A 57671-nucleotide genomic window follows, 5' to 3' on the forward strand; every position below is an offset into this window, starting at 1 on the left:
GATTGTACCAAGCGGTATTACCGATCCCACCATGCGTATAAACGAAGACGCGTTCCTGCCAGGACGGAACCTTCTTTTATTGCTTTGCGGCGCTGCCTACGCTTACAGTGTACAAGCGGATGGCGTGGTAATAGGTTTGCTCAATCCTGAAGATTGTCTATTCCCGGATCAGACACTCGATTTTCTTCGTAAAACCGAAGACATGATCGAGACAGCCATGAAAAAGCGAATTGCAGTGCTCGCGCCTTTAATAGAGTTCACGAAGGCAGATATTCTGTCACTGGCAACAGCGCGTGGGTTACAAGATACGTATTCCTGCCACGCCGGGGGGAATGAGCCCTGCGGGAAATGCGTGGCATGTATTGAGATTGCAAATGCAAAGGAAAGGAGCTGAAAGATGGGTGGAGGTGGCGGAGGCGGCCGCGGACTGACTCCCAGCGAGCTTCAACAGTTGGAGCAAAAGGCCAAAGAATCTCTGAAGACGAGTGGCGACACGAGTAAATGCAACGTGTTCATTAGCTTTGCGGCCGAAGATTTGACAGACGTCAATATGCTTCGAGCGCAGGCAAAAAATGAAAATTCGGATATTGAATTCAACGACTGGTCATTGAAAAAGCCCTTCGACAGCAAGGATGCTGAATATGTAAAGCGAGGCATACGTGAGCGCATTCGGCAATGCTCGGTCACTGTCGTATACATATCCGAGAAGACTGCAGACAGCAAATGGGTTAATTGGGAAATCCGTGAGACAATTGCTTTGGGCAAAGGCGTGGTGGCTATGTATAAAGGCGATAGACCTCCTTCTCGTTTGCCTAAGGCTATTTCCGAGAACAAGGTGCCTGTAGTACCTTGGAACCAAAAGGCATTGGCTGTAGCGATAAAGACTCAGGCGCAGAAAAAGTAGTTAGCAGCGCTTTGAAGTAAGAAGGCGAACGTCAAAAGATATGATCCAGGATTTGGAACAGATTGAGTATCGCCGGGGTATGCTCGAAAAAGGCATGAAACCTGACGATCTTCCAGCAAAAATATGGTGTGGAGCCAGAATTCCTGCGGTTGTACGCACCGCGATCAATACTGAGGGCTTGCTTAATCTCGGTGGCGTTTACGGGGACAAGAAGGCCGTCGATCCAGTGGAATACGACAACCTCAAGCTGGTCCTGACCGACGACACTGTCGAGATCACGGTTTTCAACCGCGGGATCGCTCTCTTTATGTCTGACGACGAACGAATCCGTCGAATACACCGGGTGCTGTGCAAACTCGATGGAACGGGGAAAGATTGATGGCGGGCTCAAGGGCAAGCGCGGAGAAGGTAACATGGTCAGGCCGTGTCATGGCTATTCAGCCTCGCATACGGCTCATACGTTCCTTTGATGAGCGGTCCCACAACTACTTGGGGTATGTGCTTTGCATCGACGGAACTTGCGGCGGGGAGGCCGGCGAGTTCCTGATTGCGGTCGGTGAAGCTGCACACGAAAAACACCGTTTTCAGACAGGCATGGAACTGAGCGGTTACTCCGTGTCGGTCGAAGACCCGCGCAAGGAGACGGCGGCGATCTACAAGACGAGCGGGCTCAAGGTCGTCAGGAATGCCGAGGGTGAAACTCCTGCCGGGCCGCCCTTTTGGAGTGCCTCCGAACCTGGCAACCTACCGCAGCCGTGGGCGTCGCCGTCTGGACGCCCGGACCTACGATATCAAATGCACGACCTGCATCTGGGGCTGCCGGATGCCGGTGGAAATGATCATCGACCAGTGGAATCCGTCAAAGAAACAGTATCGGTTCGAAACCTTCTGTTACGGCCCCAAAAGCTGCCCCTTTTACCGGCCCGGGCCTGCGCGGAAAGTTCCGGGTCGAAAGGGTATGTCCTACACTGAAGAGGATTGGATCGACGAGGACGCCACTGCCCATCGGGGCCCGGATGATTGAGGATGAGAAAGCCCGATGGTCAAAAAAACGGCAAAGCGGAAATTGGGTAATGCCGAATGAAATGGGTAACGAATTGGGTAACGAGTCGGCCTGCGGAAAGAGGTTGATCTTTGCGACAGGTTTGCGACACAACTTGCGACAAACTCAAAACTCGACTTGCGACACCACCCTTTGGTAGGGTAAATGAGGAAGTGGAATTGCCAGGGCTTCCGGCACGCCGGGGGACACATGCTCTTTGATAGCTCATTGAATCACAACGGTTTCTGGTTAACAGCCGGAGAACGAGAACGGTTATGAAAAGGGTTGCACATGGGGAGCTTTTCTATCCTTGGATCGAACTGCGTTTCCGAGTGCGGCGGTCCCGATCTCACGACCATGCGCCGTAACCTCCAATTTGATAAAAAGTTAGCGTGATCCATTGGCAGGATTTGAGGCGTTCTTTGGAAGTCTCATTCGCTGCCCCCAAGGGAAGGGCCGCTGAAATCTCGGGAATTGCCCGGATGATCTGCAATAACGTGACTTAGATAAAGGGGCAGACTCAGATAGCACTTCTATCGAGCCGGTGGCGAGCATATCGTCGTGAGCGGGGGCCATTTTACGGACTCCCCCTCCCCCACTATTCTGCCGCACTGATTGAACAACCGGAATCTGGGAGGCAACGTGGCGCGTGACGGGATACCGGGATTGCACTCGTTTGAAGGCAGTCATCAAGATACCTCAAAAGAGGCTCAAGTCAAGTCGCACTATCGACCGCCCGCCGCAGGTGAACAATCATCTCTGAAATGCAGCCTTCTGCCCCGTTAGATATGTGGACAGTGATTAGAACGAAGATTCCGATTCCCTGAGGCCGCTCTCGGACTCGGGCGGGGAAGAAAGGCGAGATTATCATGAAGAGAATAGTCTTAACACTGCTGGTCGCTTCATCCGCGAACGGAGCGACGTCCTCATCCTGGGTCCCCCCGGCGTCGGCAAGTCGCACCTGGTCCAGGCGATCGGCCATCAGGCGGCCCGCATGGGCTTCACCGTCCTGTACCGCTCCATCTTCGATTGCCTAGGCGAACTGATCCCGGCCGAGAACTTCGGGGAGCGTGTCACCACCATGAACCGCTACCTCAAGGCGGACCTTCTGATCATCGACGAAATGGGCATCAAGAAGCTGCCCAAACAGTCCGGGGAGTACGTCTTCGAGATCGTCATGCGACGGCACGAACTGCGGTCCACCATCATGACCTCCAATCGGCCCCTGGACAACTGGGGCAAGCTGATCGGCGATGTTCCCACCGCGGCCGCGATCCTCGATCGCCTGTTGCACCGGGCGGAGATCGCGGCATCATGATACCGATGCCAGACAGAAAACCTGGCCGGTTTTCACCCGGCCCGCAGACCGATTCTGCCCGTTGGTGCGGACCAGCGGAAAAGCCTCATCGCGCTGCTTGAGTGCAGCGGGATCACGGCCTGAAACACGCGCGGCTGCCCGCGCTTCAGCCGGCGTCGCAGATGTCTAGAACGACCAGTTCACGATGGGAAAGACGGGAAACTGGCCCCCCTGCTTGATAATGTTTACCAGGCCGATCTGCAGGCCTCTCATAGTCACGGCATAGTTGACGAACCCCAGTTGCAGACCGCTAGCGTGGCCGGCATAGTTAACCATACCCCACTGGAACCCTTCGCAGGTACCCTTGGTGATGTTGACGGCCGTACTCTGCCAGCCGCTGAGGTCGGCATCGATCAAACCCACCAGCCCGAACTGGACGCCCTTTGAGATCCCGGCAGTGCAGTGACTGACCAGCCCCCAGTCCAGACCGCTGACGTACTGGTTCTTGCCGTAAAGCAGGCTGAGCCGCAGTCCGGCGATCGCTTTCTCTTCGGGGACAATCTGAATCGGCGAGAAGAGAGAAAGCTGGATCGGTTTTTCCTGCGCCAGCAGCGGCTGGGCGACGAGGACGAGAGCAAGACACATCACCCCAAACAGGCTGCGATTCGTCTTCGACATTTGATCCTCCAATCTGCTGAATGCCTCGGCGACGGACAACCTTGCTGCACATATACGCAATCGGGAGGGCATAGTCAAACGAACTTGGATCCGCAGAGAGCCCGTCTTGCGCCAATGCTGTCACGTGCGGCGAGGGGCTGCCGAGGCCCCCGGATGGGAGAAAATGCTTCACTCGCAGTCCGGTCGGCGTGCACCCGAACGACTCTCAGCGGCGCCGATTCGGAGATCGCAGGGAAGGGGGTGTCGCCCAATATGCGATCAATGTGGCGGAGGGGTTGGGATTCTGTTGGCGGTGTCCTGGTATGTCGTTGCGTGCGAAGAAGGCACGCCGAAAGTTATTATATCGGATGCGATTAGGTGAACCGCCCCGGGGTTGCCGGAGACAGGATAATGTGAGAGATCACTGTTATGGCAAGACCAAGCAGGTATTCACGGGAGGTCCGGGAACGGGCCGTGCGGATGGTCGAGGAGCATCGGGAGGAGCATAGCTCCCAGTGGGCGGCCATCGAGTCGATTTCCCAGAAGATAGGTTGCACCGCCGAGACTCTGCGAAAGTGGGTTGTTCAGGCTCAGCGGGACGCGGGTCATGGGCCGGGTCTGACGACCTCGGAGCGTGAGCGGCTCAAGCAGTTGGAGCGGGAGAACCGTGAGCTTAAGCGGGCCAACAAGATACTGCGGAAGGCGTCGGCTTGTTTTGCCCAGGCGGAGCTCGACCGCAAACCGAGGTGATGGTGTCGTTTATCGACGAGCATCGGGACGCCCACGGGGTCGAGTCGATCTGCGCCATGTTGCCGATCGCCCCGTCGACGTACTACCAGCGGAAGGGGCAGGAGGCACATCCGGAGCGTTTGTCGGCCCGATCGCGGCGGGAGCTGAAGCGGCAACCATAGATCCAGCGGGTGTGGGAGGAGAACTTCCAGGTGTACGGGGCGCGGAAGGTATGGCGGCAGCTGAATCGTGAAGGGATAGAGGTGGCGCGGTGTACGGTGGAGCGGTTGATGCGGGATTTGGGTCTGGCCGGTGCGGTTCGTGGTCGGAAGTGTCGGACCACAATTGCCGATGATAGCGCGGTGCGGCCGGCGGACCTGGTGTGCCGGGAGGTTACGGCGTTACGTCCGAACCAGTTGTGGGTCTCGGATCTGACGTATGTGGCGACCTGGCAGGGGTTTGTGTATGTGGCGTTCGTGATCGACGTCTTCTCGCGGATGATCGTGGGCTGGCGGGCGTCGCGATCGTTGCGCACTGATCTGGCCCTGGACGCTCTGGAGCAGGCGCTGGGGACGCGCCCGGCAATTCCGACGGCGGCGCGGGCAGGCCCCGCGGTCAGGCCGGCGGTTCGGGGGGGAGACCGGTAAGATCCCGCTCAGAGTTCTCCGCCGGCATAGGCACGCGCCAGGCGATGATCACCGCAATGATCTCCACAACCATGTTCCACAAGCGCGCCGCGACCGCCACCGCGGCCGAGATCGGGCCGAGGAAGGGGTGGAGCAGTCCGATGAGAGCGAGTTCGCGCACCCCGATGCCGCCGGGGGAAAAGACCGCCAAGTACCCCATTTGGTACGCGATCACGAAGATCGTGATCGCCGACACGATCGGCACGGGGGTCGCCCCCATCACGGCTTTCAGAAACAGCCAGAATGACACGCCGTAGGAGATCCAGCAGGCCGCGTAGCCGCCCAGCACCTGGAAAGCGATGGCCGGGCGGAGGCGGAACCGCAGCGGCTTGCGCCCGATGAGGCGCAGGAGGAAATTGAACACGACGAGGGTCCGGTCCGGAAAGTAGATGAGCGCGAGCGAGGCCAGCGCGAGAACGACGCCGGCCGCCCACACGCCGGCGCCGAGGTACCCCTGGAACACCAGCCCCACCTGCGACGGGACGAGGCCAATCCCCGCCGCGGTGACAGCGAAGGCCGCGGTGAGAGTGAAGATGAGCGCGAGTCCCCAGGACGTGAGCGAATGCTGCTCGGGAATGCCCAGGCGCCGCGCGAGGTAGGCCATCGCCAAAAGCGGCCAGATGCGGCCGGGGATGTACCGGCCGAAAGTGGCAATGTAGGCGAGCTTAAAACTGTAGCGGATTTTCAGCCGGTGGCCGAACCCGAGAATCAGGCGGCACCAGACGATCGAGAAAAGCAGCAGCGTGAACAGGTGGGCGGCCACCGAGAGACCGAGCCAGCCGAAATTGATCTGCCAATCGTACTCGCGCACCGCCTCCCAGTTGACCCAGAGCTGCCGCCCGGCGAGACCGACCGCGAGCAGGACCAGGGCGACCTTGACGATCCTGTAAATCCACTGACGCACACGGCGGGCCGGCGGCGGCGCGCCGGGCGGCGGGGTGATCGGGGATGAACTCACCGGACGGATTGGTCTCCACGTCAAAGCTTGATGTCGGCCAATAATATAGCGGGGGGCAGTCCGGCAATCAAGGTTGAAGATCGCGCCGGCCGCGGATGCGCGGCGCCTCCGCCCGGCACCCGCTGCGGCCGCCCCGGGGCCGGGGCGGCCGGCAATTGGACTGCTACTGGTAGAGGTCGCGCAGGGTCAGACGGACCTGAATCGGCCGGCCGTCGCGCTCGACGACCAGATCGTACGCCGTGCCGGGACCGGCCTGGAACAGGCGGCGCACCGCGACGACGCCGTCGAGATTCGAGATGTCGATGCCGTTGGCGCTGCGCAGGAGATCCCCGACCTGCAGGCCGGACGTGGCGGCTGGCGTGCCGGGGGCGACGAACGAGACGGAAATGCGCTGATCGCGATTGTAGCGGACCTGCATGCCGCTGTTGTCGCGCGGAAAAGCGCGGTCAAAGTCCACGCCCTTCTCGACAATGAGCTGCTCGCGGCTGTAGTCGAGGAAAAGGACGAAGCGCCGGAAGAGGGAATTGCCGAGGTTGCCGGCGACGGTTCCTTCGGCGAAAGCGCCGGTGACCTCAGCGGCCGGGATGTCGATGATCTCGTCGCGCACCGTGAAGCCCGCGAAAGCGAGGGAATCGAAGCGGACCGCGCGCACGGGGAAAGACCCGCCGGCGCCGTAGGCGAGATGGTCGACGCCGGGCCGGTCGAGCAGCCCGTTGGCCCGGGCGTACGGGTAGCCGAAGGACAGCCCGCCGGCGCCCAAATCCAGATACCAATTGCCCCGCAGCACACCGTCGACAATGACTTCCGGTTCAAAGCTTTTGCGCTGGGAGATCGGGAGATCAAGCACAACTCCGGGTCCAGCGTAGGCGAAATTCCCAGGCTCGTAGAAGGACAGTCTCTCGCCCGCGTAGTCGACTCTCGTGACCACGCGCGAGAGGAAATCGTAGCCGAGAATGCCGGCGATCTCCAGTCCGAGCGCCTCCTGGAAGAACCAGTAGAGGTCGATGACGGCGACTTTCTGTTCGTCGACCAAAACGCGGTCGTCGATACTGAGCATCGGGACGGTCGTGAAGGTGACGTCGACGAGATTGCCCGCCCCTTTGCCGGTGATGTTCCCCTGCGTCTCGAGCCCGATTTCCTCGGCGAAGCGCTTCTCGACCACTGTCATCTCCGCGCCCGAGTCGAGGATCCAGAGACGCTCTTTGCCCTTGACCGTAACCGGCACGTAGATGTGATTTTCGATGAACCGGAACGGGATATCCTCGGCCCGGTCGCCGTCGGCGAAGCGCACGTCGGAGACGTCCTCGCTCGGCGGGTTGAACATTGCCGGTTCAATCGGCACATTCGCCTCGTACTTGGTCATCACGATGTTCTGGACCATGTTCACCGGGAGCGTGACCTGGCGCTGGGAGAACGGCATCTCGACGCCCGCGACTGTGCGGAAATCGTCGTAGACGGTGATCGTCTGCCCGCTTGCGGTGAGAGCCGCCGATTTCCGCTGGCGGAAGGAGGCGGTGTCGATATAGAGCCTCGTGGTGTCGAGCGAGAGAGTGTTGGTGATGGTGACGACGTAGCAGGCGGCGCCGGCGGCAGTGTCGAGGCCGTCATAGGTCACGGCGAACACCGCGCTGCCGCGGTCGAGGTGGGCGAACTCCGCCATGAGACTGTCGGCCTTCTCCTGGCCGACCGTCAGCTCGTCCCGGTGAATCTGCACTTTGCCGTTCTGGTCGACGGTCCAGGCGACCTCGCCGTTGTTCCCCTGGGTGATGGCAAGTGGTCCCAGTTCGACCTCGAGGCGCTGCAGTTCGGGGCGACGCTGCCACTGGCGAAACGGTCCGGCGAGGCCGGAGCCGACGATCTCGATCGTCCCCTCGGCGTAGCTGGTCTCATGGCTGCGGATGTTGTCGAGGCCGCCGGAGGCAGCGACGCTGCGCTCCAGGATGGCGTAGGGATCAGTGAGGCCGGCCTGCGCGGCGCCGGCCGCGACGACAGCCGTCAGGGCGGCGACGGCAGCAACAATTCGCATGAAGGCACCTCCATGATGAGTCGGTCGGTTTGTGCGTCTTGACCTGTCAGTACGGGAGAGCCGACGCTTTGTTCGGCCTCGCACCCACAAATCCCCGGGCCGGGGCCCGGGGATGTGAAGGGATCGGGTTCGCGAACTAGATCAGCTTGAACAGGAACCCGAGTCCCAGGGTCTCCTTGATCTGGGCCTTGTCGACGATCTCCTTGTCGTAGCGCAGATCGAAGAGGAAGCTCACGGCGATAATCTTGCTGACCTGGGCGGTGACGGCGTTTTCCCAGCGGACATCGACCGCTTTCCAGTCGTCGTCGGCGCCGAGCGCGTCGTCCTCCGAATTATACAGCGCCTTGAACAGCGTGAGCTTGCCCGTGTACTGCATCTTCTCGCTGAGCGTCAGCACGGCATCGGTCACCGATTCCAGGCCGGCGTCGGAGACGGTGCGGGAGTCGGTGGCGAGGGTGACGGTGTCGGCAATGAAGCGGGTGATGATCTGACGGTAGGCGCCGCCCAGGCGCGTGGTGATGTGGTCGTTGCTCTTCTCATAGAACCGGTGGGCCAGTCCGGCCGACTCGGTCAGCTTGAGCGGCGACAGGTAGAGCTTCTTCTTCGCATTGGAGCCGTCGTAGAACTGCGACTCGAGGCGGAAAGCGGCGTAGGGATCGACGTACTGGTTGAGGAGGAAGCGGCCGACCGTTTCCCAGTCGATCAGGTCGGTGGATTTCTTCGGCTTGGACCAATCCTTGGTCTCCTCGTCCTGAGTGGTCGTCTGCCCGAACGAGAGCTTGACCTGCGAGCGCAGGTTGAACCACGGGTTGAGGTTGCGCTCGGCGAAACCGGCGGCGTTGCCGACCCAGCTGAACGCGCCGGCCTCTCCCCCGGTCCAGGAGTCGGAATAGGCGGTCTGCGTGGCGGTCAGGTCGACGGCGAGCGCGCGTTTCCAGATGAAGGTCGAGTCGACGGTCGCCTCCTGCGCCGCGACTGCGCCGGCTGCGCCGAGAACCATGGCGAGCGCGGCAATCGTGATCCGGGCGGTACGGGACATACGGATAACCTCCGTCAGCTAACACGGGTTTGATGGACGTGAATATCGCGCTGCGGGTACGGGATCGTGACCCCCTGCTCGTCGAACCGCTCCTTGACCCGCTCGTGGACATCGAACAGCACCGGCCAGTAGTGTTCGGTGCGCACCCAGGGGCGGACGACAATATTCACCGCGCTCTCGGCCAGCTGGCCGACGGCCACGGTCGGGGGCGGGTCTTTCAGGACGCGCGGGTCGGCCGCGAGGATCTCCTCGAGTGTCCGCTTGGCAAGCCGGAGGTCGTCGCGGTAGCCGACTGTGAACACCATGTCGATCCGCCGCGTGTCGTGGGCGGAGTAGTTGATGATGTTGCCGCCGGTGACGGCGCTGTTGGGCACCGTCACTTTCTTGTTGTCGGGCGTCCGGAGAACGGTGTGGAAGATGTGGATCTCCTCGACCGTACCGGCGACGCCGGCCGTCTCGACGTAGTCGCCGCCCTTGAAGGGGCGGAAGAGGATGAGCATGACGCCGGCGGCGAAGTTCGCCAGCGAGCCCTGCAGCGCGAGGCCGACGGCCAGACCGGCCGCGCCGATCAGGGCGATGAACGAGGTCGTCTGCACCCCGAGGCTGTTCATCGCCGCGAGGATGACGAAGACGAGGAGCATCACCTTGGTGACGGTCGCGAGGAACTTGACCAGCGCGGCATCCACCTGGGCGCGGGTCGTGATGCGGCGGACCGCCGCGGTGAGGAATTTCGTGAGCAGGTAGCCGACGATCAGGATGACGAGGGCGCCGATGATTTTCGTGCCGTAAATCGCGCCCCACTCAAGCAACCGGTCATTCACTCTATCCATAACCCGCACCTTTCCGTTTCGCATTCCGAGGCTGCCGGGAAACTACCATGCGCCGTACGGCCTCGTCAAGCGTTTCCGGCGGCCCGCCGGTCCGGCGGGAAAATGACAGGAACCGTCGCCCGCGGGCGCGGTTGTACAGACGGAGACGATCAACCGCCCGGAGGATACCGCATGAGACCGCTCACCGCGCACCGCACGACCGCCTCGCTCGTCACTCTGCTCGCCCCCCTTATTCTCGCCTCCTGCTCGGAGGCCGGCCCGGCCGCCCGCGCTACTGCGCCGGACGGCGACCTGGGGAAAATCAGTCTGCCCCCCGGATTTTCGATCAGCTACTACGCCGACCGGATGCCGGGGGCGCGGTCGATGCGGCTCGGGGACAATGGCACGCTCTTTGTCGGGACGCGCGGGGACAAGGTGTACGCGCTGCGCGACGTCGACGGCGACTACCGGGCGGACTCGCTGTATGTGATCGCGACCGGGCTCGACATGCCCAACGGCGTGGCGTTCCGGGACGGCAGTCTGTATGTCGCCGAGGTGAGCCGGGTCATTCGCCTGGATGGGATCGAATCGCGCCTGAGCGATCCGCCGACGCCGGCAGTGGTCACCGATACATTTCCGAGCGACCGGGCGCACGGGTGGAAGTTTATCGGTTTCGGCCCCGATGGCCGGTTGTACGTGCCGGTCGGGTTTCCGTGCAACGTGTGCGAGCCCGATGAGGACATCTGCGGGACGATTGTACGGATGGATCCCGATGGGGGGCGGGCTGAAACCTTCGCGCGCGGCGTGCGCAACACGGTCGGGTTCGACTGGGAGCCGACCAGCGGCGTGCTCTGGTTTACCGACAATGGGCGGGACCGGATGGGCGACGACATCCCGCCGGACGAATTGAACCGGGCGCCCTCGGCCGGGATGCATTTCGGGTTCCCCTACTGCCATGCCGGGGACATCCCGGACCCGCAGTTCGGCCAGGGGGCGGACTGCGACACCTTCGCCGCGCCGGTGCGGAAACTCGGACCCCACGCGGCAGCCCTTGGCATGCGGTTCTACACCGGGGCGATGTTTCCGGAGAAGTATCGCGGCCAGATATTCATCGCCGAGCACGGCTCCTGGAACCGGAGCACACCGCTCGGGTACCGGGTGATGCTGGTGACGCACGACGGCGAGGGGCACGCGACCTCGTACGAAGTGTTCGCGGAAGGGTGGCTGGAGGACAACGGGGCGCGGTGGGGGCGGCCAGTGGATGTGCTGGTGATGCCGGACGGATCGCTTTTGGTTTCGGACGACGAGGCCGGGGCGGTGTACAGGATCACGTATGGGAGGTGAGGGGATGCCGGCGCCCCAAGGGACCGGCGACCGCGGCGCTGTATCCTCCTTGCCGGGATGACGCGGGATTGCCACGCTGCCGCGCCCCGCCGCCCTCTCGAGAATCTCCCCTCAGTACGGGTAGAAGACAAAGAACAGCGCCGACATCACGGCGAGCACCCACATCCCCGGATGCACCTCGCGCACGCGGCCGGAGAACACTTTCATCACCGGGTAAGTCACGAACCCGGCCGTGATCCCGATCCCGAGGTTGTAGGTGAAACTCATGAGCGCGATCACGACGAAGGCCGGGACCGCCTCGGAGAGATCATCGAAATCAAGTTTCGTGATCGGCGAGAGCATGAGGAGGCCGACGATGATGAGCGCGGGGCCGTAGGCGGCGGGCGGCACGACGGTGAGAAAGGGCGCCAAGAAGAGCGCCAGCAGGAACAGAAGCGCAGTGAACACCGAGGCCAGGCCCGTGCGCGCGCCGCTCTGGATCCCGGTGGCCGACTCGATGAACGCGCCGGCCGTGCTCGTCCCCACCAGCGCCGCGAACACAGTCGCCAGCGCATCGCACAGCATCGGCTTCTCCATCTCCGGAAGGTTCCCCCGGTCATCGAGCAAGCCGGCTTTCAGCGACAGTCCGAGCAGGGTGCCCATCGTATCGACAAAGTCCATCACCAGTACGGTGAGAATGACCGAGAAGAAGCCCCAGGTGAGGGCCGCCCCGATATCGAGTTTCAAGAAGATCGGGCCGAGGCTCGGCGGCAGACTGACCCAGTCGGCGGGCCAGCGAATCTCCCCGAAGAGGAAGGCCAGAACGGTGGTGAGGAGAATGCCCATCAGCAGCGCCGCTTTGACGCGGCGCAGCATCATGACTGCGATGAGCACGAAGCCGACGATGGCCAGGAGAATCGAGGTCGTCCCGAAATCGCCGACATGGACCGGGGCGCCCTCGACGCCCAGGCCGACAATGCCGGTTTCGTTCAGTCCGATGAAAGTGAGAAAGAGCCCGATGCCGACCGCGAAACCGATTTTCAGGTTCTGCGGAATGGCGTTGGCGAGCCAGCTCCGTACGCCGAAAATCGTGATGAGAGTGAAAAGGAGGCCGCCGATAAAAATCGCCCCAAGCGCCGACTGCCACGAGTAGCCGAGCACCTGCACGACGGTGAAGGCAATGAATGCGTTCTCCCCCATGTAGGGGGCGATGGCAAAGGGACGGCGCGCATACACGCCCATGAGAAGGGTGCCGAAAAAGGCGGTGAGGATGGTCGCCACCATGGAGGGGCCGAATGGAATCCCCGCCACCTCGAGGATCTTCGGGTTCACAATGATGATGTACGACATGGTCATGAACGTGGTCGCCCCGCCGATCAGCTCGCGGCGGAAGGTGGCCCCGTGTTCTTCGAACTGGAAATAGCGTCGGATGGCCTCAGTCACGTCTGTTCTCCCACTCGGATTGACTGTTCCCTCGGTCAAGGTATAAAACGGAGACCAGCTTGTCGAGGAAAATGGAAAGCGGCGCCTCGCACGCAGCCGGGCGCCCGAGGCGGGTGCAGCCGGCCTGTGCGCACCGTCTCCGACGGCCAGGCCAAGACGGCGGACATGCAGGGAGGGCAGATCACAACCCTCGTGGTCCCCATGTCTCTGCCATCCTCGGAGACAATCCTCCGGATCCGCTGTAGGTCAGGACCCTTGTGGTCCTGACATTCTGGCCAACGACGCAGGCGGCCCCGTTAGGACCATAAAGACCCTGACCTGTAAAACGTATTTCGCCGGGAGTTTCTCAACCGTGGCCCACCAATTATGGTGGGTTCATCTCGGGGGTGAACTAGTCAGATAGGTCGCACTTGGAGCCGGACACATAAGCTACAGACGTCCTCCGGATCTTGTGTAGGTCAGGACCCTTGTGGTCTCCGACCGGTTAAATGGCAGTGATTTGTACCACGGCACGTTGCGTCGCAACACGCTTAACCGTATGGAGTTACGTATTTTTATGGTTTTGTGTCGGGTCGTATCCGACCCGGTGGTTTTGGTCGGTCGATGGGCACAAAACGGACACAACATCCTTATTGGCTCGCCATTGTTTCAATGCATAGACACTCTGACACGCATGGCTTTCTCCTGCTTCCAAGAAAATGTCAGCGTAACTGGGTCTTAGCAGAAAGCCCCTCCGTGTTTAACTTTAGCTGAACCGCTGCAAAGGTCAGGCCCGCCCAAATGCCCGGCCCTGATTGAATCGATATGCTGGTTACCTGGTCAACAGCATCTTCTTCGACTGCACAAAATCGCCGGCAATGAGGCGACAGAAGTATAATCCAGAAGCTACTTGGCCTCCGTCTTGATCTATCCCGTCCCACACTACCGCGTAGACCCCGGCCGGCCGGTCCTCGTCCACGAGCGTTCGCACGCGCTGCCCCAGAATATTGAAGATGTCCATGTTGACATGGGTACTGGCCGGCAACGAAAACTCAATCCTTGTGCTTGGGTTAAATGGATTGGGATAGTTTTGGGACAATGCATATATAGGCGCAGTAATGGCCCTATCCTCGGCAATGTCGGACTCTGTGTCTTCTTTCAGTTTCGCGATATAAAAGGTATGCGATTGAAGTAATCTGCCACCGACATATATGTACCCGCTGTCATCCTGATGAATGAACTCACCTGTTGAGTTTTCTGACAAGACTAGACTGCTTAAGAAGAGTGAATCTCCGTCCGAATCGATTTTGCCTACGAGTGTGTGTGGGGCCGGCCCGCGGCTCCCGGTAATATACGTTGACTCATTACGACCTTCACAGATATCAAGAACCGTCAAATAGCCGTCCTGATCCAGATCAGATGACCATAGAACAGTTCCGTTTTCATCAACCTTGTAGGAGAAGACCGGTCCGAAATCAGGCGTGGCAGTCAGAATGTATTCGCCCCCCTCGTCTCTGTAAATATCGGCGCTCGCATCAAATACCTCGCCATCGCTAAATGGAAAAACCTTTCCCCAGACTTCATCTCCTAAAGGATCAACCCTGACGACCACGAGTGAATCGTATTTCTGGTCAGCTGTGGACAAATACCCGACAGCAATCGCGCCTCCATCAGAAGTCGGCGCGACCGCAACGCCAGCGTCATAAAAATCCCCGCCAAAATAACGGATCCAGAGTGAATCACCATTTGAATCGGTCTTGAGAACGAACATATCCGATTCGGATACCCCCGTGACGACTGTTCCGCTGTCGGCCGTTTCAGCTATACCGTACCCATACGCGTATTCGGTTTCGGCCAAATATGTCCTTTCCCAAATCACATCTCCTCCCGGCGTCATTTTATGGAGCCGGATGCGGCCCCAATTGCCCTCGAACTGGACAATACTCATAGCCATCAAATCACTACTGCTCATTTCTATGATGCCGACACCGACGTCATGAGTCAACTCATCGCCCACGGTCTTGGACCAGGCTGTATCTCCATCCTTGCCGATCTTCACAATGAACAATTGCCCTTCAGGTCCGACGGGCTGAACACATCCGATTAGGACGAAGCTGTTGTCGGACGTATGGACACCATCATTTAGCACATACCAGTCATCGGGGGTTTGTCTGAAATCGTAGACCCTGGACCAGACACTATCTAGTCCCTGGGAGCACACGCTTCCGCCAAGCCCAAGAAGATACAACAACATAAGAGGATATCTCATGGTAGATCCTCCAGTATTAGATCAATCATCAGCACATAACCGGCTCACAAAGTGCCTGTCAACAAGATAGATGACCGCGCCCTATCGTGATAGTGACGCTCTGTTTGTCGGACCGTGGCCCACCATTTATGGTGGGTTCATCTCGGGGGTGAACTAGTCAGATAGGTGACACTTGGAGCCGGACACATAAGCAACGGACGTCCTCTGGATCTTGTGTAGGTCAGGACCCTTGTGGACCTGACATTCTTGCCAACGACGCAAACGGCGCCGTCAGGACCATAAAGACCCTGACCTACAAAACGCCATCGCGCGGTTCGCCGGAAGAACGCCCGGTGTCGCCAGTGGACGCCGGGCGTTGGACGAACTCACAACCGCTGCTTTAAGCACACTCCCGCGGCTGCCTCAGGGACAGAGGGGAAGCGGATCACCGCCGCGGAACATGAAATTGACCATGCGCGTGATATCGGCCACGTTCAACTGCCCGCCCGGGTCGCCGTCGACATTCGCCTCCAGCAGGCACGGCGGCGTGGGACCGGCGCGGAAGAGATAATTGACCAGGAAAATGAGATCGGAGATGTTCGGTGTTTCGACGTCATCATCGTTGATGTTTCCGCGCCGCTCCTGACAGCACCCGGAATTGATGCCGTAGAGTTTGGCCACGAAACCATCGGATCCCCCGGCGTTGTAGGTCGGATCCCAGGCGTTGCCGACGGGGAGGTCGGTCGAGGAGGTCTGGCCGGCGAACACGACGCTGCCGGCTTGATCGACCACCGCCGCAGCGATGAGATCGATCTGCGAGCCGCCGTAGTAGGTGCTGAAGACCAGGCCGTCCCTTTCGTTGAGTCGCGCCACGAAACCGTCGATGTTCGTGTTCGCGCTGTCAAACGGGTGGAGCAGCGGGAGATTGGTCGAGAAGGTCGGCCCGACGATAAAGATGTTGCCGTCGGCATCGGCCGCGGTTCCCACCGCGCCTTCATAGGAGGAACCTCCAAAGAAGGTGCTGTAGTCGAGATCGGCGAGATCGGGGCTGAGAACGCTGATGGTGGCGTCGCCGTTGTCGTTGTACGAGGGGTCGAAGGCATCGGGGGACACGGGGAAATCGGCTGAGCCGGACATGCCGGCCACCGCCACCCGCCCGTCGGCCATCAGGTTGATCGAGCAATCGTCGGTCTCCGGGCCGGTGCCTCCGAGAAAGGTCGAATAGCTGAGGGAGCCAAGACCGCCGCTGAAGGCCAGTTTGGCCACCCACATGTCGCCGTTGCCGTTGTAGCTCACGTCATAGGCGCCGGCGGTGACCGGAAACAGCGGGGATTCGGTCAGGCCGCTGATATAAACCCCGTAGGAGACTGGAGCCGCATCGCGGCCCTCATCGGCGAAGTTGCCGCCGAGGTAGGTTGAGAATGACAGCGGCTTTCCGGCCGGCGGGAATAGCGAGACAAACGCATCGTAAGCGCCGTTGAGGGTGGCGTCGATGGCGTTGACTTTGGGAAAACCGGGGGATTCGGTCCGGCCGGTCAGCCATATGAGGCCGTTCGGGCCGACCGCGACCGCCTCCGCTTTCTCATTCTCAAGTCCGCCGAGGTAGGTGGCGAAAACGATGCTTCCGCCTCCGGCCGCCAGCTTGACGAGAAAGACATCGGCCTCGCCGTTCTGCACGCTGTCGTAGGCGGCTTTGACCGGGAAATCAGTCGACTGGGTGGCGCCGGTCACATAAATGTTGCCGTCGAGATCGATCGACACGCTGGTCGCCTCGTCATCGAGGCTGCCGCCAATAAATGTGGCCGTCAGGAGCGCGCCGCCGTTGGCGGCAAACCGGGCAACGAAGATGTCCAGGCCCGAGTTATAGGTCGGGTCCATGGCCCCGAGCGTGGGGAAGTTGGCCGAACTGGTCTGCCCCACCACGCAGATGCTGCCGTCAGGCTCGACGGCCAGGTCGGTCGCGAGGTCGGCTTCACTCCCGCCAAGGTACGTGCTGTACTTGAGGATCGGGTCAATCACGAGGCCGAAAGCCGGGGCGGGACCGGCCTCCACGGAGAATCCGACCGTCGTCGGACCCAGGAGCACAAACCGGCAGTCGAGGCGATGGCGGGACCCGCCGGCGTTCGCCCAAACCACCGGGGCGGACTCGCGCAGAGTATCCTGCCCGACCATCACCAGCAGATCGCCCGAATCGCAAATCGCCAGGGTATCCGCGCCCTCGTAGGCCATCCGGATCGTCCCGGGATCGGCCCCGCCGGCGAGGATCAGATCGTACTCCAGGCGCCCGTCCCGCAAGTACCAGGCGGCGTCGATACCGGGGTAAATCTGCTCCAGGGTGACCCGGCCGAAAGCGCCGGCATCGGCGACCCAGGCATCGGGACGGGAACCGTACAGGAAATTGACCGCAAACCCGGCCGGTTCGGAGGGGGACATGACCGGCGCCGGCCGGGCATCGAGGAACCGCGCCCGGACCAGTTCGCGGGCACCGCGCAGTCCGTACACGACGCCGCCCGGGGTCAGCCAGGCGGTGAGATCGCCGACCTTTGCCCGGAAGTGGACCTCCGGACTCCACTGGCCATGGTTGGAAACGAACGCAGGTGGGACATGGAACGAGGGGCTGGCCACCGTGGAAACGGGGGCGGAAAGGACGGTTGAGCCGAAGAGAAGATACACGCCGGCTACGACGAGGGAGGCCACCGACTTGCACATAGGTACACTACCCCACTGGCAAAGAACGTTAGTATTAAACTGACCAGGGACTACGGATCGGTTAGCGATTAGATGCTGCGGTATTCCTCAAAATAGGGTACCCCTAATATATCGGCTTTTCCGATTCTGTCAATGAGATTCGCACATGGGACGGGCAGACAGTGCGTCGGACGGTGCCCGCGGCGAAAAGAAACGGCCCCCCGGCAACCGGGGGGCCGTCGAGCTCGCGCGGCCGCCTCTCCCCTACGGGCAGGCGACCGGGGGCGGACCGCCCCGGAACAGGTAGTTGATCAACAGGGTAAGATCCGAGACCTTGATCGACCCGTCGCCGTTGGTGTCGCCGTGGTCGAGGCAGGCCGGGGCGGGGCCGCCCCGGAACAGGTAGTTGACCAGACCGGTCAGGTCGGAGACCTTCACGGAGCCGTCGTCATTGAAGTCCCCGCGAAGTACGCAGCAGCCGCCGCCCTGGTAGCAGCCGACGTGGCCGGCGAACCACACCCGCGCCTGGTCCACCACCACCGGGAGGGTCCGGGGCGCCGACCCGAGCGTGGTCGCCAGGACGGAGTAGATGTCGATGGTGTCGCCGGGCGCAACCGAGGCGGCGTTGTAGTAGGTCATCAGGATGAACTGATCAGTGTAGGACGTCAGAGCGGAGTAGCCGGGCTGCTGCATGAGCGTCCAGACCTCGCTGGGAACAAGATTGCCGGTCGGATAGATGTAGACGGAATTGGCCTGGGTGATCGCTCCGTAGGGCACGGCGGCGGGGTCGATGCAGAGACTGTCGACCACCGTCCCCAGCAGCGCGACTCCGCCCTGCCGCAGGGAGTTGTCCTCGCAGCCGGACCCGCTCCCCTGCAGGTAGATCAGGTTGCGGACAGCATCGATCCCCCCGGCGTTGCCGCTGCCTGGGATGTCCCAGTCCATGAACTCGCCGATGGCGACGCCGGTGTGGACGGCCCCGTCGGCCGAATACACGCGGAGCCGCTGGATCACGAACTGGGCGGTGTCGGGCTGCCGCGGCGCATACCAGATTTTCTGCAGGCCGATCGTCCCGTCGGCCGTGGTCACGTTGGCTGAGCGGAAGACCTGGAAGGCGCCGGAGTCGATCGTCGGGACCGAGAGCTTGCCCGCCGGGTCGTTCTTGAAACCGTTGTCGCCGTAGAGCGACGAGGCGGCGATCGTGGCCGGGCCGCTCTGGTAGGCGATCACCGGCGATCCGTCGTAGAGGTAGATCCACTCGCAGTCGCCGGCGTCGTAGTAATCGAGGGTGGCGCCCCCCGTGCCCTCGCGCGCGAAGTTCCCCGTGCTTCCGATGATCAACTGCGTGGACTGGGTGGCGACGGTGTCGTAGACCAGCAGTTCGCAGGCATCGCCGACGCCGTTGCCGTTCAGATCCTCCTGCCCGGGATTGTAGTTGAGCGGGCAGTTGTCGACCGAGGCGCAGAGGTCGTCGCCGTCGGGATCGTTGATCGGGTCGTTTGGGCAGAGATCGCAGAGGTTGCCGACAAAGTCGAAGTCGTCATCGGCCTGGTCGGCGTTGGCCAGCGCGGGGCAGTTGTCGCAGGCATCGCCGCGCCCATCGCCGTCGGAGTCGGCCTGCGCGGGATCGTACTCGGCGGGACAATCGTCGCAGAGGTCGCCATGAGTGTCGTTATCCACATCGCGCTGGTCGGGATTCACGGTCGCCAGGCAGTTGTCGCAGGCGTCGCCCGCGCCGTCGCCGTCGCCATCGGTCTGCGCCGGATTGGGATGTGTCGGGCAGTTGTCGTTGACATTGGGGACGCCGTCGCCGTCAAGGTCGCCCGCCTCGCAGACATCGAGCACGCGGTTGCCGTTGACGTCGTGCGGCGAGGCGGGCAGGAAGTCGAGACCCGAGACCTGGTCGACAGCGCTCGTGCCGCGCACAAAGCGGCGGTAGTACTTACCGAGATCGGGGAAATACTCGAACACGGCGCCCTCGGCGCCGATGAAGAGGTGGCCGTTCGGGCCGATGCGGAGCCCCCACGGCAAGCTGAGGCCGAACTCATCGGTGAACTCCCGGACAAACGCGCCGGTCGTGCCGTCGTATTCAAGCACCTGGTTGGTGTTGTAGGACGACACGACCAGGTTGCCGTTGGGGAGGAAGGCCATGCCGCGCGGGCCGGAGAGACCGCCGCTGCCGGGCGAAACGAACAGCCCGAGAGAGGCGCCGGTCGCGGCCAGGAAGCGGTAGACGCCGTTGTCGGAGCTGTTGACCAGCAGGGAAGCGCCGTCGGGGCTGAATACCATGCCGCGCGGCTGCGTCACCCCGCCGCCGCCGGGAGCGACGAGGTTGCCGAGGAAGGCTCCGGTGCTGCGGTTGTAGCGGCGGACGGCGGCGTTGGTCAGGTCGAGCACGAGCAGTTCGCCGGACGGCGGAATGAGCAGGCCGGAGGGCTGCCCGAGTCCGCCGCTGCCGGCGGCGATGAAGACGCTGAGCGTGCCGCTGCCGACCGCGTGCCGATACACCTGACCGTCGGTCGCCGCCACCCACATGTAGCTGCCGGCCGGGTCGGCCAGCACGTCGTTGGCCGTGGCAACAGACGGGTAGCTGCCCACGGTCACGCCGCTGGCCTCGTGGAATTCGGCGATCCCCGTGAGCACACGGTCGCCCGTGAACACGTTGAACTGGCGGCCCATGTCCATCCAGTCGGGGACGAAGTTCCCATTGCAGTCCTGGCACTGGTCGAGCACGCGGTTGCGATCGAGATCGAGAGCCAGGTTGGCCTGGATCTGGCTGTAATCGAGTTGGCCGTTGTTGTCGCAGTCGGGGTCGCAGGCGTCGGGCCGGAAATTCCCGTCGGCATCGGCCGCCAGCAGAGCCCACGTCTCGTACCGGTCGGGCAACCCGTTGCTGTTGCAGTCGGCCTCGCAGGCGTCGAGAATGCCGTTGCCGTCGACATCGGGAGCCCCGCCGGCGATCTCCAGCGGGTCGAGAGTCCCGTTGCCGTTGCAGTCCTGGCACTCATCGCGAATACCGTCGCTGTTGACGTCCAGGCTCGACCCGGCGGCGATGTCGGCGTCGTCGGGAACCCCGTTGCCGTTGCAGTCGAAGCCGTGGCAGCCGGCGGCATAGGTGACGGAGCGGATGATCCCGACCACCCGGCGGTGAAAACGCAGGTCGATATTGCGCTGGTATCCCTGGAAAGTGTGGCAGTAGCTCATCATGGTGCTCACCGACGGCGTGCCGTTGCCGCAGTCGTCGATGTGCGGGTTGTACTGGTCGTCGTGCGTGTGGTACGTGCCGCAGTTGTGGCCCATTTCGTGGGGGAATACATTGATGTCCCAGTTGCCGTTGTCGGGGTAGGTGACGGGGGCCGTGAAGCTGCCGTTGAGCAGGGCGTCGATTCCGTAGGCGTTGCCGTTGCAGGTATTCGAGATGAAGGACACGCCGCCGTAGGGCGTGTCCCGCCGCCCGGAAAACATGTGAATGATGTTGAACGGCGAGGGGTCTTCGTTCACCTGCCAGTAGTCGCGGAATCCGTAGAGATCCTGGGGGGAGAAGGGTTCGCCGCCGGACGGCCAGAGGCGGGCGAAACGCAGCCACAGGCGCAGGTCGAGGTCGCGCACGTAGATGGCGCTCGCCGCGCCGGCCAGCTGCACGATGTAGTCGCGCGCCTCCACGGCGCTGCCGAACATGTTGACATAGGCCTGGTCGGCGTCAATCGCCAGATACAGCAGTTTCGGTCCGGCCGACGTCTTGAGCGCCGCTTCCTTGACCATCTCCAGATCGTCGTCGAACGCGCTCCCCGGTTCCGTGCCGCAGAAGGGCACTTCGAGTTCGCCGATGCCGGCGGCCTCGCGGATGGTCACCGTGCGATCGCCCGATTTCAGGGAGGCGGACGGCGTCGCCAGCAGATAGCGCGTCCCCGCCGCGTCGATGAAACCGTTGATCATGCCGCTCCCGGAGACGGCGAGGAAAGCCGAGGAGTACTCATCGCCGGCGATCCGGCCGCGGTAGAGGAGGACGTCGGACGGGGGCAGGTCGGCGCCGCCGCCGGGGCCCGCGATAACGAACCGGGCGTCCGGCGCCACGACGTCGAAGCGCTCCAGTTCCAGCAGCGCCGCCTCGCCGGTCGGCAGCGGAACCTCGAGCCGCTGAGGGCCGGCGGCTCCGGCCAGCGCGGCGTGGAGACCCGGCGCCGACTCGGCCTGCAACTGCCGCGCCTCGGCGTCGGTCGTTCGAACGCTGAAGGGGCGGTGAATATCGCCGATCGGCGGGGCGGTCTCGGCGGAGGCAAGGCCCGGGATCAGGAGCAGTCCCGCGGCCAGCGCCGACAGCAACGCATGCCGACGGCGGAGTCGGGCGCGAACACGGCCTTTCATGGCACCATCCTTTCCATACTTATCGTCGCTTTATTCTTTTCATTCGATGGACGCGGACACGGACTAGAGACGGTACTCCCGGCGGTCGGGGAGGCGAGCCTGGCCCCGGGGCGGGGTCGATAGGAACCTCTACATGTACAAGTATAGTCTCATCTCCCCCGTCCGTCAACGACAATCACGGGCGGCGGGCCGGCGGACCCGCCCACTCGCGCGCGAGCAGCCCGTAGACGGCCACATCGTACCAGCGGCGCCGGAGGCGGCAGTCCTTGCGCCGGGTCCCCTCGTACCGGAACCCGACTTTCTCCAGCAATCTGGCAGAGCCGACGTTGGGGGCCAGGACGAGGGCGGTGAGGCGGTGGAGGCGGAGGTCGCGGAAGGCGAACCGGGCGGCCAGCCCAAGCGCCTCCTCCATATAGCCGCGCCGCCACATGGTCTTCGCAAGCCAGTAGCCGACTTCTGCCCGGCGGTCGGTCCAATCCACATCTTTCAGCCCGATCATACCGATAATTTCCCCCGAGTCGGGATGCTCGATACCAAAGCTGTACCCGGCGGCATCGCTCGCCAGCTGCTTCGCCAACCGCACCCACTGCAGGGCGTGGGCGGAGGTATAGGGGTGGGGAAGGTTCGGCACCCACCGGGCAACCGAGGGGTCGTTGGCATAGCGGGCGATGGCGCGGATATCGGCCGGGCGTACCGGCCGGAGGTTGATGAGAGCGCCCTGAAGGGAGGGGATCTTAGTGATACTGTCGGGGGCGGTTGTTATCATACGCGGCGGCGCTGCGGGGCAAATTCCTCCCCCAGGAGACCATAGGTGTACATATCCAACCAGGCGCGCCCCCGGCGGCGCGCGTCGCGCCGTACCACCTCGCGGGAGAAGCCGGCTTTTTCGAGCAGGGCCGTGGAAGGGCGGTTGGTTTCGACGACGCTGGCCCAGACGCGGTGAAGGCGGAGCCGGCGAAAAGCAAATCCGAGGAGCAGGCGGAGCGCATCTTCGGTGAGACCGCTCCGCCAGAACGGCCGTGCCAGCCAGTAGAAGATCTCGCCGTTGCGGTCATGCCAGTTCACCCCATGCAGAGCTATCATCCCGAGCAAATCGTCGGTTCTGCAATCGGCGATCGCGAAAAAGAAGCCGGTCCGGTCCCCGACACCTGCGACGGCGATCCGAACCCACATCCGGGCGGTCCCCAATGTGAACGGTCGCTCAAGCAGTTCGAGACGGCGGGATAGCTCAGGATCCTGGAGCCACCGGCATATGGCCAAGGCGTCATCATGGCGCAGAGGCCGAAGGCGCACCCGCTCCCCATCGAGAGTGGGCAACACGCGGGGAACTGCAGAACGACGGGCGATCATCGTATGTCCGTCAGGCGCATGTGGTTTCACCTTGCAACTCCGGCCGGGACGTCGAAGCAAGCCGGTTGGTCTCGATTGTCAGTAGCAACGCCACCGGCGGCACGGGGGTGCGTCCCTTTTTCATCGCTGCGCCAGCTCCGCCAGTTTCGCGGCGACTTTCTCAGCATGGCCGGTCGCTTTCACGTTAGGCCAAGCGTAGGCGATGCGGCCGCCCGGATCGATCAGATAGGTGGAGCGAATCACCCCGACCGTCGCCTTGCCGTACATCATCTTCTCGCCGAAGGCGCCGTACATCTGCAGCACCTTCTTCTCGGGATCCGAAAGGAGGGTGACCTTCAGGTTGTGTTTCTCCACGAACCGCGCATGGCTCTCGACCGAATCGGGCGAGACGCCGAGCACGACGGCATTGAGCTTGTCCAACCGGCTCAGATTATCGGTGAAGTCGCAGGCTTCGGTCGTACATCCCGGCGTATCGTCCTTGGGGTAGAAGTAGAGGACCACCCATTTCCCCTCGTAATCCGAGAGCCGAGCTGTATCGCCCTGCTGGTTGGGCAGGGCGAAGGCCGGGGCTTTCCTGCCGACTGTCACCGCGCTTGATACCGCCATGGTGAAAACTCCTTATTGAAGAAAGCTCCTTATTCGGCGATCAATGAGTACAACCGCCGCGAAGCCACCTTTGCTCCCGGGCGGATCGGGCGAGCGCTCTGCCGCCAGCGCCGTCACCGAGGTTCTTTCAGCCTTTCGAGCGTTTTCTGCAGGCGGCGCGCCCGGGTCTCCGGCTTTTTGGCCTGCGCGATCCACTCGACGTACTCGCGGCGGTGGGTATAGCTGAGTTTGTCCCAAACGGTTTTGGCCGTGGGATCGCCGGCCAGGGCTTCCTTCAAGTCCGCCGGCGGAGTAACGGCGCGGGGTTCAGTATCGAGTGCGATTCGGAGCTTGAACCGGTCTCCCGGCGCAATGCCGGCCGCGTCACGGTTGGATTTATTAACCGGAATCCAGTAGCAGCCGCCCATGGAGAAAACGGTCGTGCGGAATGAATACCGGTTGATCGTGGCGACCACGGGCGCCCGAACTTTGCCGAATTGCGCTTTCGGGTCGAACGGCAGCGTGATTCCGCAGCCGCTGGTGGCGTCATCCTGGACCAATTCGGCCCGGCAGGTGACCGGTTTCATAGCGACCCCTTGGTTGCAGGTGCGGTTCAGTATACGCCGTTTGTCGCGGCGGGGCAAGTTGTCAATTGCGCCGGCCTGATTCGGCTGGCCTTTTTCCCGCGCGCGTGCTATACTGGCCGGCAAAGTTCGGCCCCAAAGCCGTGTAGAGGAAGCATTGCATGTCTCATCCGCCGTTCACCGTGGCCACGCTCCGCGACTGTCCCGGCTTGGAATCGGAAATCAACCGGCTGGCATCGGACTTGTGGCCGAAATTCATGCTCCGGGATCCGGTCGTCGAGGACAACTGGCGCCTGCTCTACGAACGCTACCCGGAATACCAGCTCTTCCTGCTCGACGGCGAAGATCGGCGGGTGATCGCGGTCGGCAATTCCTGCCCCCTGCCATGGGAGGGAAAACCGGCCGAGCTTCCGGACACCGGGATCGACTGGATACTCACGGAGCTGGCGGCGCGGGCGACGTTTGCACCAAAGAACCAGTTCGCCCTGCAGATCATGGTCGACCGTGCGCAGCTCGGGCATGGCCTGAGCGGACAGGTGGTGGCGGCCATGGCGGCGATCGGGCGGGCCCGCGGCTGCCGTAACCTGTTCGCCCCGGTGCGGCCCAACCGCAAAGGCGACTACCCGCTGATCCCCATGGAGCATTACATCCGGTGGACGCGCGATGACGGACTGCCGTTCGATCCGTGGATGCGTGTGCACGCCCGCCTGGGCGCGGAGATCGTGGGCGTCTGCGCGCGCTCGATGTACATCCCCGGCTCGATCGCCCAGTGGGAAGCGTGGACGGGGCTGACCTTCCCCGGTTCCGGCGAGTACGTTGTCCCCGGCGGGCTGGCGCCGGTCCGGGTGGACCGCGAGCGGGACCGGGCCGAGTACCTTGAGCCGAATGTCTGGATGCGCCACCGGCTTACCTGAGGGAGCGCCGGCGGCCCGCTACCGGCGGAGTGTCTTTTCGCGCCGCGCCGCGTCCGCCGCGCGCCCGACCCGCACGACGATTTCCGGGAGCGCCTCGATGTCCTCGCGCGTGGTGCGAAAATTCACCACGCAGGCGCGCAGCGCATAGACGCCCTCGATCATCGCCGGCGAGAGGAAGGCCTCTCCCCCGCGCTCAATGCGCTCAAGGATATTTTCGTTCAGTTCATTCAGGTACTCCCGGGCCTCCTCCCCGCCGCCGGCCCGCAGGTCCGCCGGCACGTAGCGAAAAGTGGCGATGCTAAGATCGCAGGTGAAACGCTCCAGGTCCGGATACGCGGCGAGATGCGCGAAGAGGTGGCGGGCGAGGGCGATGTCGTCGCGGATCATCTGCACATAGCCCGCCCGACCGACCTGGCGGAGGGCCAGCCAGACTTTGAGCGCGCGGAAACCGCGGGAATTCTGCAGGCCGTAGTCGAAGTAGTTGATCGCTTCCTCCTCGAAATGGTAGTACGGCGGGTGGTAGGAGAAGGCGTGGCGCAGCTTCTCGGCATCCCTCACCAGCGCGCAGCCGGCCTCCAGCGGCGCATAGAGCCACTTGTGCGGATCGATCGCGAGCGAATCGGCCAGGGCGAGGCTGTGCAGATCCTCGGACGCTTCCGGGAGCGCGGCCGCGAACCCGCCGTAGGCGCCGTCGACATGGAACCACAGCCCCTGGTCGCGGCCGAACGCAGCGAGGTCGCGGAGCGGGTCGACCGCCCCGGTGCTCACCGTCCCCGCCGAGCCCACGACCGCCAGCGGAAAGTGTCCCTCGGCCCGGTCGGTCCGCACCCGCGCCTCAAGGCGGGCGAGATCCATCCGCCGGAAACGGTCGACCGGGATCCAGGCGATCGCCTCGGTGCCGAATCCGAACAGGTCGGCGGCCTTCTGCAGCCAGGTGTGCGTCTCGGAGGAGGCGTAGATGATCATGCGCCGGCCCCCGCGCATCCCCTCCTCGCGCACGGCCCAGGGCGCGCGCGCGGCGCGGGCGGCGAGGATGCCGATGAAGTTGGCGGCGTTGCCGCCGCTGGTGAGCAGGCCGCCGCAGTCGGCGGGGTACCCGACCAGTTCGGCGATCCAGCGGACGGTCTGGGCCTCGATCTCGGAGGCCATCGGCGACAGTTTCCACCCGCCGACATTCGGATTCACCGCCGCCGCGAGCAGGTCGGCGAGCGCGCCGATCGGCGCGGGCGAGGAGGTGATGTATCCCCAGAAGCGGGGGTGGCCGTTGAACAGAGAGTGCTCAAACAACAGGTCGGCGGCGTCGGCCAGCAGCGCGGCCGGGTCGGATCCCTGATCGGGCAGCGGGCGGTCGGCGCCGAGGCGCTCGCGGATGCGGCCCGGCGCCGCCTCGGGCGTCACCGGACGGGTGCGCAGCGAGGCGAACAGCCCGGCAAGGCGGTCCACGAGGTCGCGGCCGAGCGCCCGGAATTCCTCCGGCGACAGATCGATCGGCGTATGGCGGGCGGCAGTGCGGTCATTGCTGTTCACGGGTCTCTCCCAGGTAGCGGACGTTTCGGGTGTCGGTCAGCGCAGTCCCTCGAACAAGTCGGTCTCGCGCTTCCGGCCGCCGTTAACGAGGCTGAAAGCGCGGTAGAATTCCTGCGTGCCCCAGAGGGAGCGGTGGTACTCGGGGGGCAGGTCGGCCAGCTTGGTGTAGATCGCCAGCTGGGTCTCGTGGCAGGAGATGGCCTCCCACGCGACCGCCCAGTAGGCGGCGGTGTCGACGACCGTGGTGATCGCCCAGTCGGGCCAGGGAGTCGCCCGGCGCTCAACCCCGTCGACCGTCGTCGCGAGCTGCTTGAACGCCGCCTGATACGCATCCCACTTGGCCCTGGTCCAGGCCAGGTAGTACAGCTTGGCGACTGCGTGGGGAGGCGCGCCGGGAGCGGGGAAGGCCGGATCGGCGGCGGCGACGATGGCGGCGGTGGTGAACTGCGAAATCGCAATGTGGTCCGGGTGGCCGTAGGCGCCGTCGGGCGCGAACGTCACCACCACCTGCGGGTTCAGCCGCCGCAGGTGGCCGACGATCCGGGCGATCGCCTCGGCCGGTTCGGCCCGGTCGAGGTCGCCGTCGACATAGTCCAGGAAGTGGACCTCCCGGACGCCCAGAACGCGGGCCGCCGCGCGGAGCTCTCCCTCGCGCGCGCGGGCCACGACCGGCATCGGCGGGCGGGCCTCGCCGCGGAGATCACGAAACCGGCCGCGCTCGCCCCGGGTGGCGGTGATGAGAAAGGTTTCAACCCCCTCGCGGGCGTAGCGGGCGAAGGCTCCGCCCATGCCGAGCGATTCGTCGTCCGGGTGCGCCAGGATGCCCATGAGTCGCAGCGTGTCCGCCACCGTGGTCGCGGTCTCCTCTCTGCCCCTGCCGGCCGCCGGCAGGATAATAGACCAACTTAGTCTATTAGATACGCCGGCACAAGAGGATTGTTGCGGTCCGCGCCGAATTCATGGCTCCCGGCCGCGGCTGCGCACGGCGCGTTGGCGGGGCGGCCCTCCCGTTCAGCCCTCGCGCGGCTCCCATCCCCCGGCGCCGGAAGGGAACATGTCCCAGATGTGCCAGACCGCGCAGTAGTCGTCGCCCGGGCCGAAGTAATCGAAAGCGGTGCGCACGATGGTCCCGTCGGGCCGCCGGACGAAGGCGGAGATCCCCGGCCAGGGGGAACCCTTCTCGTCGGCCATCTTCATGTCGACGAGGAACTCGGCGCCGGTCGACCAGAGGTCGAACTGCCACCCGCGGGAGGCGGCGAACGCCTGCTGGATTTCGGGCGGATCCGGCGACACGAGGACGAGAGACGCCCGGCCGGCCAGGTGCGGGACGAGACCGTTGAGGCCGTCCGCCCAGAGCGTGCAGTACCGGCAGGCGCGTCCCATGTTGTGTATGATGATGAGCTCGTCCCGGTCCCCGAAGAGGTCGGCGAGGGTGATGCGGATTCCGCGCGGACCCGCAAAGACGTACTCGCGGCCAATCACCTCCTCCGGCACGGTTTTCCGCAACTCGCGCACCTGGCGCCGGAGTTCGAGGAGTTGATGGCGCAAATCCTCGATACGCCGGCGGGTGGTCGCTGAATCGGTCGCAAACATCTCGGCCTCCTGACTGGTAGTAGTGAGGCCGAACCGCGTGATCACAGGCCGGTCCGTGCATTTCGCAACGTGGGGTCGCACTCGCCTGAGAGCGCCTGTCAGTGAACGCGGCGACACGCGGTTCACACCGCACCCTGCATGCTATAATGTACGGGCCGGCGCGGCGATTATCCAAGGGAAATTCGCCCGCGGGCAACAAATCGCTTGGCCGGCGCGGCCACCCTCCGCATTATGAAAGCATGTCGCGCCCGGCCCCCACGATCAGCTTACCCGCACGGACCGCCCACGCGCTGGCCATCGCGCTGTTCATCCTCTTGGCGGCGACCGGCTTGCGCATCGCCGTCGTCAACGGCGCGGAGTGGCTGTCACCCGAGGTCCGCGCGCTCATCGACCGGCTTACCCCGACCGGCAACATCTACCGCCTCCACCTTTTCGCCGGCGTGCTCTTGGCCGCCACCGGCATCTTCTATTGCGCCTATCTCCTGTTCACCGGCGAGCACCGCCGGCTGACCGATCTCTTCCACAGGTCCGAATATTCGTTCACGCGGAAGCTGACATACCTGTCCATGCTGGTCCTCGCCGCCGCCGCACTCCTCACCGGCACAAGCCTCGCGGCCGGTCTCTACTCCGGCGGCCCCGGCTACCTGTTCAACAGCTTCGTGCACCAGTGGAGCTTCCGGCTCCTCGTCCTCTTCGCGGCGCTGCACACGCTGGAGGTTTCTCTGTCGCTGCGCGGGCGGGTCGCCTGCATGTTTTCCGGGAAGCCCTTGGTCGGCGCGGTGAGGTGGCCCGCGCTGGCAATCGCCGCCGCCGTCGCCGTGGCCGGCGGGACCGCGCTCCACGTCTCCCTCGGCCGGCCGCCGACGCTCGCCTGCCGGGCTGCGGGCAGCCCGATCGTGATCGACGGTTACCTGGGGGAGGGCGAGTGGGCCGGTGCAGATTCGGCCATCGTCCAAACCCAGGGCGGCGCCAACTTCCTCTATGCGGCTGCGCCGGTGACGGTCAAGACTGCGCGCGACCGCCAGCGCATCTTCTTCCTCCTGCGCTGGCCCGACGACACCCGCTCACTCAACCGCCACCTCGTCAAGACGGACACCGGATGGATCCCGGAGCGGTCGGTTTTCACCGGCCCGTACGGCGAGGACATCTTCTTCGAGGACCAGGCGGCGCTCTATTTCAGCCGCTCGGGAGGGTGTGCCTCGACCTGCCACGTCGGCCGCGCGAGCCGCCCCGGACGGCATTTCACCGGCGGCGACACGGCCGACGTGTGGGTGTGGATGGCGGTGAGCACCAACCCGACGGCAGAGGCGGACGACCGCTACTGGGCGGCCCCGGCCGGGGAGAGCGGCGACGGGCGGTTCTTCGACAACCTCGCCGCCGGCGGCTATCGCGACAACCTCGACAGCATCCTCCGCTTCCCCTACTTCGTCCCCACCCACCGCCTCTTCCGCGACTGGCTGCTCTACGGGACACCGGGGTACGAGGCCTACGACCATCGGGCCGACACCTTTCCGCTCGGGCACCGCATTCCGGCGGTGCTCGTGGCGCCGTCAACCGGCGACCGGGGCGACATCGAGGCGCGGGGCGTGTGGCGCGAGGGCGTGTGGACGGTCGAGCTGTCGCGCCTGCTGGCGACCGGATCGCCGACCGATATCGGTTTTCAGAGCGAACTCTATCTCGGCATCGCCGTCTTCGACAACGCCGAGAAGAAGCATGCCGGCCACCTGAGGCCGCTGCGGCTGGTGATGGAGTAGGCGGCTTGGGTCAGCGCCGGGTGAGGCGGACGATGGCGCGTGATTTCGACGGCCGCGCGACCTCGACAAACCCCGCCCGCTCGAAAGCCTGAATCAGCCCGGTGTACACAAACGGCGGCGGCTGGTGCTTCGCGCGGCCACGGTAGTCGTAGGGATACCCCTCGACGATACGGGCGCCCCGCGCGCAAGCGAACGCCGCGGCGGCGCGGATCAGCTCGGTCGACACGTTCCGCCGCCGGTAGCCCTTGTCCACGAAGAGGCACACGATCGACCAGACCGGCTGGGTGTCGATCGGCTTGAGCGTGCGCGCCGCCGTTAGCCGGACATACTCCTCCCGGGGCGCCACCGCGCACCAGCCGACCGGCCGCTCGCCGTCGTAGGCGAGAATGCCCGGTTCCGTTCCCGCCCGGACGAGTTTCTGCATGGCCCGGCGGTTGCCCTCCCCCTTGCCGATCGAGAATGCGAGGCGGAACAGCCGCCAGTACATGCACCAGCATCCGCCGCAGGCGCCACGCACGCCGAAGAGGGCCTCAAAATCACCCCATCGCTCCGGAGTGAGCGGGTGAAACGTGAGAGCGGATTGTCCCATCGGTGGTTTACTCACAGGTCACCATTCACGACCGCCGGGACCGCCGCAGTCCCGGCCGGAGAATGCTTTCGTCCGCGCCCGCAAGTCGATTTCCCGATGCTCCGACGCACCCGGTCGCGGCGCTCGGCCCGGCGACGGGGTTCTCCCCCTCCGCCTCACAACTCATTGGCCAGTTCCACCAGGCGGGCGTAGGGGATCGCCAGGACGCTCTTGGCCTGGAACGCCCCCTTGTCCATGCTGATCATCGAGACCTTCATCGCCGTCTCTTCGTCGGGCGCCTCGTAGATGTCGACGAAATCATAGTCGCCGAGGAGCGCGTAGTGGGAGAGGAATTTCACGTCCGGGCACTTCTCCTTGACCTCGTGGAGCCACGCCCGCCCGAGCGACTGCCGCTCGCGCATCCGCTTGCCGTCCGACGGCGCGAGCTTGGTGAACAGAAAGAACGTTTTCATGGAGTCCTCCTTCGCAATCGAGATGCGGCCGGATTCCCGCCGCCGCACCGTCCGTCCGCCGGCGATCCCGCGGGCAACCGGCGTCCGTAGTATACGCACCCGGCGGGCCGCTGTAAAGAGCCCCTGGCCGGGTCAGAGAACCAGCTCGAACTCGATCTCGTCCCGGATCGGAATCCCGTAGGCGCCGAGGAGCGGGATGCTCGGTTTGAGCCGACGCGACTCCGTGATGGCTCCGACATGCACATGGGCGATCACCAACCCCCGCCGGTGGTAGAAGCGAATCGCATCGAGGTTGTCGTTGGTCGTGATCAACCAGACGCGGGTGCACCCACGCGCGCGGGCGAGAGCGACCGCGCGGTCCATCAGGGCCGTGCCGATGCCCCGGAACTTCTCGAACGCGTCGAGCGTCACGACCTCGCACTGCGTCCCGGCGATCTGGAAAGTGAGCAGACCGATCCGCCTCCCCCGCTCGTCGGCCGCATACAGCCCCTCGGTTTCCTCCGGGCAGACCTTGCGCCCGCGGGTGACGACAAAATCGGCCCCCCAGGAGCGGAAAACCTCCTCCACCCAGGGGCGGTCGCTTTCGGCCACCGGATTGATTGTTATCCCCATGCGCTCCTCGCTGGACTAGAGCTTTCTCCCGATCAACAGCCATCCCGGCTGGCCATCGTCACGCACCGGGTAGTCGCGGCGCGCGACCGCGAACCCGGCCTGCGCCATCAGCGATTCCCAGGTTCGGAGCGGAAACAGCCCGAACAGGTGCCGGTCCTGCTCAATCTGCACCTTCCCGCCGCGGCGAATAATATACGTGAACACCGTCTCGGTCTGCGTGTCGGACGGGTCGGGATCCCATTGGTACTCGACATAGGTGAACGACCCGCCGTCGAACGGCCGCGTCTCGCAGGCGATCGACCCGTCGACGAACGTCTCGGCCACGTAGTCCGGGGAGGTGACGAACACCCCGCCGGTGCCCAGATGGGCGGCGGCGGTGGCGAACGCGGCGCGCAGATCGTCCCCGCTCAGCATGTACGCAATCGCATCGTGGATCACCACGGCATCGAACGTCCGCCCCAGCCGCACCGTGCGCATGTCTCCAAGGAAGTGCTCCACCCCCGGGTTGAGGCGGCGCGAGTGCGCCAGCATAGGCTCGGAGAGGTCGACCGCCACGGCATCGAATTCGCCGGTCAGGTGCGACAGGTTGTGCCCACCGCCGACGCCGAGCTCGAGCAGGCAGCGGCGGCCGGGGCCGAGGTTTTCGCGAAGGGCGGCCTTCCAGTGGGCGGCCTCGGCGACGTACTCCGCGGGCGGACTCATGAGCGGCCAGAGCCAGGCCAGGTCGCCATAGAGCCGATGGAGGGGGATGGCGTCGCTCTGCATTAGTGCTCCCTTGACAAGTTCGCAGCCTCCGGTTTCCCCGCAATGTAACAGACCCCGTTTCCGCAGGGAAGCAGGATGGCGCAATGACTCCTGACTTCGTTGATGGCGGTTGTCGTCGCGACGGCGGCTTTGCACACGGAGGAGAGCACCCCTGCGCGGGAGAGGATCCAGAGGGGTGCGGCGCAGCAGCGCCGCCGGGTCGCGGCATCGCGCGGCGCCGGGTGCACGGCCCGGCGCCGGCGGCAATTCGAACGCGCCCCTCAGTGTCCCGTGAACATCGGCTTGCGTTTCTCCAGGAAGGCCTCGCACCCCTCGTTCTTGTCCCCGGTCGCGCACATCTGGCCGAAACTCACTTTCTCCAGGTCGCACCCGACCGACATGGAGACATCGAGCCCGCGGTTGACGCACTCTTTCGCGGCCGCGATCGCCATCGGCGCTTTCGCGCAGATCAACTCGACGATTGCCTGCACGCGGGCGGTCAATTCGGCCGCCGGAACCACCTCCTGGACGAGCCCGATTCGCTTGGCCTCGTCGGCCGCGATCATCTCTCCGGTGAGGATCATCTTCAGCGCCGTGCCGCGCCCGACCAGTCGGGGGAGCCGCTGGGTGCCGCCGAATCCGGGGATGATGCCGAGGTTGACCTCGGGCTGGCCGAACTTGGCCTTGTCGGAGGCGATCCGAATGTCGCAGGCCATGGCCAGCTCGCACCCGCCGCCGAGCGCGAACCCGTTGACCATGGCGATCACCGGCCTGGGAAAATTCTGGATCGTCTTCATCAAGTACAGGCCCCGGGCCGAGTAGTCGGTGCCCGTGCGAAGGTCGGTTTCAGCGAGCTCGGTGATATCGGCGCCGGCGACAAATGCTTTCTCACCCGTTCCGGTGACCACGACCACCCGCACCTCGTCGTCGGTCCAATAGAAACTGAACAGCTGCTGCAGTTCATCGATAGTCTCGCGGTTGAGCGCGTTGAGCGCCCGCTCCCGGTTGATGGTCACCCAGAGACAGCCCGCGTCTTTCCTGACGATGATGTTCTTGTACTCGGTCATACAGAAAGTCCTTACGCTATCGTTAAGAGTATCGTACGGAGTCCGCTTGTCGTCATCTCCACGTTTTCCGGGCGCCGCGCCTGGCGGTGGCGCGCCTCCGCGCTACCCCGCCGGGCGCTCCATGCGCAGCCCCTCGCCGTCCGGTCCGCTGCCCACCAGCTCAAACCCGGCTTTCAGGTAACAGCCGAGCACCGTTTCGTCGCCGTGGTGAAAATTCAGCACCACCCGGCGCACGCGGGGATGGTGTGCGGCCCGCTCGACGAGCAGCCGCAGCATGAGAGTGCCGTAGCCGCGGCCACGCCGCGCCGGGTCGACCAGCAGGTGCCCGATCTCGGCCGCCTGCTCGAGGGGACGGTCCCAGATCTCCGCGTAGGCGACCGGCCGGCGGTCGGCCAGCAGGAGGTACGAGGCCGCGTCGGCTTTCTGCCACGACGCCAACAGATCCTCGGCCGGCGGCCAGGTGTCGTCACCGCACAGGTACTGCAGCGTCTCCCCGGAGTCGATCCACGACATGACCTTTTCCGCGTCCTCGGGTCGGAAGGGGACAAGGTCGGCCTTGACACGTGCTGGTTCCGTCACTGCTGGTCCTTCGCGCTTCGTTTTCCCCCGGCAGAGGGTGCGGCAATATACGCGAAAAGGGCGGGTCCGGCAACGGGCGGTCGATGCGGGCTGATCCGACCCATTTTGTCCGATCCAAACGCCAAAGAGCGCCGCGATTCCGGGCACAAACCGCCCGCCCCCCCGGTTTGACAGGGGAACCCGGACTGCGTATATATCCGGAGCGGAACCACCAACTTCAAGGAGAACCCGGCCCGATGATCGATTTCAGCCTGACCGACAAGCAGTTGGCTGTGCGCGACATGGCCCGCGAACTCGCCCGCCGCGTTGTCGCCCCCACCATCACCGAGTACGACCGCAGGCAGCAGATGAACCCCGAGGTGCTCCCCGCCATGCGAGAGGCCAACCTCCTGGGCTTCTGCATCCCCGAGGAGTACGGCGGGCTGGGAACCGACTACATCTCTCTCGGCCTGGCCTCGGAGGAGCTCGAGTACGCCGACACCTCGGCGCGCGTCATCCTCTCGGTTCACATCGGCCTGTTCTCGCTGCCCGTTCTGACCTGGGCCAACGAGGCGCAGAAGCGGAAGTACCTAGTTCCGGCGGCCCGGGGGGAGAAGATCGCGACTTTCGGCCTGACCGAACCGGCTGCCGGGTCGGATGCGGTGGGGATCCAGTCGACGGCGGTCAGGCGCGGCGACCACTATGTCCTGAACGGCGAGAAGATGTGGATATCGCTGGCCGACGTGGCCGACCAGTTCCTCGTGTTCGCCTGGACGGATCTGGACAAAAAGCGCGCGCGGGACCATTCCGGCCTCTCGGCGTTCATCGTCGAACGCGGCTGGGAGGGCGTTTCGACCGGCTCGCTCCACGGCAAGCTCGGGGTCCGCGCCGGCAACACCGGGTACCTCGCGTTCGCGGATGTCAGAGTCCCCGCCGAGAACCTGGTGTACGGAGAGGGGCAGGGGTTCAAGATCGCGATGTTCTGTCTCGATCAGGGGCGCTACACGGTGGCGGCCGGATCGTGCGGGCTGATACGCGCCTGCCGCGATGCGAGCGTCGCCTACGCCCTCGACCGGCGCACGTTCGAGCAGCCCATCGGCGAGCACCAGCTGGTCAAGCAGATGATCGCCAACATGGAGGCCGGCTACGAGTACTGCACCTATCTCTGGATGAAAGCGGGCTGGCTGAAAAACCGGGGGGTACGCTCGACCAAAGCGACCTCGCTGGCCAAGTGGATCGCCTGCCGCGAGGCGGAGGCGGCGGCGGCGAACGCCGTGCAGGTCTTCGGCGCGTACGGCTTCTCCGATGAGTACCCGGTGGAACGGTTCTACCGGAACGCGAAAGGGGCGTCCATTTACGAGGGCACGCGCGAGATCCACACCCTCATGCAGGCCGACTACGCCCTCGGTTTCCGGTCCGACAAACAGCTCGAGCGGGATCTGCCGGAGGCGGAGCAGTAGGGGGGATGCACACCCGGTGAAGTCCTCCGGCGGGCCGGCCTGTTGAAGTACGCCGCATCTGTAAGTTGTTGTCGTTCGAGAGCATACGACGGCGGCTCGGCTGTGGGTTCCGGCCTCAGGTTCATTCCTTCAAAGCACCGTCGTGCCTGCCCTGCCTGATCATCTCCTGACAACAAGCATATATAGCATCGTAGACTATCCACTCAGCAGTGTTGATTTCGCGATCATCCTCGAATCCGAGATGGCGGAATCCTTCGGCGATTGCACTCAACCCGGGTCCCTCCGGCTGATTCCACAATTGATTATCTGTGTCCGCACCATTGACAATCTTACCGAGTAGCGTGAGGGCAGGATCGTCTGTGAGTCTGTACTTTTTGAGGATCGCTTCAAATGAACATTCCCGGCCATGATGGCCTGGTTCGACGCCAGGGATGTCGAACGCAATGGCATTCTGTTTCTTCGCTTCCGCCACTGCCTGATTTGCCGGGACGAAGATGAACTCGGCATTCCTGTCGACGAACCTGTTGATGAGCCACGGACAGGCGACGCGGTCAACTTTGACTTTGGAACGGGTTATCCATTTCATCTCAATCTCCTTCCGGCCTTCGATGCATTATTCGATACAGCGCTCATCCCCTTCTAATCGGGAGTGTTGAATTGCGACAATCATGGAGCCGGCCGAAGCATGATCAGGACTTTCTTGAAACAGCATTCGAAAGAAGGCATCTTATTGCAGGATGTCCTACGTGTTTCTTGCCCTTCTTTCGGCCGCTCTGTTTGGAGCGGCGACTCCGTTCAGCAAGGCGTTGCTCTCAACTCTTGATGCCTTTCAGCTGGCTGGGTTACTGTACCTGGGCGCCGCCATTGGAGCATCGGGGCTGGCTTTCGGAAAGCGGCCCTACACGCTGCCATGGCGAATGGACCGGAGAAACCAATTCCGATTGGCCGGCGCTGTGTTCTTTGGGGGTGTGCTGGCTCCAGTTCTCCTATTGTTTGGACTTAAAGCTGCGTCAGCGGCGTCGGTGTCGCTTTGGTTACCGCTCGAACTTGTGGCAACCGCTGTCCTTGGTACTCTCCTGTTTCGCGATCATCTGGGACGGTTTGGGTGGTTTGGCATGGTTGGTGTGCTGCTTGCCGGAACACTATTGTCTATTGGCGAAAAGAGCGCCGGAGTAGTCGCCGGGTTGCTGATCATGGGAGCTTGTCTCGGTTGGGGATTCGACAACAATTTCACTTCCCTCATCGATGGTATTACGCCTGCCCAGAGCACGTTTTGGAAGGGGATCGTGGCTGGTACGGTCAACCTCGGCATTGGGCTCGTGTCGAGCGAATACGCCGCGACTGCGGCTACGACTGCCGCCGCGCTCGGCGTAGGAATCGTCTGTTACGGCGCAAGCATTGTCCTTTACATCACATCCGCGCAGAACATCGGAGCAACGCGTGGCCAAATGTTCTTCGCGGCAAATCCGTTCTTCGGCGTGATTCTCTCGGTCATCATGCTCAATGATGAAATAACTGTCGTTCATGTTGCTGCCGGATTGCTTCTGGCTCTGTCGTTATTGCTGCTATTTCGGGAGCAGCACGCCCACGAACACGAGCACGAGGCACTGGACCACGAGCACAGCCACAGTCACGACGACGGACATCATGAACACGTGCATGAGAGCATCATATCGGGTCGGCACACGCATAAGCACCTGCACAAACCTGTGGTGCACCGGCTTCCGCATTGGCCGGACTTGCACCATCGGCATCAGCACTGAACCACGTCGCTCAGGATTGAGTCCAGGCAGGTTCGGTCGGCGAACCCCAAGTGATTACTTTCCAGCGAGTGTCGTTGGTTCTGCCATAGTGTAATCGGATCCGAAAGCTGACGGTCACCAACGTTTACGGAGAGTGGGGTCGGGGCCGCCGTGTCGCCGTTCGCCCGTCAGTACTTTCCGACATCGGGGCCTTGACTCGGTAGGACCCCCGACACCAAGCAGAGGTCCGGCTCTCGCCGAATCAGACTCAACGGTCAGGTCTACAGCACCGAAGTGGGACCCGCCCGGCGAGACCGGGGGGCCGTTATGACCAGTTGAGAAAGCGTTCAAGGTGACTCCCCATCGCAGCCCCCCTTCCCCGCCAACAGAAACGGCGGTCCGCCGGTGCGGGCCGCCGTCGACACTCATGTGCGAAACGGTCTACTCGACCGTCACGCTCTTGGCGAGATTCCGCGGCTGATCGACCGGGCAGCCGCGCAGCACGGCGATGTGATAGGCCAGCAGTTGCAGCGGAATCACCGACAAGAGCGGCGTGAACAGCCGGTAGGTCGGCGGGACATAGATGACGTGATTGACGCGGTCGGCGATCTCGGTGTCCCCCTCGGTGGCGATGGCGATCACCTGGCCGTTGCGGGCGCGGATCTCGGCGATGTTGCTCATCACCTTGTCGTGCACCGGATCTTTCAGGGCGATCACCACGACCGGCATGTTTTCATCGATGAGCGCGATCGGCCCGTGTTTCATCTCGGCCGCCGGGTAGCCCTCGGCGTGGATGTAGGAGATTTCCTTGAGCTTGAGCGCCCCCTCGAGCGCGACCGGGAAGTTGATCCCGCGGCCGAGGTAGAGGAAGTTGTCGGCGCGGTGGTAGCGCTCGGCGATTTCCCTGATGGCCTGGTCGTTCTTGAGGATCCGGTCGACCTGCTCGGGAATGCGGTCCAGGTGGCCGAGCATTTCCTGTCCCTGCGGCACCGAGAGGTGGCGCATCCGGGCCAGAAGCGTGCCGATGAGCGAGATCGCCATCACCTGCGAGGTGAACGCCTTGGTCGAGGCGACCCCGATCTCCGGCCCGGCGTGAATGTACACCCCGCCGTCGGTCTCGCGCGCGATGGTCGAGCCGACGACGTTGACGATGCCGAGGACGGTGACGCCGCGCTTCTTCGCCTCGCGCATCGCCGCGAGCGTGTCGGCCGTCTCCCCCGACTGCGAAATGCCGAACAGGATCGTGTCCTCCGGGAAAATCGGCGAGCGGTAGCGGAACTCGCTCGCGTACTCGACCTCCACCGGGATGCCGGCCAGTTCCTCGATGAGGTACTCGCCGACCAGGGCCGCGTGCCAGGAGGTACCGCAGGCGGTGAAGATGAGCCGCTTGATCCGGCGCAGTTCCTCGTACTGGAGGTTCAGCCCGCCCAGCCGGGGAATGCCCTCGTCGAGATTGATGCGCCCGCGCATGGCGTTGCGGAGAGTGACCGGCTGCTCGTAGATCTCCTTGAGCATGAAGTGGTCGTAGCCCTCTTTCTCGATCTGGTCGAGCGTCCACGACACTTCCTCGATCCGCGGAGTGATCTTGTCGCGCTGGATCGTCGTGATCTCGTACGAGCAGTCAGTGATCGTCGCGATCTCCCCCTCGTCGAGGTAGATGACCTTGTTGGTGTGGTCGAGCATGGCGGCGACATCGGAGGCAACGAACTTCTCCTTCTCGCCGATGCCGAGCACGAGGGGGGAGCCCTGGCGCGCGGCGACAATGGTGTTGGGGTGGCGGGCGGAGATGACGGCGATCCCGTAGGTCCCTTCGACCTGGGCGAGCGCCTCGCACACCGCCTCGGTGAGATCGTCGCGGTAGTAGTAGCGGATCAGCTGGACGAGGACCTCGGTGTCGGTCTCAGTCTTGAGTTCGAATCCCTGGCGCTGGAGGAATTCTTTGAGGGCGCGGTAGTTTTCGATGATCCCGTTGTGGACAAGGGCGATTTCGCCCCGGCCGTCGGTGTGGGGGTGGGCGTTGAGCTGGTTGGGTTCCCCGTGGGTGGCCCAGCGGGTGTGGGCGATGCCGTGCGTGCAGAGGCTGCTGTCGAACTCATTCTCGCTGAGCATCTTCTCCAAATTGGCGATCTTCCCCGCCGACTTCGCCACCATCAGGCCGCGCTCGGTCAACAGGGCGATCCCCGACGAATCGTATCCCCGATACTCCAGGCGCTTCAACCCCTGCAGGAGAATCGGCTTGGCCTGCTTCGGCCCCACGTAACCCACGATACCGCACATAGGCTCTTACCTCGGCTCGCGAAAATATCCCATCACCCGGTCTGCCAGGTGTTCAGTCCTGTCCTTGCTTTCCGTTTCTACAATCAGGCGGAAAATCGGCTCAGTATTCGAGGTGCGGATCTGGACCCATCCGCCCGAGAAATCCACTCGCAATCCGTCCTGTCGATCGATGGCAAATTCCCCGAGCAGTCCCGGCGCCTCCCGCTCAAACCGGGCGAGCCGCGCAGAGAAGTCGGCGGGTACGGTCCCCTTGTCCTTTCTAGTATAATAGGTCGGAAGGGAATCGGCAAGACTTGAAAACTCCACGTTTGCCTCGGCGAGACGGGACAGCACCAGGGCAGCCGCCATGAGGGCGTCCCGGCCGGCATGGAACGACGGCAAAATCACTCCCCCGTTCCCCTCGCCTCCGACCAGCGCCCGTTTCGCCCGCATGAGCTCGACGACATTCGCTTCGCCCACTTTCGCATAGTACACCGCTGCGCCCCGGTCGCGGGCGACCCGTTCGGTTACTTTCGAGGTTGACAAATTGATGACGACCGGGCCCTTTTTCCGGGTCAGGACCTGCTGAACCGAAAGAGCCAGAGTCAGTTCCTCGCCGATCGGGCGTCCCCGCTCATCGACCAGCGCCAGCCGGTCAGCATCGGGGTCGCAAGCCATTCCTATGTCCGCCTTATGCTTACGGACCATAAGGCTGAGCTGCCGCAAATTCTTGGGAATCGGCTCCGGTTCATGGACAAAGTCGCCGTCCCCCTTGCAGTTAACCTCGACCACCCCGGCCCCCAGCTTTCGCAGCAGGGCGGGCAGTGCCGTCGAGCCTGCACCATTAATAGCGTCCACCACCACCCGGAACTTCCGGCGCCGAACCGCCGCCCGATTCACGAATGGTACCGCCAGAGTCTTCTGGATGTGCCAGTCGATCCAACCCTCCTGCCGGTCGATTGACCCCAGGCGGTCATACGGCCGGTAGCCGAAACGCCCCGACCGGAAAAGCTCGTCGAGTTCCCGGAACTGGGCCGGGGTGATGAACTCGCCGGTCCGGTTGAAAAACTTCAGCGCGTTCCACGGCGACGGGTTGTGGGAGGCGGTGATGCAGATGCCGCCGGCCGCTTTCGACTCCTTGACCGCGATCTCCACGGTCGGCGTCGGGACCACCCCGATCTCGATGACGTCGATCCCGACCGAGGCCAGGCCGGCGACCACGGCGCGCATGAGCAATTCGCCCGAGGGCCGGCTATCGCGGCCGATTACCACCTTGCCGCGCGTGAGAAAGGTGCCGAAAGCCGCGCCGTACGACGCCGCGAGCACCGGATTGAGTCCGGAACCGACAATACCGCGGATCCCGGAGGTGGAGGTGATGAGAGTTTGCTCCGTCATGACTCCTGCCGAAATTTGCTGTCGCGCACGTTCCTGTGAGAGGCCAATCTACAGCGCAACCACGGGCAACACAAGAACAGAACCGGGCGGCCGGATGTTCCTCGGCGGGTGGTCACGGACGTCCGCATCAGTCGCTCAGCCAAGCCTTCACCTGTGCGGGATCCACCGGCATCCGGGCATCGGTTCGAATATGCCGGATTAACCGGTCGGGCCCGACCACCGCCAGCAGCGGGAACCCCTCGACGCCGTACCGCTGCATCGCCACAGCCCCGGTATCGGCGTAGGCCGGGAACGTCCAGCCGTAGCGCCGGTGAAAAGCCGGCAGGTGAGCCGCAGCGGTGGTGGGGCCGATGAGCAGCACCTGCGTGTCGGCCAGGATCTTCCGGTCAATGAGATCCTGAATCCTCCTGATCATTTGCTCGCAGGGCGGGCAGTCGAGGTAGGCGAAGACGATCACCGCGCCGTCGGAACCAATCGCCTGTCCGCTCGACAGCCCCCGGCCGGCGCTGTCGACCAGCGGGATCTCGGGGAAGGCCTCCCCGACCGCGAGGCTGAGCTTGGGCAGCAGGTCGCCCGGAGCGGGCTTTTCGACCACGCTGCGGGTCGCCGTGCCGATATAGATGCCGAAGAGCGAGGCGAGGCCGATGAGGCCGGCCGCGACCGGCAGGCGAAGCAGTCGGAGCGGGGAGGCGGGCATGGTGGGCGAGCGCTTTCGGGATCGTTCCTGAGCGCGCCGCCGGCGGTCGCCCGCCGGCGGCGTTTCACAACCGCTAGATTCCGAGTGCGAAGGCGAACAGACGCCTAGCACTCATAGATCTGCGTACACTGAATCTCTTCCGTCGGGAAGCAGAAGTACACGCCGTTGAACAGGCAGCACTTCATCGGATTGCCTTCACAGGTGCAGTAGTAGTAGCAGCTCGTGCCGCCACCGCCGCCGCCCTTCGCCGCAACCTGGCCGCTCGCGAAACCGAACACCATCGCCACCGCGAACACCAGCAGGGCCGTAACGAACAGCTTGCGCATTGATTCACCTCCTTCCTTGGACTGTTGTGCGCCTCCAAGAAAGAAGGAGTCTGTGGGTCCGTCAAGCACTTTTTTGCGCGCCGGCCGCGGATCACTCGGCCGACCGGCCGGGTATGGTCACGGTGTCGGTTCCGATCGCAGCGCACAGCACCGGATAGGTGCACACCCCGATGAGCGTGACCGCGTAGTCGCCCGGCTCGAGATCGTTGACCACGGTGAGCAGATTGTACGTGCACAGGCAGTCGCAGGCGGAGAGCGTGTCCCACTCAATCACGGTGATCGCGCCCCCGTTGACGAAGACGTCGGTGAGGAAAGCGGGGCAGCAGTTGGCCTGCGCGTTCAAGTGCCGGACGCGCAGATCCTTGCCGACCACCTCCAGCGACATCGTCTCCGGCCCGCCGATCACGAGCGTGTCCGCGCCGACCGTATCCCCTTCCAGGCCGACCAGCGTGACCGCATACTCGCCCGGCTCGGCGGCCGCGAAGCCGGGGAGGATCGCCTCGAGGTTGAAGTAGCACATGCACGGGCAGGGGAAGAAAGAGGTGTCGGCCTCCTGGACCGTGACCGAGCGGCCGTCGATCTCAAACGTCGCCGCATACCCCAGACAGCACTGGTAGTATGCATTGACATGGTGGACGTGGAGATCCCTCCCGACCAGCTCGACAAACATGTACTCCGCGGAGTCGTCGGGAGCCACGGTCAGACACCCCGAGGAACGGACCGCGGGATTCGGCTGGCCGCCGGCCGTCGACGTCCAGGCTTCGACGCAGCCGTCGCCCATCGCCGGGGTGAACGTGGCCGGGCACTCGAGGGCGGGGCCGCCCCGGAACAGGTAGGACACCAACCAGGTGAGGTCGGCCACGGTGACGCCGTAGTCCCCGTTGACGTCGGCCGGACGGAAATACGGCTGCTCGGGAATTCCCCGGAAGAGGTAGTTGACGGCACCGGTGACGTCCGCGACGCTCACGGAGCCGTCGCCGTTCACGTCCCCGCACACGTCCCCTGATGATACCGCCGCGAGCGGGCAGACGGCCAGCGCCGCGACCCAGACGAAAAGTGATGCGCGATGCATATCAACCTCGCTCAAGTAGGGGTCGAAAGAGCGTTCCGAATGGTCGAAGGAGTCCGGGCATGAAGCGAGAATAATATACGCGCCGCCCCACATTTGAGCAAACACTCATCTGCCGCGGCGTGGGCGGGACACGATAACTATCTGCCCGACAGGACCTTGAGCATCGATGCGTGGAGCCGCGGGTTGGCCGCGAGGATGGACCGGTCGGTGATTGCGAACGGCCGGCCGTCGGTCCGGGTCACCTTCCCCCCCGCCTCTTCGATGAAGAGCACGGCGGCGGCGGTGTCCCACGGGTGCAGATCGAGTTCCCAGAATCCGTCGATCCGTCCGGCCGCCAGCCAGCAGAGGTCGATCGCCGCCGATCCGGGCCGCCGCACTCCCTGGGCGCGCTTCACCATGCGCGCGAAGTAGCCGAGGTTGTTGCGCCGGGCGGTGGCCACGTTGTAGCCGAACCCGGTCGCCAAAAGGGCGCGCTGCAGGTCGATCTCGCGGGCCACCCGAAGGCGGGTGCGGTTGCAGTACGCCCCCTGCCCGCGCGCCCCCCGGAACATCTCGTCCCGTTCGGGATCGTACACCGCGCCGGCGGCCGGGAGCCCCCGGAACTGCAGCGCGATCGAGACGCAGTAGATCGGGAAACCGTGGGCGTAGTTGACGGTGCCGTCGAGCGGATCGACCACCCACTGGAACTCGGCGGCGGCGCCTGTCCCGGATCCCTCTTCGGCCAGGAGCGCGTGTCCCGGGAACGCGCGGCGGAGGCGCGCGGTGATGAGACGTTCGGATTTGACATCCGCCTCGGTGACCGGGTCGATGCGGCCCTTGTAGCGGACGCGGTGGGCGGCGTGGAAGCGCTTCTTGAGCAGCTCCCCGGCGAGGCGCGCGGTGTCTTCGGCAAAGCGCTGAAAACGGCTCAGGTCGCGGGCCGACAGTTCCATGGTCCTCACTTGGCGGCCGCCTGCCGGTTGACCGGCGCCGCGGCGGTTCTCCGGTACTGCATCTCGTACAAGGTACGATAGATCCCCCCCCGGCTCAAGAGCTCTTCATGCCGCCCCATCTCGCGCAGGCGGCCGTGGTGGAGCACCAGAATCTTGTCGGCCTTCTCGATAGTCGAGAGCCGGTGGGCGATGACAATCGAGGTCCGCCCGGCGAGCAGCTCCTCGAGCGCCTGCTGGATGAGGTGCTCCGTCTCGGTGTCCACCGAACTGGTGGCCTCGTCCAGGATGAGGATCCCCGGATCGAACGCCAGCGCCCGGGCGAACGACAGCAGCTGCTTCTGCCCGGTCGAAAGCGTCGCCCCCCGCTCCTTCACCTCGGTGCGGATTCCGTCGGGAAGGTGCTTCAAAAAGCGGTCGAATCCGACGCGCGAGAGCGCCTGGCGGACCTGTTCGTCGCCGATGCCCTCGTTGCGCAGCCGGACGTTGCCGGCATAGTCGCCGGAGAAGAGGAACACGTCCTGCAGCACCAGCCCGAGGTGCGAGCGCAGCTCTCTGAGGGCGAGATCGCGGATCTCGACGCCGTCGAGCCGAATCGATCCCTTCTGATAGTCGTAGAAGCGGAAGAGCACGTTCACGAGCGAAGTTTTGCCGGCCCCGGTGGCCCCGACCACCGCCACCCGCTCGCCCGGCTCGACCGAGAACGTGAGGTCGCGAAGCACCCAGTCTTCGTCCTCGTAAGCGAACCAGAGGTTCTCGACCTCGATGCGCCCGCGGAAGGCGGCGATCGCCCGCGGCCGCGGCGGGTCGGAAATCTCCGGCGCCGTGTCCAGGAGTCTGAAAATGCGCTCCGACGACGCCATCGACGACTGCAGCACGTTGTACTTTTCCGAGAGATCGCGGATCGGCTGGTAGAACCGCTCGACCAGCCAGATGAAGGCGGTGAGTTCGCCGAACGTCATGGCGCCGCCGATGATCCGCACGCCCCCGAAGTAGAGGACGAGCGCGAGCGACACGGCGCCGATGATCTCGACCGCCGGGTAGAACAGCGCGTAGTAGATCACCGAGCGCAGGTGCGCACCCTGGAGGTCGAGGTTGATGGCGCCGAACTCGCGGTAGGCGCGTTCTTCCTGCGTGAACAACTGCACGACCGCCATGCCGGTCACGTGCTCCTGGACGAAGGCGTTGATGCGCGCGAGTTTCAGGCGCACCTGGCGGTAGGCCTCGCGCGCCCGCGCCCGGAACACAAAGGTCGCCCCCACCAGCACCGGCACCACGAGGAAGGTGATCAGCGCGAGCTGCCAGTTGAGGTAGAGCATGTAGACGACGATGAGGAGGATCATAAAGAGGTCGCCGATCACCGCCACCACCGCCGTGCCGAACAGCTCGTTGAGCGTGTTGACGTCGTTGGTGACCCGCGTCACCAGCCGCCCCACCGGGTTGCGGTCGAAATAGCGCAGGTGCAGGCGCTGGAGGTGCTCGAACACCTGCATCCGCAGGTCGTGCTGCACCTTCTGCCCCAGCCGCACGGTCGTCATGATCTGCCCCCAGGAGAAAAACAAAATCCCGCAGACGGCGGCGAGATAGACCAGCGCGACCGCGTGGAACCCATCCGCCCGGCCGGCCTTGATGTAGCTGTCGATCCCCCACTTGGTGATGGAGGCCAGCGAAATCTGCGCGGCCGCGGCCAGGAGGATGAACAGGATGGCGCCGGCCGTGAGCTCGCGGTAGGGCCGCATGTAGGTCAGGAGGCGGCGCATGAGGCGCGCGTCGTACGCCTTCCCGAGCGCCTCTTCCTCGTGGTAGTCCCGGGCGCCGCTCACAGCGCCTCCAGTTCTTTTTCCAGCAGCTGCGACCTGTAGAGCTGGGCATAGAAGCCGTTGCGCGCCATGAGCGCCTCGTGGTCGCCGCGCTCAATGATCCGGCCGTCGTCGAAACACACAATTTGGTCCGCATCCTTGACCGACGACACCCGGTGCGAGATCACGATCGCCGTCCGCGCCGTCAGTACCTCCTTGATGCGCTGACTGATCTCGTGCTCGGTCTCGGTGTCGACCGCGCTGGTCGCGTCGTCGAGGATGATGATCCGGGGATCGACCACGATCGCGCGGGCGATGGCGGTGCGCTGCTTCTGGCCCCCGGAGAGCGTGATGCCGCGCTCGCCCACCATCGTCTCGTACCCCTGGGGGAATTCGGCGACATCCTTGTCGAGGGCGGCGATCCGGGCGGCCTGCTGCACCGCGGCCAGGCCGGCCTCGGGACGGCCGAACCGGATGTTCGCCGCGATGGAGTCGGAAAACAGGAACGGCTCCTGGGTGGCGAAACCGATTTGCCGCCGCAGCTCGCGCAGCGGCCAGTCGTTCACGTCGACGCCGTCGATGAAGAGCATGCCACGCTCGACCGGGTGGAGGCGGGCGATGAGATTCACCAACGTCGTCTTGCCCGAACCGGTGAGGCCGAGGAGCCCGACTGTCTGCCCCGGTTCAATCATCAGATTGACCCCGTCGAGCACCGGCCGGCCGTTGTAGCTGAAACGCAGGTTGCGGCACTCGATGCGCCCCGCCATCGGCCCGGCCGCGGCCCGACCCCCGCCCTCCGGGACCTCGGGCTCCGTGTGGAGCAGCCGGTTGACCCGGGCCAGCGAGGCCAACCCCCGCTGGTAGAGCGAGACGACCCAGCCGATGGCGATCACGGGCCAGGTCATAAGCGCCAGGTAGCCGAAAAAGGTGATGACGGTGCCGAGCGTTTCGGTCCCGTTGATCACTCTCAGGCCCCCCATGTAGAAAACCGTGAGGTAGGAGAGGGCGGCGATGAGGCGCATGAGGGGGGCGAAAATCCCCTGCACTTTGGCGAGGCTGATGTTCAGGCCGATGTAGGTTTCGGAGACGGCGCGGAAGTTCTCGATCTCGCGCTCCTCCTGGCCGTACGCCTTGACTACCCGCATGCCGGCGAGATTCTCCTGCGCCGCCGCCGTGAGCACGCCGAAGTGGTCCTGGATTTTCGCGTTGCGCTTGTGGATGACCGAGCCGATCCGGTGCACGCCGAAGGGCAGCACGAGCAGCGGCAGCAGCGCCCACAGGGTGAGCGAGGGGGAGATGGTGAGCATCATGACCAGCCCGATGAGCAGGCTCACGGCCGCGTCGGCCGTGTACATCACCCCCGGACCGGCCATCATCCGGATCGCCTCCAGGTCGTTCGTCATCGCCGCCATTACATCCCCGGTCCGCGTGCCGTGATAGTACGAGGGGGTCAGGCGGAGTAGGTGGGAGAACATCTCGCCGCGCAGGTCGGTCTCGATGTAGCGCGAGGCCCAGATGACAGTGCGGCGCATGAGGAACATGAAGACCCCCGACGCGGCCGTCAGCCCGACCAAAATGAGCACCCGCCGCCCGGCGTAGCCCGCGCCCCGGCCCTGCTCGAGCCCGTCGATGATCTGCCCCACCAGCCGCGGCGTGTACATCATCAGGCCGGAGGACAATACGGTCACCGCTAAACCGGCGAGGAAATACCAGCGGTACGTGCGGAAGTATTTCGTGACGGTGGCGAGCTGCCGGGGCGGGGTGTTCGCTTGTGTTGCCGTCGTGTTCATTCCCTACCAATGCCGGAACTGCCGACCGTCGGCAGCCGAACCTCTTATAACACCGGCCGGAGCTAATAGTTCAGAATGTTCGCAAACAGGTGAATGGCGTCGATATCCAGCCGGGCAATCATGTCCAGGAGGGGCAGGCCGCAGTAGATGATCTGTCCCTCGCCGATCCGCGAGACCGACAAAAGCGCGGCGCCGCTCGGGGCGACATAGACCCGCTCGGCCGGCGCCACCACCGCCGCCGCCACGTCCTGCTTCCGGTAAAACGACGAGAGCAGGTTGGTCTCGACAATCGGGTACGGTTTGGAGAGTAAGTTGGCGTCGGGGATGCGGTTGATGATGTCGTTGCGGTCGACCAGCTCCACGTCGGGCACGAACCGCACCGGGAGAACATCCTGAGGCCAGTCAACGGGCTGGCCGAAAATCACCAGCGACCCGCCGTTGCGGACGAAATCCTCGAATCGATCCTTCATGGCCGCGAACGACGGATAGGCGCGAAACGCACCCGAACCGACCAGGATCACGTCGTACGCCTCCAGCGGAGCCGTCGCCAGCCCTCGGTCGGTGAGCGGGCGGAAAGCCGCGTCCGTCATTCCCAGCACGTCTTCGAGCCGCCCGGTCGTATCGGGCAGGAACGCCACCTGGGTCTTGTCGTCGACGTGGCAGGAGGCGATCCGCACGAGCGCGGTGTCGGCCGCCACCACGTTGTCGCGATAGGCCAAAGATATCACCTGCTGCTGGAGGCCGAGTTCAAACAGCTTCGAAATCGAAAACGGAATGCGCACCGTCTCCCGCAGCGATCCTTTCCGGAGCGAGATTTCCTGCCGATAGGCCCCGGCGAACAGCCCGCGCGGCGTTTCCAGATTGACCTTGACTGTCCCCGCAAACTCGCGCGGTTTCTGAATGACCACCCGCAGAGTCAGCGGCGCCACCACCCGGTCGATGTCGAGGTCCGCGACCGGCGGCACGAAGCAGAAGTCGGGCTCAAACCGCACATCGAGGTCCGCCCGCTCCCCGACCGGGATCGCGCTCCGCACGGTCAGGGGGTTCGAGCCGAACGCGATCTCGGCCGTGAACACGAGCGAATCGGGACGGCCAGCCTCGAGGTAGCGGGGGTCGATTTCCACCAGGTACTCCCGTGCGAACGTCTGGTGCGGAGCTACCGTGCGGGCGGCCGTGTCGAGCGTCACCGCCGCCGTGTCCCAATAGGGGTGGAACCGGACGTTGCTGAAACGGACTTCCTGCGGCCCGTCGGCCGACAGGCTCGCCCGAAATTTCAGCCGCGGACCGTCGGGGGAGTCGCGGACCGTGATGCCGCCGTCCCAGTGCACCCCGACCGACCGGAGGGCAAGCTCCTCGGTCTGCGCGAGCAGCTCCGCGAAGTAGACACGCAGATCCACCTGCGCGTCGTACAGCGGATCGCCCGCCGCCGCCGCAACCAGATCGCTCAGGGCGCGGTATCCCTCGACTATGGCGGCGGCCCGCTCCCGGCCGGAGGCGCTCAGGGCGGCATTCAGACTCGCCAGGTACTGCCGGCCCAGACGCAGCAGCGTCGTCTTCTTCGGTCCGTCGGCGACCAGCTCTTCAAGGACGGCTAGGAGGCGGTTCCCCGGCACGCCGGCCAGGAAATTGACTTCGGCAGTCCGGCTGCCGACCCGGCCGACCACCTGGCGGTATCGGACCAGTTGCGGCTCGGCGGCTGCGCGCGCCCGGTAATCCCGCCCCAGGAGCTGCGGGATTTCGCCTGCGAGACGATCGGCGTAGCGGACCGCCAGCTCGCGGCGGCTCAGGAAAACCGCGGCCGCCGAATCGAGCGCCTCATTGGGATCGGTCACCTGCTCGTAGATCTTCAGCACGTTGAAGCGGCGGTCGGCCGAGGGTTCGGCCGCGAGGATCCGCTCCCGGAGGGCGTTGTAACCCCCCTGGCCCCGCAAGGCCTCGAACAGAACGATGTCCGGGTACCGCTCGGAAAACAGCATCGCCGTCGCCGAATCCATCGCCTCCCGGTCCCCCGGCGGCAGCAGGAGTGTGTGCACGTAGAGCTCGCGCTCGGGAAGGCCGGCGGCGGCCGTGCGATAGCTGGAGCGCTCGTCCAGGAGCACCACGTCGATCCGGCATCCGTGCTCGTCGTTGAGATAGTACAACGTCGGCCAGTCGATGCGCTCCGGGTCGTCGGACACATAGAGGACGCGCACGTCGCTGAGAACGTAACCGGCCGGATCGGCGGCGCGGGCCGCGGGCGGCACCGCGATCGCCGCCAGCGCCGACACTGCCGCGGAGAGAAACGCCCGCCGCAGGCACGCCCCCGACATGAACCGTAGGGTGGTCATCGCCCGGAATATACTAGCCGCCGGCCGGGGCCTGTCAAATTTCAAATGCAGGCCGCCTCCCTGTCCGCTCAGCGTATTATCGTCTCATCCTCCGGCCGCCATGCCGGATCGACGAGACAGAGGAAGGTGAGCGGTTCCGCGCCGGGGTTCTCGATCCACTGGACCGTCGCCGGCGGGACTTCGATCGTATCGCCCGGCTCCACCAGCGCCAGCTCCTCGCCGACATACAGGATCCCCTTCCCCCCGAGGATATGGTAGACCTCGTCGGTGGTGAGGACGTGCGCCGCGGTGCGTTCCCCCGGCGGCACGGTCCCATGGGCCAGCGAGTAGCGGCCCTCGAACGGGTACGGGCGGTCGGGGTGGACCAGTTCCCGGAGCCGGGCGCCGTCACCGGCAGTGGTTTCCGGACAGTCGAGCAGTTTATGAATGCGCATGCCGTCTTCCTTAGGCTGCGGCGGGGCCGGCCGCCTCGGACAGACCCCTTCCAGGTTCTCATGAAAGAGCCGCCAGGCGCGCGCCTGACGGCGGTCGATTTTCGGAGTCGGCGTCGACTTACAGAATCTGGTTGTCGCGGAGTTTCCGGAAAAGCCTCTCGGCGATCTCCTCCGGCGTCTCCCCGTCGATCCTCTCCCCCTTGGGGCGCGGGGGCGGCGGCGCCACTTTCATCGTCGCGGTCGCCGAGTGGGCCCCCACCGTCGCGGGATCGATACCGAGGTCGGCGGCGTTCCAGGCCGCGACCTCCTTCTTCTTGGCCGCCATTTTCCCTTTCAGCGACGGCAGGCGGGGCTCGTTGATCTCCTTGACGACTGAGAGGACGGCCGGGAGAGCCAGCTCCACGACATCGTAGCCGTCTTCGGTGGTTCGTTCGACGACGATCTTGCCGCCGTCGACGCTCTGCACTTTCTTCACGAACATGGCCTGCGGCAGGTCCAGGAGCGCGGCCACGGCGCCGGGGACCTGGGCGGAATCGGAATCAATCGCCTGCTTGCCCGCGAGAATGAGGGTGAAGCGGCCGAGCTTCTTCAGCCCGGCAGCGAGAATTCGGGCTACCGCCTGCGGGTCGGACCCCTCGAAGGCGGGATCGGACAGCAGGTAGGCCTCGTCGACGCCGAGCGCCAGACAATTGCGCAGCGCCGCATCGGCCCGCTCGGTCCCCACCGTCATGACCGCCACCGTCCCCCCGTGCTTCTCCTTCAACCGCAGACCCTCTTCTACGGCGTACTCATCGAACGGGTTGACCGTCCCCGGTCCCTGCGGCAATTCCACCTTGTTGGCGCTCTCGTTGACCCTGATGAGGGCGATTTCGGGTACTTGCTTGATCAGGCAGACGATGTCCATGTTGACTCCACTTTGCCTAGCTTCACGGGTCTTCCTCAGAGTCGAATATCATGGCTGGGGGACGAAAAGTCAAGGGCGGGGGAGGCAGGAAAAAGCCCGCTCCGGGGCGGGCTTTTTCCGGTACTGGTAAGGGAGGTCTAGCGGCGGCGGGCGGTCTTCCGCCCCGCGGTCCTGGCCGCCCCGCCGCGCCGTCCGGCGACAGTGCGCCGCCGGGCCGCGGCCGATTTCCTCAGCTTCAAGGTCCGGATCTTGGCTTTCACCGACGCGAGCGAGCGGCCGAGACGCCGCCCGACCTCGTGGGCCGTGGTCTCCTTGTAGAGCCGCACGAGTTCCTGGACCTCTCCCTGCGTCCAAGCCTTCGCCCCCGGCCGCACGGCGCGGCGCGCGGCTGTTTTCTTCCTTGTTGCCTTGGTAGCCTTGCGCATGGCTGTACCCTCCTGTTAAGGTTGTGGTTCCGCAGTCAACACGGCGATGACCATAGCTATGCTCGCCCGTTGCTCCCTCGTCCTCCGAGAACCCTTATTAGTATTACGCACCAAGCCGCGGATCGCGCAAAAAAAACTCCCCGGCCCCCCGGCCCGCGGCGAAGGAACCCTCCTCCGGGGACCGTTCCCGACGGCGCCGGCGTTCCGTTCAGTCGGCGGCGCGGCGGACGTGGAGGAGCGCCGCCTCGGCGGCGCGCTGCTCCGCTTCCTTCTTCGAGTGCCCGGAACCGGATCCGATCGTCTGCCCGTTGAGCGTCACCTCGACCCTGAACACCTTCTCGTGGTCGGGACCGGTTTCGGCGACCACGTCGTACTGCGGCATCCCCTGCCCCCGGCTCTGCACCAGTTCGAGCAGCTCCCCCTTGAAGTTCTGGCGGGAGGCGTCGGTCGCGATGACCGGCTCCCGGGTGTAGACGAGGCGGATGACGACGTCGCGGGCGGCCTCGAACCCGCCGTCGAGAAAGACCGCCCCGATGATCGACTCCACGGCGTCGGAGACGATCGAGGCCCGCTCGCGGCCCCCCGAGCGGTCCTCCTCCGGGGCCAGGAGCAGATGGCGGTTGAGACCGGTGCTGACGCCGATTTCGGCGAGGGTCGCCTCGCTGACGAGGAGCGCCTTGCGCTTGGTCAGTTCCCCCTCGCGGAGATCCGGGTTGTCCTGGTAGAGCCGCTCGGCGATGACGAGGCCGAGGACGGAATCGCCGAGGAATTCGAGCCGTTCATTGGACAGGTGGTACTGGTCGGCCGCGTGGGCGAACGACCGATGGGTGAGCGCCAGCTCGAGGACAGCCGGGCAGCGGAAGTGGTAGCCGATGAGCTGCTGCACGGCGGCCGGAGCGGCGGCGCGCCGCTGCGCCTGGCTGGGAGAGAAAAATCGTCTGAGGCGGTCCCAAACACCCATCACGCAGAGCCGTTGACTGTTCCGACCACCAGCGACACGTTGTGTCCGCCGAAGCCGAAGGAGTTGGACAGGGCGTGGCGGATCGTCACCGCCCGCTTGCCCTCCCGGACGTAATCAAGATCGCACTCGGGATCCGGCGTGTCGATGTTGATCGTCGGATGCACGACGCTATCCCGGAGGGATAGCACGCACGCCGCCACTTCGAGCGCGCCGGCCGCCCCGAGGAGGTGGCCGGTCATGGACTTGGTCGAGTTGCACGGGATCTCGTAGGCGCGCGGGCCGAGGACCTCCTTGATCGCGCGCGTCTCCGCCGTATCCCCCAGGATCGTCGCCGTCCCGTGCGTGTTCACGTAGTCGATCTGCTCGGGCGCCAGCCCGGCGTCGCGGAGGGCCATGGCCATGGCCCGGCGCGCCCCGAGGCCCTCGGGGTGCGGCGCGGTCATGTGGTGGGCGTCGCCGCTCATTCCCGCCCCGAGCAGTTCGGCGTAGATGCGGACGCCGCGCGCCCGGGCGTGATCGAGCGACTCGAGCACGAGGATGGCCGCCCCCTCGCCCATCACAAAGCCGTCGCGCTCCGCGTCAAACGGCCGCGAGGCGCGCTCCGGCTCATCGTTCCGGACCGACAGCGCCTTGGCCTGGCAGAAACCGGCCAGCGCCGTCCGCGTGATCGTCGCTTCGGCCCCGCCCGTGACCATCACGTCGGCCTCGTCGCGCTGGATGATGCGGAAAGCATCGGCGATCGCGTGGGCCGACGAGGCGCAGGCGGAGACGGTGGCGTAGTTCGGTCCGCGGAAGCCGTACCGAATCGACACCAGCCCGGCGCACATGTCGATGATCATCATCGGGATGAAGAACGGCGACACCTTGGCCGGCCCGCCGGTCTCCTCCATGAGGGAGTGCTGCCGCTCGAACGTGCTGATGCCGCCGATGCCGGAGCCGATGACGACGCCGATCCGGTCGGGGTCGAGCCGCCCGTCCTTCAGCCCGGCGTCAACCAGCGCCATGTCGCTGGCGGCCACGGCGTACTGCTCCGAGAGGTCCATCCGGCGCGCCTCTTTCTTCTCCAGGTAGAGCTCCGGATTGAAGTCCTTGACCTCGGCGGCGATCTGGGTCGGGAACGGCTCCGGGTCGAACCGCGTGATCCGCCCCGCCCCCGATTTCCCGGCCAGGAGCGACTGCCAGAACGCCTCGAGCGTATTCCCGTTCGGGGAGACGACCCCCATGCCCGTCACGACAACACGTTTCTTCATAGTTGAGGTTCCGTTCCTTCCGTGAACGGCCTGCCCGCCGCCTACTTGGCCTTCGGGCTGTGCTCCGCGATATAGGTGATGGCGTCGCCTACCGAGACGATCTTCTCGGCATCTTCATCCGGTATCTCAATCGAGAATTCCTCTTCCAACGCCATCACCAACTCGATCGTGTCGAGCGAATCCGCGCCGAGGTCGTCGACGAACTTGGCTTTCTCAGTCACCTGGGAAGCTTCGACGCCGAGTTGCTCGACGATGATTTCCTTCACCCGATCTTCCAGTTCTGCGGCCATAGTAGCACCTCTTCCTGAGTATGGTTGTATGTCTTCAGTCCAGTTCACATGGCCATGCCGCCGTCGACGGCGATCACGTGGCCGGTGATGTAGGCGGCCGCGTCGGACGCCAGGAACATCACGGCGGCGGCGACATCGTCGGGCGTGCCGGCCCGCTTGATCACGCTGCGCTCCAAAAACCGGGCGCGCGCTTCTTCCGGCAGCACCCGGGTCATGTCCGTTTCAATGAACCCGGGTGCGACGGCGTTGACGGTAATGCCGCGCGCCCCCAGTTCTTTGGCCGCGGATTTCGTCAATCCGAGCAGTCCGGCTTTCGACGCCGCGTAGTTGGTCTGACCGGCGTTGCCAAACAATCCGACCACGGAGCTGACGTTAATGATGCGCCCGGAGCGCTGCTTCATCATCACCTTCGCGGCCGATTTCGTGACAAGAAAAGCGCCTTTCAGATTGATGTCAAGCACCATGTCCCAGTCTTTTTCGTCCATCCGCACCAGGAGCGTGTCGCGGGTCACGCCGGCGTTGTTGACCACCACGTCCACGGAACCGAACCGCTCCTGTGCGGCCGCGATCAGGGCTTCGGCGTCGGCGCTGCTGGTCACGTCGGCCCGCACGCCGATGGCCTCGCCCGGCATGGCGGCGGCCGCGGCCGCCAGCGCGGCGTCATCGACGTCGCTGATCACCACGCGGGCGCCGGCGCGGGCGAACCGCTCGGCGATCGCCCGCCCGATGCCGCGGGCGGAACCGGTGACCACGACCGTCTTGCCGCTAAAATCCATCATCTTCCGCCTCCCTCAGGGGCGCTGCAGCGCGCCCAGCGCCTCGATGTCGGCCAGGGTGTCGAGATTGACCGACGTCGTCAGGTTCATGTCACGTCTTGCCAGTCCGGTGAGCACTTTGCCCGGACCGATCTCATACACGGTCGTCACGCCCTCCGCCGCCAGGCAGGCCATCGTCTGCGCCCACTTCACCGGCGCGGTCACCTGCTCGATGAGCAGGCGGCGAATCGTTGCACCGTCAGTCGCCGGCTCGGCGGTCACGTTGGCGATCACGGCGCGGGCGGGAGCGGCGATCGCCAGATCGGCGAGATACGTCCGCAGTCCCTCGCGGGCCGGCTCCATGAGCGGCGAGTGGAAAGCGCCGCCCACCTCGAGCAGCATCGCCCGCTTGGCGCCCGCGCTTTTGGCCAGCTCGATCGCCTTCTCCACTCCCGGCCGGGACCCCGAGACGGCGATCTGGATTCCCGAGTTGTAATTGGCGGGCACGACCACGCCCGCGGCGGCGGCCTCGCGGCAGACCTGCTCGACCTGCGCGGCGCTCAGCCCCATCACGGCGGCCATGGTTCCCGGCTGCTGGCGGCAGGCCTCCTCCATCAGGTGGGCGCGCCGCACGACGGCGCGGATGGCCTGCTCGAACGTCAGGGCGCCGGTGACCGCCAGGGCCCCGTACTCGCCGAGCGAATGCCCGGCGGCGTAATCGAACGCCGGCCGGCCGTCCCCCAGCACCGTCAGCGCCGCCAGCGAGTGCAGCAGGATCGCCGGCTGGGTGAACCGGGTGCGCCTGAGATCCTCGGCCGGCCCCTCGAACGAGAGGCGGGCGATATCGAACTGCATGGCGTCGGCCGCCAGCTCATACAGGCGGCGCACGTCGGCCGAGGCCTCATACAAATCCCGGCCCATCCCGACGTACTGCGAGGCCTGGCCCGGAAAGAACAACGCTGTCTTGCTCATACTCACCACCTCACGAGAGCGGAGCCCCAGATCAGGCCGCCGCCGAAAGCGACAAGGAGGATGTGGTCGCCGGGGTGCAACATCCCCGCGCGGTTCGCCTCGTCCAGGGCCAGCGGCACCGAGGCCGCCGAGGTGTTGCCGTAGCGGTCTATGTTCAGGTACACCCGGTCCATGGATACCTTCATCCGCTTGGCCAGGGCCTCGATGATCCGAATGTTGGCCTGGTGGGGGACGATGAGCGCGATATCGTTCGAGTCGATGCCCGCGTCGGCCACCACCCGCTCGGCGGCGTTCGCCATCTCCCGCACCGCCACCTTGAACACCTCCGAACCGTTCATCACCAGCTTGTCCGAACCGTCGAACGGGAACTCCGGCGTGTAGGGGAAGGCCGTGCCGCCGACTTTCTGCCACAGCAACTGGCTGTACCGGCCGTCGGAGCGCATGAACGACGCGAGCAGGCCGCGCCCGCTGTCGTCGCCGGTGACCACGGCCGCCCCGGCCGCATCGCCGAAGAGGATGCAGGTGCCGCGGTCGTTCCAGTTGGTGATGGAGGAGAGCTTTTCGGCGCCGACGACCAGGGCATTTGTGTGCTGGCCGGAGGAGATGAAGGAGGAGGCGATCGTGAGTCCGCTGATGAACCCGGTGCAGGCGGCCGCGATGTCGAAGGCGACGGCATTCACCAAGCCGAGCCGCTCCTGCACGAGGCAGGCCGTCGCCGGCACCCGGTAATCGGGCGTCACCGTGCCGATTATCACCAGGTCGATCTGGTCGGGGGCCAGATCCGACATCGCCAGCGCCGCGCGTGCGGCCTCCGTCGCCATTTCCGACGTCGCCGTGCCGTTCGCCGCAATCCGGCGCTCCCGGATTCCCGTGCGGGTGACGATCCACTCGTCGGAGGTGTCGATGGTCTTTTCGAACTCAGCGTTCGTCAGGCGCCGAGGCGGTACATACGACCCAGTCCCGATTATCCTTGCTTTTATTTGCCCCATTCGTGTTTCCCAGTTGATTCGTGAGTAGTTCTTCGTGGATGCGCTCCCGGATTCCCTTGGCGGCCATCTCGTAGGCGGCGAGGACGGCGTTCTGGATGGCGAGCGAACTGGACGAGCCGTGGCAGATGATTACGGTGCCGTCGACGCCCAGGAGCGGTGCGCCGCCCGACTGCGCGTAGTCGAACTGCTTGGCCATGCGGCGCAAAAACGGCAGAAGCAGGAAGGCGCCGATGCGGGAGAAAATGTTGGTCTGGATCTGGCGCTGCACGGCCTTGGCGAGCATCGGCTGCACCGACTCCGCGAACTTGAGCAGGATGTTCCCGGTAAACCCGTCCGTCACCCCTACGTCGACCGTCCCCGACAGAATGTCCCGACC

The 57671-nt window shown here is 64.5% G+C and carries 54 protein-coding genes and 1 other annotated feature (1 of these 55 running past the window's edge); of the genes, 12 read left to right on the plus strand and 42 right to left on the minus strand.

The window, feature by feature from the left end; translation table 11 throughout:
- The 4 genes from KA261_13925 to KA261_13940 all read left to right on the plus strand — a co-directional run.
- Positions 1-394: 7-cyano-7-deazaguanine synthase (locus KA261_13925; GenBank protein ID MBP7698899.1), on the plus strand; the 394-nt coding region annotated here is incomplete at its 5' end.
- A 3-nt stretch (positions 395-397) separates the two neighbouring features.
- Positions 398-904, plus strand: a complete 507-nt coding sequence (locus tag KA261_13930; GenBank protein ID MBP7698900.1) for a TIR domain-containing protein — start codon at positions 398-400, stop codon at positions 902-904.
- A gap of 40 nt (positions 905-944) precedes the next feature.
- Positions 945-1283, plus strand: a complete 339-nt coding sequence (locus KA261_13935) for a hypothetical protein (protein ID MBP7698901.1) — start codon at positions 945-947, stop codon at positions 1281-1283.
- A 1486-nt stretch (positions 1284-2769) separates the two neighbouring features.
- Positions 2770-3264 carry an ATP-binding protein gene (locus tag KA261_13940; protein ID MBP7698902.1) on the plus strand — a complete coding sequence of 165 codons (495 nt, stop codon included), beginning with the start codon at positions 2770-2772 and terminating at the stop codon, positions 3262-3264.
- A 165-nt stretch (positions 3265-3429) separates the two neighbouring features.
- Here KA261_13940 and KA261_13945 read toward each other — a convergent pair whose 3' ends face one another.
- Positions 3430-3888 (minus strand): hypothetical protein, encoded by a 459-nt coding sequence (locus KA261_13945; protein MBP7698903.1) that lies wholly within the window; start codon positions 3886-3888, stop codon positions 3430-3432.
- Between the two features lie 441 nt (positions 3889-4329).
- Here KA261_13945 and KA261_13950 point away from each other — a divergent pair, with 441 nt between their 5' ends.
- From KA261_13950 to KA261_13960, 3 genes are all read left to right on the plus strand, one after another.
- Positions 4330-4650 (plus strand): transposase, encoded by a 321-nt coding sequence (locus KA261_13950; GenBank protein ID MBP7698904.1) that lies wholly within the window; start codon positions 4330-4332, stop codon positions 4648-4650.
- Positions 4608-4724 (plus strand) — a sequence feature (AL1L pseudoknot). (Overlaps the previous gene by 43 nt.)
- Positions 4653-4811, plus strand: a complete 159-nt coding sequence (locus tag KA261_13955; protein MBP7698905.1) for a hypothetical protein — start codon at positions 4653-4655, stop codon at positions 4809-4811. It overlaps the preceding feature by 72 nt.
- 30 nt (positions 4812-4841) lie before the next feature.
- Positions 4842-5276: an IS3 family transposase gene (locus tag KA261_13960; GenBank protein ID MBP7698906.1), complete on the plus strand. Its 435-nt coding sequence runs from the start codon at positions 4842-4844 to the stop codon at positions 5274-5276.
- Here KA261_13960 and KA261_13965 read toward each other — a convergent pair.
- From KA261_13965 to KA261_13980, 4 genes are all read right to left on the minus strand, one after another.
- Entirely contained in the window at positions 5245-6273 is a 1029-nt protein-coding gene (locus KA261_13965) for a flippase-like domain-containing protein (protein ID MBP7698907.1), read from the minus strand. The two genes, KA261_13960 and KA261_13965, sit on opposite strands and share 32 nt — an antisense overlap.
- 163 nt (positions 6274-6436) lie before the next feature.
- On the minus strand, positions 6437-8299 hold the full coding sequence (locus tag KA261_13970; GenBank protein ID MBP7698908.1) for an aspartyl protease family protein: 1863 nt from the start codon (positions 8297-8299) through the stop codon (positions 6437-6439).
- Positions 8300-8435: 136 nt separating this feature from the next.
- Positions 8436-9338: a DUF3078 domain-containing protein gene (locus KA261_13975; protein ID MBP7698909.1), complete on the minus strand. Its 903-nt coding sequence runs from the start codon at positions 9336-9338 to the stop codon at positions 8436-8438.
- 14 nt (positions 9339-9352) lie between these two features.
- Positions 9353-10168, minus strand: a complete 816-nt coding sequence (locus tag KA261_13980) for a mechanosensitive ion channel (GenBank protein ID MBP7698910.1) — start codon at positions 10166-10168, stop codon at positions 9353-9355.
- Positions 10169-10339: 171 nt separating this feature from the next.
- On the opposite strand from KA261_13980, the gene KA261_13985 reads away from it, so the two are divergent.
- A complete protein-coding gene (locus KA261_13985) occupies positions 10340-11491 on the plus strand; it encodes a sorbosone dehydrogenase family protein (GenBank protein MBP7698911.1) in 1152 nt (383 codons plus the stop codon).
- Between the two features lie 111 nt (positions 11492-11602).
- On the opposite strand, the gene KA261_13990 is transcribed toward KA261_13985, so the two are convergent.
- The 8 genes from KA261_13990 to KA261_14025 form a co-directional block, all read right to left on the minus strand.
- The gene (locus KA261_13990; protein MBP7698912.1) at positions 11603-12901 is read right to left on the minus strand and encodes an NCS2 family permease; all 1299 of its coding nucleotides are present in this window, start codon (positions 12899-12901) and stop codon (positions 11603-11605) included.
- Between the two features lie 823 nt (positions 12902-13724).
- Entirely contained in the window at positions 13725-15161 is a 1437-nt protein-coding gene (locus KA261_13995; GenBank protein ID MBP7698913.1) for a T9SS type A sorting domain-containing protein, read from the minus strand.
- Positions 15162-15563: 402 nt separating this feature from the next.
- Complete coding sequence (locus KA261_14000; protein ID MBP7698914.1) at positions 15564-17849, minus strand: SBBP repeat-containing protein; 2286 nt, start codon at positions 17847-17849, stop codon at positions 15564-15566.
- 243 nt (positions 17850-18092) lie between these two features.
- Complete coding sequence (locus tag KA261_14005) at positions 18093-22193, minus strand: thrombospondin type 3 repeat-containing protein (protein MBP7698915.1); 4101 nt, start codon at positions 22191-22193, stop codon at positions 18093-18095.
- Positions 22194-22368: 175 nt separating this feature from the next.
- Positions 22369-22959: a GNAT family N-acetyltransferase gene (locus KA261_14010; GenBank protein MBP7698916.1), complete on the minus strand. Its 591-nt coding sequence runs from the start codon at positions 22957-22959 to the stop codon at positions 22369-22371.
- A complete protein-coding gene (locus KA261_14015; protein MBP7698917.1) occupies positions 22956-23543 on the minus strand; it encodes a GNAT family N-acetyltransferase in 588 nt (195 codons plus the stop codon). The genes KA261_14010 and KA261_14015 overlap by 4 nt, the downstream gene beginning before the upstream one ends.
- A 120-nt stretch (positions 23544-23663) precedes the next feature.
- Positions 23664-24149, minus strand: coding sequence for a thioredoxin-dependent thiol peroxidase (bcp, locus tag KA261_14020; GenBank protein ID MBP7698918.1), 486 nt, complete (start codon positions 24147-24149; stop codon positions 23664-23666).
- A gap of 113 nt (positions 24150-24262) precedes the next feature.
- Complete coding sequence (locus KA261_14025) at positions 24263-24715, minus strand: DUF1905 domain-containing protein (protein MBP7698919.1); 453 nt, start codon at positions 24713-24715, stop codon at positions 24263-24265.
- 158 nt (positions 24716-24873) lie between these two features.
- Here KA261_14025 and KA261_14030 point away from each other — a divergent pair, with 158 nt between their 5' ends.
- A complete protein-coding gene (locus KA261_14030; protein MBP7698920.1) occupies positions 24874-25626 on the plus strand; it encodes a hypothetical protein in 753 nt (250 codons plus the stop codon).
- 18 nt (positions 25627-25644) lie between these two features.
- On the opposite strand, the gene KA261_14035 is transcribed toward KA261_14030, so the two are convergent.
- The 3 genes from KA261_14035 to KA261_14045 all read right to left on the minus strand — a co-directional run bounded on the left by KA261_14035 (position 25645) and on the right by KA261_14045 (position 28791).
- Positions 25645-27153, minus strand: a complete 1509-nt coding sequence (locus KA261_14035) for an aspartate aminotransferase family protein (protein MBP7698921.1) — start codon at positions 27151-27153, stop codon at positions 25645-25647.
- Positions 27154-27189: 36 nt separating this feature from the next.
- A complete protein-coding gene (locus KA261_14040) occupies positions 27190-28002 on the minus strand; it encodes a PIG-L family deacetylase (protein MBP7698922.1) in 813 nt (270 codons plus the stop codon).
- Between the two features lie 162 nt (positions 28003-28164).
- Positions 28165-28791, minus strand: coding sequence for a DUF899 family protein (locus tag KA261_14045; protein MBP7698923.1), 627 nt, complete (start codon positions 28789-28791; stop codon positions 28165-28167).
- Positions 28792-28985: 194 nt separating this feature from the next.
- Between KA261_14045 and KA261_14050 the strand changes: the two genes are divergently transcribed.
- Positions 28986-30500, plus strand: coding sequence for a cytochrome b/b6 domain-containing protein (locus tag KA261_14050; protein MBP7698924.1), 1515 nt, complete (start codon positions 28986-28988; stop codon positions 30498-30500).
- Between the two features lie 10 nt (positions 30501-30510).
- Here KA261_14050 and KA261_14055 read toward each other — a convergent pair whose 3' ends face one another.
- The 6 genes from KA261_14055 to KA261_14080 form a co-directional block, all read right to left on the minus strand.
- Positions 30511-31089 carry a GNAT family N-acetyltransferase gene (locus KA261_14055; protein MBP7698925.1) on the minus strand — a complete coding sequence of 193 codons (579 nt, stop codon included), beginning with the start codon at positions 31087-31089 and terminating at the stop codon, positions 30511-30513.
- A gap of 155 nt (positions 31090-31244) precedes the next feature.
- Positions 31245-31541: a GYD domain-containing protein gene (locus tag KA261_14060; GenBank protein ID MBP7698926.1), complete on the minus strand. Its 297-nt coding sequence runs from the start codon at positions 31539-31541 to the stop codon at positions 31245-31247.
- Between the two features lie 132 nt (positions 31542-31673).
- Entirely contained in the window at positions 31674-32153 is a 480-nt protein-coding gene (locus KA261_14065; protein ID MBP7698927.1) for a GNAT family N-acetyltransferase, read from the minus strand.
- Between the two features lie 15 nt (positions 32154-32168).
- Complete coding sequence (locus KA261_14070) at positions 32169-32918, minus strand: class I SAM-dependent methyltransferase (protein MBP7698928.1); 750 nt, start codon at positions 32916-32918, stop codon at positions 32169-32171.
- Between the two features lie 260 nt (positions 32919-33178).
- Positions 33179-33964 (minus strand): enoyl-CoA hydratase/isomerase family protein, encoded by a 786-nt coding sequence (locus tag KA261_14075; protein MBP7698929.1) that lies wholly within the window; start codon positions 33962-33964, stop codon positions 33179-33181.
- Positions 33965-34066: 102 nt separating this feature from the next.
- Positions 34067-34477 carry a GNAT family N-acetyltransferase gene (locus KA261_14080; GenBank protein MBP7698930.1) on the minus strand — a complete coding sequence of 137 codons (411 nt, stop codon included), beginning with the start codon at positions 34475-34477 and terminating at the stop codon, positions 34067-34069.
- A gap of 302 nt (positions 34478-34779) precedes the next feature.
- Here KA261_14080 and KA261_14085 point away from each other — a divergent pair, with 302 nt between their 5' ends.
- Positions 34780-35982 (plus strand): acyl-CoA dehydrogenase family protein, encoded by a 1203-nt coding sequence (locus KA261_14085; protein MBP7698931.1) that lies wholly within the window; start codon positions 34780-34782, stop codon positions 35980-35982.
- 121 nt (positions 35983-36103) lie between these two features.
- Here KA261_14085 and KA261_14090 read toward each other — a convergent pair whose 3' ends face one another.
- Positions 36104-36568 (minus strand): chromate resistance protein, encoded by a 465-nt coding sequence (locus tag KA261_14090; protein ID MBP7698932.1) that lies wholly within the window; start codon positions 36566-36568, stop codon positions 36104-36106.
- Positions 36569-36719: 151 nt separating this feature from the next.
- On the opposite strand from KA261_14090, the gene KA261_14095 reads away from it, so the two are divergent.
- Positions 36720-37745 (plus strand): DMT family transporter, encoded by a 1026-nt coding sequence (locus tag KA261_14095; protein MBP7698933.1) that lies wholly within the window; start codon positions 36720-36722, stop codon positions 37743-37745.
- A 420-nt stretch (positions 37746-38165) separates the two neighbouring features.
- On the opposite strand, the gene glmS is transcribed toward KA261_14095, so the two are convergent.
- The 19 genes from glmS to plsX all read right to left on the minus strand — a co-directional run.
- A complete protein-coding gene (glmS, locus tag KA261_14100) occupies positions 38166-40001 on the minus strand; it encodes a glutamine--fructose-6-phosphate transaminase (isomerizing) (protein ID MBP7698934.1) in 1836 nt (611 codons plus the stop codon).
- 6 nt (positions 40002-40007) lie between these two features.
- Positions 40008-41375: a phosphoglucosamine mutase gene (gene glmM, locus KA261_14105; GenBank protein MBP7698935.1), complete on the minus strand. Its 1368-nt coding sequence runs from the start codon at positions 41373-41375 to the stop codon at positions 40008-40010.
- A gap of 127 nt (positions 41376-41502) precedes the next feature.
- Positions 41503-42072 carry a redoxin domain-containing protein gene (locus KA261_14110; protein MBP7698936.1) on the minus strand — a complete coding sequence of 190 codons (570 nt, stop codon included), beginning with the start codon at positions 42070-42072 and terminating at the stop codon, positions 41503-41505.
- Between the two features lie 104 nt (positions 42073-42176).
- Entirely contained in the window at positions 42177-42398 is a 222-nt protein-coding gene (locus KA261_14115; protein MBP7698937.1) for a hypothetical protein, read from the minus strand.
- Positions 42399-42489: 91 nt separating this feature from the next.
- Positions 42490-43470: a dockerin type I repeat-containing protein gene (locus KA261_14120; protein ID MBP7698938.1), complete on the minus strand. Its 981-nt coding sequence runs from the start codon at positions 43468-43470 to the stop codon at positions 42490-42492.
- 137 nt (positions 43471-43607) lie between these two features.
- Entirely contained in the window at positions 43608-44402 is a 795-nt protein-coding gene (locus KA261_14125; GenBank protein MBP7698939.1) for an inositol monophosphatase, read from the minus strand.
- Positions 44403-44407: 5 nt separating this feature from the next.
- On the minus strand, positions 44408-46159 hold the full coding sequence (locus KA261_14130; protein MBP7698940.1) for an ABC transporter ATP-binding protein: 1752 nt from the start codon (positions 46157-46159) through the stop codon (positions 44408-44410).
- A gap of 59 nt (positions 46160-46218) precedes the next feature.
- Positions 46219-47988 (minus strand): ABC transporter ATP-binding protein, encoded by a 1770-nt coding sequence (locus KA261_14135; protein ID MBP7698941.1) that lies wholly within the window; start codon positions 47986-47988, stop codon positions 46219-46221.
- A 62-nt stretch (positions 47989-48050) separates the two neighbouring features.
- A complete protein-coding gene (locus tag KA261_14140) occupies positions 48051-50315 on the minus strand; it encodes a hypothetical protein (GenBank protein ID MBP7698942.1) in 2265 nt (754 codons plus the stop codon).
- A gap of 68 nt (positions 50316-50383) precedes the next feature.
- Positions 50384-50749, minus strand: coding sequence for a cupin domain-containing protein (locus tag KA261_14145; protein ID MBP7698943.1), 366 nt, complete (start codon positions 50747-50749; stop codon positions 50384-50386).
- Between the two features lie 118 nt (positions 50750-50867).
- Positions 50868-51653: an electron transfer flavoprotein subunit beta/FixA family protein gene (locus KA261_14150; GenBank protein ID MBP7698944.1), complete on the minus strand. Its 786-nt coding sequence runs from the start codon at positions 51651-51653 to the stop codon at positions 50868-50870.
- A gap of 137 nt (positions 51654-51790) precedes the next feature.
- Positions 51791-52078, minus strand: a complete 288-nt coding sequence (locus KA261_14155; GenBank protein MBP7698945.1) for a hypothetical protein — start codon at positions 52076-52078, stop codon at positions 51791-51793.
- 208 nt (positions 52079-52286) lie between these two features.
- Positions 52287-53039, minus strand: a complete 753-nt coding sequence (gene rnc, locus KA261_14160) for a ribonuclease III (GenBank protein MBP7698946.1) — start codon at positions 53037-53039, stop codon at positions 52287-52289.
- Complete coding sequence (gene fabF, locus KA261_14165) at positions 53039-54289, minus strand: beta-ketoacyl-ACP synthase II (protein ID MBP7698947.1); 1251 nt, start codon at positions 54287-54289, stop codon at positions 53039-53041. The genes rnc and fabF overlap by 1 nt, the downstream gene beginning before the upstream one ends.
- 41 nt (positions 54290-54330) lie before the next feature.
- Positions 54331-54579 carry an acyl carrier protein gene (locus KA261_14170; GenBank protein ID MBP7698948.1) on the minus strand — a complete coding sequence of 83 codons (249 nt, stop codon included), beginning with the start codon at positions 54577-54579 and terminating at the stop codon, positions 54331-54333.
- A gap of 44 nt (positions 54580-54623) precedes the next feature.
- Entirely contained in the window at positions 54624-55355 is a 732-nt protein-coding gene (fabG, locus tag KA261_14175) for a 3-oxoacyl-[acyl-carrier-protein] reductase (protein ID MBP7698949.1), read from the minus strand.
- Between the two features lie 15 nt (positions 55356-55370).
- Positions 55371-56306, minus strand: coding sequence for an ACP S-malonyltransferase (gene fabD / locus KA261_14180; protein MBP7698950.1), 936 nt, complete (start codon positions 56304-56306; stop codon positions 55371-55373).
- Between the two features lie 2 nt (positions 56307-56308).
- Positions 56309-57295 (minus strand): ketoacyl-ACP synthase III, encoded by a 987-nt coding sequence (locus KA261_14185; protein ID MBP7698951.1) that lies wholly within the window; start codon positions 57293-57295, stop codon positions 56309-56311.
- A protein-coding gene (gene plsX / locus KA261_14190; protein ID MBP7698952.1) for a phosphate acyltransferase PlsX crosses the window boundary here: on the minus strand, positions 57225-57671 show its end. The gene runs 651 nt beyond the window's last position; 447 of the gene's 1098 nt are visible here — the last part of the coding sequence; its start codon lies off the right edge, out of view — the gene reads right to left on this strand; it ends in the stop codon at positions 57225-57227. Before plsX ends, KA261_14185 begins: the two co-directional genes overlap by 71 nt.

The sequence above is a fragment of the Candidatus Zixiibacteriota bacterium genome (genome assembly GCA_017999435.1).
In the GTDB taxonomy this organism is placed as follows: Bacteria; Zixibacteria; MSB-5A5; order GN15; family FEB-12; genus JAGNLV01.

Coding starts and splice junctions, on each gene's coding strand:
- KA261_13930 (MBP7698900.1), top strand. CDS start 398: ATGGGTGGAGGTGGCGGAGGCGGCCGCGGACTGACTCCCAGCGAGCTT.
- KA261_13935 (MBP7698901.1), top strand. CDS start 945: ATGATCCAGGATTTGGAACAGATTGAGTATCGCCGGGGTATGCTCGAA.
- KA261_13945 (MBP7698903.1), bottom strand. CDS start 3,888: ATGTGTCTTGCTCTCGTCCTCGTCGCCCAGCCGCTGCTGGCGCAGGAA.
- KA261_13950 (MBP7698904.1), top strand. CDS start 4,330: ATGGCAAGACCAAGCAGGTATTCACGGGAGGTCCGGGAACGGGCCGTG.
- KA261_13970 (MBP7698908.1), bottom strand. CDS start 8,299: ATGCGAATTGTTGCTGCCGTCGCCGCCCTGACGGCTGTCGTCGCGGCC.
- KA261_13975 (MBP7698909.1), bottom strand. CDS start 9,338: ATGTCCCGTACCGCCCGGATCACGATTGCCGCGCTCGCCATGGTTCTC.
- KA261_13980 (MBP7698910.1), bottom strand. CDS start 10,168: ATGGATAGAGTGAATGACCGGTTGCTTGAGTGGGGCGCGATTTACGGC.
- KA261_13985 (MBP7698911.1), top strand. CDS start 10,340: ATGAGACCGCTCACCGCGCACCGCACGACCGCCTCGCTCGTCACTCTG.
- KA261_13995 (MBP7698913.1), bottom strand. CDS start 15,161: ATGAGATATCCTCTTATGTTGTTGTATCTTCTTGGGCTTGGCGGAAGC.
- KA261_14000 (MBP7698914.1), bottom strand. CDS start 17,849: ATGTGCAAGTCGGTGGCCTCCCTCGTCGTAGCCGGCGTGTATCTTCTC.
- KA261_14005 (MBP7698915.1), bottom strand. CDS start 22,193: ATGAAAGGCCGTGTTCGCGCCCGACTCCGCCGTCGGCATGCGTTGCTG.
- KA261_14010 (MBP7698916.1), bottom strand. CDS start 22,959: ATGATAACAACCGCCCCCGACAGTATCACTAAGATCCCCTCCCTTCAG.
- KA261_14015 (MBP7698917.1), bottom strand. CDS start 23,543: ATGATCGCCCGTCGTTCTGCAGTTCCCCGCGTGTTGCCCACTCTCGAT.
- bcp (MBP7698918.1), bottom strand. CDS start 24,149: ATGGCGGTATCAAGCGCGGTGACAGTCGGCAGGAAAGCCCCGGCCTTC.
- KA261_14025 (MBP7698919.1), bottom strand. CDS start 24,715: ATGAAACCGGTCACCTGCCGGGCCGAATTGGTCCAGGATGACGCCACC.
- KA261_14030 (MBP7698920.1), top strand. CDS start 24,874: ATGTCTCATCCGCCGTTCACCGTGGCCACGCTCCGCGACTGTCCCGGC.
- KA261_14050 (MBP7698924.1), top strand. CDS start 28,986: ATGTCGCGCCCGGCCCCCACGATCAGCTTACCCGCACGGACCGCCCAC.
- KA261_14055 (MBP7698925.1), bottom strand. CDS start 31,089: ATGGGACAATCCGCTCTCACGTTTCACCCGCTCACTCCGGAGCGATGG.
- KA261_14060 (MBP7698926.1), bottom strand. CDS start 31,541: ATGAAAACGTTCTTTCTGTTCACCAAGCTCGCGCCGTCGGACGGCAAG.
- KA261_14065 (MBP7698927.1), bottom strand. CDS start 32,153: ATGGGGATAACAATCAATCCGGTGGCCGAAAGCGACCGCCCCTGGGTG.
- KA261_14070 (MBP7698928.1), bottom strand. CDS start 32,918: ATGCAGAGCGACGCCATCCCCCTCCATCGGCTCTATGGCGACCTGGCC.
- KA261_14075 (MBP7698929.1), bottom strand. CDS start 33,964: ATGACCGAGTACAAGAACATCATCGTCAGGAAAGACGCGGGCTGTCTC.
- KA261_14080 (MBP7698930.1), bottom strand. CDS start 34,477: ATGTCGTGGATCGACTCCGGGGAGACGCTGCAGTACCTGTGCGGTGAC.
- KA261_14085 (MBP7698931.1), top strand. CDS start 34,780: ATGATCGATTTCAGCCTGACCGACAAGCAGTTGGCTGTGCGCGACATG.
- KA261_14090 (MBP7698932.1), bottom strand. CDS start 36,568: ATGAAATGGATAACCCGTTCCAAAGTCAAAGTTGACCGCGTCGCCTGT.
- KA261_14095 (MBP7698933.1), top strand. CDS start 36,720: ATGTCCTACGTGTTTCTTGCCCTTCTTTCGGCCGCTCTGTTTGGAGCG.
- glmS (MBP7698934.1), bottom strand. CDS start 40,001: ATGTGCGGTATCGTGGGTTACGTGGGGCCGAAGCAGGCCAAGCCGATT.
- glmM (MBP7698935.1), bottom strand. CDS start 41,375: ATGACGGAGCAAACTCTCATCACCTCCACCTCCGGGATCCGCGGTATT.
- KA261_14110 (MBP7698936.1), bottom strand. CDS start 42,072: ATGCCCGCCTCCCCGCTCCGACTGCTTCGCCTGCCGGTCGCGGCCGGC.
- KA261_14115 (MBP7698937.1), bottom strand. CDS start 42,398: ATGCGCAAGCTGTTCGTTACGGCCCTGCTGGTGTTCGCGGTGGCGATG.
- KA261_14120 (MBP7698938.1), bottom strand. CDS start 43,470: ATGCATCGCGCATCACTTTTCGTCTGGGTCGCGGCGCTGGCCGTCTGC.
- KA261_14125 (MBP7698939.1), bottom strand. CDS start 44,402: ATGGAACTGTCGGCCCGCGACCTGAGCCGTTTTCAGCGCTTTGCCGAA.
- KA261_14130 (MBP7698940.1), bottom strand. CDS start 46,159: ATGCGCCGCCTCCTGACCTACATGCGGCCCTACCGCGAGCTCACGGCC.
- KA261_14135 (MBP7698941.1), bottom strand. CDS start 47,988: ATGAACACGACGGCAACACAAGCGAACACCCCGCCCCGGCAGCTCGCC.
- KA261_14140 (MBP7698942.1), bottom strand. CDS start 50,315: ATGACCACCCTACGGTTCATGTCGGGGGCGTGCCTGCGGCGGGCGTTT.
- KA261_14145 (MBP7698943.1), bottom strand. CDS start 50,749: ATGCGCATTCATAAACTGCTCGACTGTCCGGAAACCACTGCCGGTGAC.
- KA261_14150 (MBP7698944.1), bottom strand. CDS start 51,653: ATGGACATCGTCTGCCTGATCAAGCAAGTACCCGAAATCGCCCTCATC.
- KA261_14155 (MBP7698945.1), bottom strand. CDS start 52,078: ATGCGCAAGGCTACCAAGGCAACAAGGAAGAAAACAGCCGCGCGCCGC.
- rnc (MBP7698946.1), bottom strand. CDS start 53,039: ATGGGTGTTTGGGACCGCCTCAGACGATTTTTCTCTCCCAGCCAGGCG.
- fabF (MBP7698947.1), bottom strand. CDS start 54,289: ATGAAGAAACGTGTTGTCGTGACGGGCATGGGGGTCGTCTCCCCGAAC.
- KA261_14170 (MBP7698948.1), bottom strand. CDS start 54,579: ATGGCCGCAGAACTGGAAGATCGGGTGAAGGAAATCATCGTCGAGCAA.
- fabG (MBP7698949.1), bottom strand. CDS start 55,355: ATGGATTTTAGCGGCAAGACGGTCGTGGTCACCGGTTCCGCCCGCGGC.
- fabD (MBP7698950.1), bottom strand. CDS start 56,306: ATGAGCAAGACAGCGTTGTTCTTTCCGGGCCAGGCCTCGCAGTACGTC.
- KA261_14185 (MBP7698951.1), bottom strand. CDS start 57,295: ATGGGGCAAATAAAAGCAAGGATAATCGGGACTGGGTCGTATGTACCG.